General features: G+C 70.9%; 44 protein-coding genes and 3 pseudogenes. 20 read left to right on the plus strand and 27 right to left on the minus strand.

Features of this window, described 5'->3' with window-relative positions:
- The 4 genes from AC1DXK_RS14840 to AC1DXK_RS14855 form a co-directional block, all read left to right on the plus strand.
- A partial coding sequence (locus AC1DXK_RS14840) for a CsbD family protein (RefSeq protein ID WP_477298175.1) occupies positions 1 to 118 on the plus strand: 118 nt, incomplete at its 5' end.
- A gap of 73 nt (positions 119 to 191) precedes the next feature.
- The gene (locus tag AC1DXK_RS14845) at positions 192 to 575 is read left to right on the plus strand and encodes a CsbD family protein (RefSeq protein ID WP_457105498.1); all 384 of its coding nucleotides are present in this window, start codon (positions 192 to 194) and stop codon (positions 573 to 575) included.
- 176 nt (positions 576 to 751) lie between these two features.
- Positions 752 to 1,261, plus strand: a complete 510-nt coding sequence (locus tag AC1DXK_RS14850) for a YidB family protein (protein ID WP_477298149.1) — start codon at positions 752 to 754, stop codon at positions 1,259 to 1,261.
- A 102-nt stretch (positions 1,262 to 1,363) separates the two neighbouring features.
- A complete protein-coding gene (locus AC1DXK_RS14855; protein WP_477298151.1) occupies positions 1,364 to 2,953 on the plus strand; it encodes a peptidoglycan-binding protein in 1,590 nt (529 codons plus the stop codon).
- 435 nt (positions 2,954 to 3,388) lie between these two features.
- Here AC1DXK_RS14855 and AC1DXK_RS14860 read toward each other — a convergent pair whose 3' ends face one another.
- The 7 genes and pseudogenes from AC1DXK_RS14860 to AC1DXK_RS14890 form a co-directional block, all read right to left on the minus strand.
- Positions 3,389 to 3,661: a hypothetical protein gene (locus AC1DXK_RS14860; RefSeq protein WP_457105501.1), complete on the minus strand. Its 273-nt coding sequence runs from the start codon at positions 3,659 to 3,661 to the stop codon at positions 3,389 to 3,391.
- Positions 3,662 to 4,234: 573 nt separating this feature from the next.
- Positions 4,235 to 5,665: a GGDEF domain-containing protein gene (locus AC1DXK_RS14865; protein WP_477298153.1), complete on the minus strand. Its 1,431-nt coding sequence runs from the start codon at positions 5,663 to 5,665 to the stop codon at positions 4,235 to 4,237.
- 601 nt (positions 5,666 to 6,266) lie between these two features.
- Positions 6,267 to 6,493, minus strand: a pseudogene (locus tag AC1DXK_RS14870) (IS256 family transposase); the annotation flags it as partial.
- A gap of 151 nt (positions 6,494 to 6,644) precedes the next feature.
- The gene (locus tag AC1DXK_RS14875; RefSeq protein ID WP_457105503.1) at positions 6,645 to 7,055 is read right to left on the minus strand and encodes an NHL repeat-containing protein; all 411 of its coding nucleotides are present in this window, start codon (positions 7,053 to 7,055) and stop codon (positions 6,645 to 6,647) included.
- A 29-nt stretch (positions 7,056 to 7,084) separates the two neighbouring features.
- Positions 7,085 to 7,396 carry a hypothetical protein gene (locus tag AC1DXK_RS14880; protein WP_457105504.1) on the minus strand — a complete coding sequence of 104 codons (312 nt, stop codon included), beginning with the start codon at positions 7,394 to 7,396 and terminating at the stop codon, positions 7,085 to 7,087.
- Between the two features lie 464 nt (positions 7,397 to 7,860).
- Positions 7,861 to 8,877, minus strand: coding sequence for an NADP-dependent oxidoreductase (locus tag AC1DXK_RS14885; RefSeq protein ID WP_457105505.1), 1,017 nt, complete (start codon positions 8,875 to 8,877; stop codon positions 7,861 to 7,863).
- A gap of 37 nt (positions 8,878 to 8,914) precedes the next feature.
- A complete protein-coding gene (locus tag AC1DXK_RS14890) occupies positions 8,915 to 9,703 on the minus strand; it encodes an SDR family NAD(P)-dependent oxidoreductase (RefSeq protein ID WP_457105506.1) in 789 nt (262 codons plus the stop codon).
- A 108-nt stretch (positions 9,704 to 9,811) separates the two neighbouring features.
- Between AC1DXK_RS14890 and AC1DXK_RS14895 the strand changes: the two genes are divergently transcribed.
- On the plus strand, positions 9,812 to 10,357 hold the full coding sequence (locus AC1DXK_RS14895) for a TetR/AcrR family transcriptional regulator (protein ID WP_457105507.1): 546 nt from the start codon (positions 9,812 to 9,814) through the stop codon (positions 10,355 to 10,357).
- Between the two features lie 107 nt (positions 10,358 to 10,464).
- Here AC1DXK_RS14895 and AC1DXK_RS14900 read toward each other — a convergent pair.
- The 4 genes and pseudogenes from AC1DXK_RS14900 to AC1DXK_RS14915 all read right to left on the minus strand — a co-directional run.
- A pseudogene (locus tag AC1DXK_RS14900) lies at positions 10,465 to 10,590 on the minus strand (IS256 family transposase); the annotation flags it as partial.
- 536 nt (positions 10,591 to 11,126) lie between these two features.
- On the minus strand, positions 11,127 to 11,417 hold the full coding sequence (locus AC1DXK_RS14905) for a transposase (RefSeq protein ID WP_457105508.1): 291 nt from the start codon (positions 11,415 to 11,417) through the stop codon (positions 11,127 to 11,129).
- A 178-nt stretch (positions 11,418 to 11,595) separates the two neighbouring features.
- Positions 11,596 to 12,165 carry a L,D-transpeptidase gene (locus tag AC1DXK_RS14910; protein WP_457105509.1) on the minus strand — a complete coding sequence of 190 codons (570 nt, stop codon included), beginning with the start codon at positions 12,163 to 12,165 and terminating at the stop codon, positions 11,596 to 11,598.
- Positions 12,166 to 12,294: 129 nt separating this feature from the next.
- Positions 12,295 to 13,281: an NAD(P)H-dependent flavin oxidoreductase gene (locus tag AC1DXK_RS14915; protein ID WP_457105510.1), complete on the minus strand. Its 987-nt coding sequence runs from the start codon at positions 13,279 to 13,281 to the stop codon at positions 12,295 to 12,297.
- A 121-nt stretch (positions 13,282 to 13,402) separates the two neighbouring features.
- Between AC1DXK_RS14915 and AC1DXK_RS14920 the strand changes: the two genes are divergently transcribed.
- On the plus strand, positions 13,403 to 14,287 hold the full coding sequence (locus AC1DXK_RS14920; RefSeq protein ID WP_457105511.1) for a LysR family transcriptional regulator: 885 nt from the start codon (positions 13,403 to 13,405) through the stop codon (positions 14,285 to 14,287).
- A 99-nt stretch (positions 14,288 to 14,386) separates the two neighbouring features.
- On the plus strand, positions 14,387 to 15,679 hold the full coding sequence (locus AC1DXK_RS14925) for an ArgE/DapE family deacylase (protein ID WP_457105512.1): 1,293 nt from the start codon (positions 14,387 to 14,389) through the stop codon (positions 15,677 to 15,679).
- Positions 15,680 to 15,792: 113 nt separating this feature from the next.
- On the opposite strand, the gene AC1DXK_RS14930 is transcribed toward AC1DXK_RS14925, so the two are convergent.
- Together AC1DXK_RS14930 and aptA are read right to left on the minus strand one after the other, a co-directional pair.
- The gene (locus tag AC1DXK_RS14930) at positions 15,793 to 16,854 is read right to left on the minus strand and encodes an SDR family oxidoreductase (protein WP_457105513.1); all 1,062 of its coding nucleotides are present in this window, start codon (positions 16,852 to 16,854) and stop codon (positions 15,793 to 15,795) included.
- Positions 16,855 to 17,095: 241 nt separating this feature from the next.
- A complete protein-coding gene (aptA, locus tag AC1DXK_RS14935) occupies positions 17,096 to 18,430 on the minus strand; it encodes an omega-aminotransferase AptA (protein ID WP_477298158.1) in 1,335 nt (444 codons plus the stop codon).
- A 167-nt stretch (positions 18,431 to 18,597) separates the two neighbouring features.
- On the opposite strand from aptA, the gene AC1DXK_RS14940 reads away from it, so the two are divergent.
- Entirely contained in the window at positions 18,598 to 19,158 is a 561-nt protein-coding gene (locus AC1DXK_RS14940) for a cupin domain-containing protein (protein WP_457105515.1), read from the plus strand.
- Positions 19,159 to 19,298: 140 nt separating this feature from the next.
- The gene (locus AC1DXK_RS14945) at positions 19,299 to 19,496 is read left to right on the plus strand and encodes a hypothetical protein (RefSeq protein ID WP_457105516.1); all 198 of its coding nucleotides are present in this window, start codon (positions 19,299 to 19,301) and stop codon (positions 19,494 to 19,496) included.
- 140 nt (positions 19,497 to 19,636) lie between these two features.
- Here AC1DXK_RS14945 and AC1DXK_RS14950 read toward each other — a convergent pair whose 3' ends face one another.
- The 3 genes from AC1DXK_RS14950 to AC1DXK_RS14960 all read right to left on the minus strand — a co-directional run bounded on the left by AC1DXK_RS14950 (position 19,637) and on the right by AC1DXK_RS14960 (position 22,455).
- Positions 19,637 to 20,506 carry an amidohydrolase family protein gene (locus tag AC1DXK_RS14950; RefSeq protein ID WP_457105517.1) on the minus strand — a complete coding sequence of 290 codons (870 nt, stop codon included), beginning with the start codon at positions 20,504 to 20,506 and terminating at the stop codon, positions 19,637 to 19,639.
- Between the two features lie 2 nt (positions 20,507 to 20,508).
- Positions 20,509 to 21,813, minus strand: coding sequence for an MFS transporter (locus AC1DXK_RS14955; protein WP_457105518.1), 1,305 nt, complete (start codon positions 21,811 to 21,813; stop codon positions 20,509 to 20,511).
- 129 nt (positions 21,814 to 21,942) lie between these two features.
- Entirely contained in the window at positions 21,943 to 22,455 is a 513-nt protein-coding gene (locus AC1DXK_RS14960; RefSeq protein WP_477298177.1) for a hypothetical protein, read from the minus strand.
- A 215-nt stretch (positions 22,456 to 22,670) separates the two neighbouring features.
- On the opposite strand from AC1DXK_RS14960, the gene AC1DXK_RS14965 reads away from it, so the two are divergent.
- Complete coding sequence (locus tag AC1DXK_RS14965; protein WP_457105519.1) at positions 22,671 to 23,417, plus strand: phosphodiester glycosidase family protein; 747 nt, start codon at positions 22,671 to 22,673, stop codon at positions 23,415 to 23,417.
- Positions 23,418 to 23,622: 205 nt separating this feature from the next.
- Here AC1DXK_RS14965 and AC1DXK_RS14970 read toward each other — a convergent pair whose 3' ends face one another.
- Positions 23,623 to 24,351, minus strand: a complete 729-nt coding sequence (locus AC1DXK_RS14970) for an AraC family transcriptional regulator (RefSeq protein WP_457105520.1) — start codon at positions 24,349 to 24,351, stop codon at positions 23,623 to 23,625.
- A gap of 229 nt (positions 24,352 to 24,580) precedes the next feature.
- Between AC1DXK_RS14970 and AC1DXK_RS14975 the strand changes: the two genes are divergently transcribed.
- Positions 24,581 to 25,804 (plus strand): MFS transporter, encoded by a 1,224-nt coding sequence (locus tag AC1DXK_RS14975; protein WP_457105521.1) that lies wholly within the window; start codon positions 24,581 to 24,583, stop codon positions 25,802 to 25,804.
- 244 nt (positions 25,805 to 26,048) lie between these two features.
- On the opposite strand, the gene AC1DXK_RS14980 is transcribed toward AC1DXK_RS14975, so the two are convergent.
- A complete protein-coding gene (locus AC1DXK_RS14980) occupies positions 26,049 to 27,167 on the minus strand; it encodes an NADH:flavin oxidoreductase/NADH oxidase (RefSeq protein WP_457105522.1) in 1,119 nt (372 codons plus the stop codon).
- A gap of 178 nt (positions 27,168 to 27,345) precedes the next feature.
- On the opposite strand from AC1DXK_RS14980, the gene AC1DXK_RS14985 reads away from it, so the two are divergent.
- Positions 27,346 to 27,813 (plus strand): hypothetical protein, encoded by a 468-nt coding sequence (locus tag AC1DXK_RS14985; RefSeq protein ID WP_457105523.1) that lies wholly within the window; start codon positions 27,346 to 27,348, stop codon positions 27,811 to 27,813.
- 63 nt (positions 27,814 to 27,876) lie between these two features.
- On the opposite strand, the gene AC1DXK_RS14990 is transcribed toward AC1DXK_RS14985, so the two are convergent.
- The 4 genes from AC1DXK_RS14990 to AC1DXK_RS15005 all read right to left on the minus strand — a co-directional run bounded on the left by AC1DXK_RS14990 (position 27,877) and on the right by AC1DXK_RS15005 (position 32,583).
- Positions 27,877 to 29,019 (minus strand): extracellular catalytic domain type 1 short-chain-length polyhydroxyalkanoate depolymerase, encoded by a 1,143-nt coding sequence (locus AC1DXK_RS14990; protein ID WP_457105594.1) that lies wholly within the window; start codon positions 29,017 to 29,019, stop codon positions 27,877 to 27,879.
- A gap of 211 nt (positions 29,020 to 29,230) precedes the next feature.
- Positions 29,231 to 29,650 carry a CopG family transcriptional regulator gene (locus tag AC1DXK_RS14995; RefSeq protein ID WP_457105524.1) on the minus strand — a complete coding sequence of 140 codons (420 nt, stop codon included), beginning with the start codon at positions 29,648 to 29,650 and terminating at the stop codon, positions 29,231 to 29,233.
- A 523-nt stretch (positions 29,651 to 30,173) separates the two neighbouring features.
- Positions 30,174 to 32,099 (minus strand): propionyl-CoA synthetase, encoded by a 1,926-nt coding sequence (locus AC1DXK_RS15000; RefSeq protein ID WP_457105525.1) that lies wholly within the window; start codon positions 32,097 to 32,099, stop codon positions 30,174 to 30,176.
- A gap of 301 nt (positions 32,100 to 32,400) precedes the next feature.
- On the minus strand, positions 32,401 to 32,583 hold the full coding sequence (locus AC1DXK_RS15005) for a YdcH family protein (RefSeq protein WP_457105526.1): 183 nt from the start codon (positions 32,581 to 32,583) through the stop codon (positions 32,401 to 32,403).
- Between the two features lie 204 nt (positions 32,584 to 32,787).
- Here AC1DXK_RS15005 and AC1DXK_RS15010 point away from each other — a divergent pair, with 204 nt between their 5' ends.
- The 4 genes from AC1DXK_RS15010 (at position 32,788) to AC1DXK_RS15025 (ending at position 35,896) form a co-directional block, all read left to right on the plus strand.
- Positions 32,788 to 33,006: a YdcH family protein gene (locus AC1DXK_RS15010; protein ID WP_457105595.1), complete on the plus strand. Its 219-nt coding sequence runs from the start codon at positions 32,788 to 32,790 to the stop codon at positions 33,004 to 33,006.
- Between the two features lie 78 nt (positions 33,007 to 33,084).
- A complete protein-coding gene (gene purE / locus AC1DXK_RS15015; protein WP_457105527.1) occupies positions 33,085 to 33,582 on the plus strand; it encodes a 5-(carboxyamino)imidazole ribonucleotide mutase in 498 nt (165 codons plus the stop codon).
- Entirely contained in the window at positions 33,579 to 34,691 is a 1,113-nt protein-coding gene (locus AC1DXK_RS15020; protein WP_477298164.1) for a 5-(carboxyamino)imidazole ribonucleotide synthase, read from the plus strand. Before purE ends, AC1DXK_RS15020 begins: the two co-directional genes overlap by 4 nt.
- 332 nt (positions 34,692 to 35,023) lie before the next feature.
- Positions 35,024 to 35,896 (plus strand): tetratricopeptide repeat protein, encoded by an 873-nt coding sequence (locus AC1DXK_RS15025; protein WP_457105529.1) that lies wholly within the window; start codon positions 35,024 to 35,026, stop codon positions 35,894 to 35,896.
- Between the two features lie 155 nt (positions 35,897 to 36,051).
- Here AC1DXK_RS15025 and AC1DXK_RS15030 read toward each other — a convergent pair whose 3' ends face one another.
- From AC1DXK_RS15030 to AC1DXK_RS15045, 4 genes and pseudogenes are all read right to left on the minus strand, one after another.
- Positions 36,052 to 37,206, minus strand: a complete 1,155-nt coding sequence (locus AC1DXK_RS15030) for an acyl-CoA dehydrogenase family protein (protein WP_457105530.1) — start codon at positions 37,204 to 37,206, stop codon at positions 36,052 to 36,054.
- A 94-nt stretch (positions 37,207 to 37,300) separates the two neighbouring features.
- Positions 37,301 to 38,497 carry an acyl-CoA dehydrogenase family protein gene (locus AC1DXK_RS15035; protein WP_477298167.1) on the minus strand — a complete coding sequence of 399 codons (1,197 nt, stop codon included), beginning with the start codon at positions 38,495 to 38,497 and terminating at the stop codon, positions 37,301 to 37,303.
- A 16-nt stretch (positions 38,498 to 38,513) separates the two neighbouring features.
- A pseudogene (locus AC1DXK_RS15040) lies at positions 38,514 to 39,689 on the minus strand (acetyl-CoA C-acyltransferase); the annotation flags it as partial.
- 14 nt (positions 39,690 to 39,703) lie between these two features.
- Complete coding sequence (locus AC1DXK_RS15045; RefSeq protein WP_457105533.1) at positions 39,704 to 41,797, minus strand: 3-hydroxyacyl-CoA dehydrogenase NAD-binding domain-containing protein; 2,094 nt, start codon at positions 41,795 to 41,797, stop codon at positions 39,704 to 39,706.
- A 303-nt stretch (positions 41,798 to 42,100) separates the two neighbouring features.
- On the opposite strand from AC1DXK_RS15045, the gene AC1DXK_RS15050 reads away from it, so the two are divergent.
- The 4 genes from AC1DXK_RS15050 to AC1DXK_RS15065 are packed head-to-tail and all read left to right on the plus strand — an operon-like array spanning position 42,101 to position 45,891.
- On the plus strand, positions 42,101 to 43,117 hold the full coding sequence (locus AC1DXK_RS15050; protein WP_477298169.1) for an NAD(P)H-dependent flavin oxidoreductase: 1,017 nt from the start codon (positions 42,101 to 42,103) through the stop codon (positions 43,115 to 43,117).
- Positions 43,114 to 43,851: an enoyl-CoA hydratase-related protein gene (locus tag AC1DXK_RS15055; protein ID WP_477298171.1), complete on the plus strand. Its 738-nt coding sequence runs from the start codon at positions 43,114 to 43,116 to the stop codon at positions 43,849 to 43,851. Before AC1DXK_RS15050 ends, AC1DXK_RS15055 begins: the two co-directional genes overlap by 4 nt.
- Before the next feature lie 14 nt (positions 43,852 to 43,865).
- On the plus strand, positions 43,866 to 44,675 hold the full coding sequence (locus AC1DXK_RS15060) for an IclR family transcriptional regulator (protein ID WP_477298179.1): 810 nt from the start codon (positions 43,866 to 43,868) through the stop codon (positions 44,673 to 44,675).
- A gap of 10 nt (positions 44,676 to 44,685) precedes the next feature.
- Complete coding sequence (locus AC1DXK_RS15065; RefSeq protein ID WP_457105536.1) at positions 44,686 to 45,891, plus strand: CaiB/BaiF CoA transferase family protein; 1,206 nt, start codon at positions 44,686 to 44,688, stop codon at positions 45,889 to 45,891.
- Positions 45,892 to 45,913: 22 nt separating this feature from the next.
- Here AC1DXK_RS15065 and AC1DXK_RS15070 read toward each other — a convergent pair.
- Positions 45,914 to 46,812, minus strand: an 899-nt coding sequence (locus AC1DXK_RS15070) for a GDP-mannose 4,6-dehydratase (RefSeq protein ID WP_477298173.1), incomplete at its 5' end; no start/stop codon positions are given.

A 46,812-nucleotide genomic window follows, 5' to 3' on the forward strand; every position in this document is an offset into this window, starting at 1 on the left:
CGACACGCTCGTGGCCGAGGGCAAGGCGCAGGAGCTGAAGGGCGAAGCGCAGAAGACGGTCGGCGACGTCAAGGACGGCGCCAAGACCCTCGCCGACAAGATCACCGGCAAGCACTGACCGCACCGCCAGCGGCGCCGGGACGTCCGGCGCTGCCCGAAGGAGCTGCGTCCAACCAGCAATGGAGTGAATCATGAACCACGACCAGATCCGTGGCGCAGCCCGTCACCTCAAGGGTCGCGCGCAGACCGCCGTCGGCGGCGTGACCGGCGACCCGGCCCGCCAAGTGCGCGGCGCCGTGAACCAGATGGCCGGCGGCGCCCAGAACGCCTACGGCCGTGCCCGCGACCGGGCGGAGGACCTCGCCGAGGACGGCCGCCACCTCGCCCACGAGGCGTGGGAGCGGGCCGACGATCTCATCGACGACGGTCGGCACTACGTCGAAGAGGCCCGCCGACGTGTCCAGACCCACGGCCGCCGCGCGATCCGCTACGCCGACACCAACCGTACCACGACGCTGCTCGCCGTCGTCGGCGTTGCCTTCGCGCTGGGCTGGCTCGCACGCGCCTCGCGCTGACACCCCCCAACCTGGAGATTCCGATGATCCGCAAGCTTCTGACCGCCTTCCTTCTGCCGAGGGTGATCGCCTTCATCACGCGCCGCGTCACCGGCCGGGCGGCCACGCCGCCACGCCGGGGCTACTGACCGCCGAATCCGGCGGCTTCCGCCGACCCATCACGGAAAGGACGCGACATGAGCAACGGATACCCCTCGATGACCGCTCTGCTGGGCCYGCTCGCGGTGGCGGGCTACCAGAACAGGGACAAGATCGCTGAGTGGCTCGGCACGCCCGCCCGGGACGCCCATGGGTCACCTGTTCATGGATCGGCAGTTCAAGTGTCGGTGGTGCCGCCGGTGGCGCGGACCGCCCCGGCGACCGGTTCTGCGGCTCCGTTTGACCTGGAGCGCGTGCTCGGCGGCGTCGGCTCGGCCGGAGTCGGCGGCCTGCTGGCCAGCGGGCTGGCCGAACTCGTCGAGCACTTCACCAAGGGTGGCCACGGCGAGACGGCGAAGTCCTGGATCAACCAGGGCGCCAACCGCGATATCGCCGAGGCCGACCTGGAGCGCGCCATAGGCCCGCTGACCCTGGAGCACCTCACCCAGCAGACCGGCCTGAGCCGGTCGGTGATCCTCTCGCGCCTGTCGCGCGATTTGCCGTCGGCCATCGACCGCTACGCGACCGACGGCCGCCGCTTCGCCTGACATCGAGACCCGAGCGTCCGGGTCGCCCCCCGCGGCGGCCGGGCGTCCGGCCAGAGCCGGCATCAGCCGGCAGCCTGCATGACGCGGGGGAACCGGCACGCCATGACCACCGCCCTGCGCCGCCTCATCATCACAGCGCTCATCGCTGCGCTTGCCGGCCTGGGTGTGATGACGGCTCTGCTCGGCCGGCGCCCGCGGACGCTTCGGGTGCAACGGACCGAAGTGCCAGTCCCTGTCGCGGCTCCATCGCCGGGCACGCCGTCTGCGGGCGGCGGGCGGGGTCTGGCCCTCGGGGTCGGGGGCCTGTTGCTCCTGATGGGGCTGGCCGGGATCGTGTACGAAAGCCGTGACGCGCTCATCGGCACCGGTTCTCACGCGCCGGACGGCGCTGCCAAGCCGCTGGCAGCCCGGATGCCATCCAGCGCCGAGACCGCACGCACGCCGAGGCTAGCGGATGCGCTGCCGACGGGGTCGGCGCGGGCGCGCCAAGAGCCCGGCCCACCGGCCAACCTCCCGCCTTCGCGCCCGCCGGCATCGGTCGCGCCGACGTTCGACGTCGTGCGCGTCGAACCGAACGGCGACGCCGTGATTGCGGGACGGGCCGCGCCGAACGCGTCCGTCGAGTTGCTCGTCGATGGCAAGCCCGTGGCGCACGCGCAGGCCGACGCTGGAGGGCACTTCACCCTCACGCCGCCGCCGCTCCCGACCGGGAGCAGCGAGATCGGGCTGCGTGCGACGCGCCAGACGCAAGGCGCGTCGGCCCGCATCGCGGTCGTGGTCGCGCCGTCCCGGGATGCCAAACCCCTCATCGCCCTGTCGGCGCCCGACGCGCCGACCCTGGTCCTGTCCCGGCCGGACGATCCTGTCCCGGGCGACCCGGCTCCCGCCACGGTACCGGGGCGACAGGCGCTCAGCGATGCGGGTGGTGCCGCGGCACGACGGGACCTCCCCGCTCCGGGTCGGGATGCGTCGAACCTCGGCGGGAACGTGCGTGGCGGCGAAGCAGGCATCCCGATGACGGGTATCGAGCCCAGCGCGCGCCCACGGGTCGGGGAGACTACTCCGTCGACCGATCAAAACGCAGCGCGAAAGGCTCGCCAGGCCGAAAGCTCCGTCGCCCACGCGACGACGGCGACCCCGAAGATCGTCAGCATCGATACACAGGTCCGAGGGAGGCTTTTCGTCACCGGACGGACAGTCCCGGGAGCCAGCCTGCGGCTCTACGTGAACGATACGCCGGTCGCCCCGGCGACGGTGGGCCGCGACGGCACCGTGACGTTCACCATCGGCCAGGGCGTGAAGCCGGGCCGCTACAAGGTTCGGCTCGATCGGGTCGATCCCACGACGGGCAAGGTCCGAGACCGGGCCGAGGTGCCGTTCACGGCACCCGGCGCCGGCCACGACGAGGGGGGCGAATACGCGGCGGCGCAGCCGGGCGAAGGCCGCCCGGCCGCCGTGCCGGACAGGGCGGAGGGACGGCCCCCGAGGAGGCCGACACGACGCCCGGGCGTCCGGCGGACCCGGTGCAACCAAGCGGCACCGACAGCCTCGCGGCTGAGGTTCCGTCCGGGGCTATGGCGGGCTCCGCCAACGTCTATGTCCCCAGGATCGAGACAGCCCGCATCGTACGCGGCGACAATCTTTGGACGATCAGCCGACGGACCTACGGCGAAGGCGAACGCTACACGCTGATCTACGACGCGAACCAGGACCAAGTCCGCGATCCGGACCTCATCTATCCCGGGCAGGTCCTCGCCCTGCCGGACAAGGAMGTCGTCGACGCCGATCAGGCCGGCAAGCGCGACTGACCGGGCGGTTCCGCCTCCGCCGCGAAGAACGGGTCCACCCCTTGGGCGGGGTTCGTGCGTGTCATCCTCGGTTCAGCGCGGCTGAGCCGCCGCCGGGCAAGCCCAGACGTGGACGCATTGGACTGTGGGATGGGAAGGAGCCGGGCGACAAACAATATGCACGGCCAAGCAGGCGGCGGCGGCAGTCTGCATGTCGCCTTCGGCGGCGGTCCGGGCGCCCGCGAGGGGCACGTCTCGTCGCGCTGCCTTGACCACCAGCATGTTTCAGAGTGGGCCGAGACAGGGCAGCGCCGCGCACCCGCGCGGCGCCACCTCCGGTTCAGTAGCTCACGTATCCGCCGGCGCCTTGAGAGGGCCGGACCGCGCCGCCGGTATTCACGGGCGGGGCAACCCGCTGGCGCTCGGCCTGGCGATTGGCCAGGGCGCGGCCCGCGGCGCAGCCACCGACGGCGCCGAGGACGCCATGCCCGGCATAGTGACCGGCGATGCCGCCGACGATGGCGCCCTTGATGCAGCCCTTCGCCTCGGCCGCCTGACCGGCGGCCAGCAGGGCACTCGCCGCGACGGCGGCCACAGCGACACGCTTCATCATGATAATCTTCCCTCCACGGCATCGTCGTAGCCGCGAGGGTGATTTAGGTGCTCAGTGTTCGTCATAAAGACGCCGGCGTGCAAATTTCCGTGAATTTAACCACTTGAATCGGGGCGCGAACTACAGATCTGCGCATCGGTCCTCTCGCAGGTCCTCGCTGCGGAAAATGAACACTACTTGAACGGTGGCCGGGCGCGTGACCTGAACGAGGGTTGTCATCGTCGTCGAGGGGCGCGCTCAAGCGACGTCAGGTCCTGTGTCCAGAACGGAGTGCGACCCGCACATGGCGGCGGTTTCCGAGCACTGACACAGCTACGGACTGTCTTGGTTTGTCTATGGCCCGATCCAGATCGCAACGGACGACATCACCGTTGTGCCGTCCGCGTTGCGTGATCACTGAGACACTCAGATCCCAGGGCGCCATTCCGGACGGCCGGTTTCTCAACCCCCGCCGTGAAGCGGACGGTCTCAAAGCCAAACCGACCAGACAGTCCTGGTGGCTAACCCGACACGCTGCGGGCTCTGACCCGGCTGCCCATCGTAGAGCGGGAGGGCAATTCCGATGTCCTTCCCTCACATCGGGATGGCCGCTTCCTGCACGACCAGTTTCGAAGGGCCGCAACTGGGGTCCACGTCGCCCGTGGCGCGGACCTGATTGCGCCCTGCGCGCTTGGCTTCGTAAAGAGCCGCGTCCGCGCGATCCAGCCATTCGGCCCGGGTCGCCAAGGGATAGCGGCCGGTATGCATGAGCCCGATGCTCACGGTCACGATGCCCATCGGGCTCTGAGTATGGGGGAGCGCCATGGCCTCGATCGCGCGCCGGCACGTGTGCGCGACCTCCAAAGCGCGAGCCTCATCGACGTCATCGAGAAGGACCGCGAATTCTTCTCCACCGATCCGGTAAGCACTTCCCCCTGCGTCCGCTGCACAGGTCGCAAGCCCTGCACCGACGGCCTTCAAGATGTGATCGCCGGCGGGATGTCCGTAGCGATCGTTGAAGGCCTTGAAGCGATCCACGTCGATCAGCGCGAGAGCGAACTGCCCCCCCCGGCTTCTCCGCTCCGCTTCCGCAAGCATCTGCTCGAAGTGGCGGCGATTCGGGATGCCCGTCAGTGCGTCCGTGAGCGCGAGGGCAGCCAATTCTGCTTCCACGGCAGCCCGCCGCCGCAACTCTCCTCCGAGCAGGCGCAGAAGGCAGAGCAGTCCTATGGCGAGGGTACCCACGATCAGCACGATCGCAGTCGCTCGGCCATGCCAGACCGCGTTGATCGTCGCGATGGGGACCGACACGACGACCCGCATCGGCAGTGTCCCAACGCGCCGCGCGATATGCAGGACGTCTCCACCGGCCGCAGGCGCAATCAGGGTCACGTTTTCCGCGCGCCCGAGAGCCGCGATKGTCTGGTTGTCGATTGGGTCAGCCGATGGGTACTGGGCGGCCGCTTGGCCGTCGGCCGTCGCAGCGCCGTCCTCGAACAGCACGGTGATCTTGAGATTGAGGTTGCGATTGAGCCGCGCGAACACTGCCTCGAAGTAGGCGAGTTCGATCGCTCCGACGACGATCCCGGCAAACGCACCGTCGGCGTAGGAAAAGCGGCGGCTGAGCGGGATCATCTCGCGGCCGCTGACGCGTGTGCGCCACGGCCGCCCGACGTAGAGGCCGGCGTCGTGGTCACGCTGCATCTGGAAGTAGGCGCGGTCGCCGCCGTTGAGCCGGCGCGGGATCAGTGATCCGGAATCGAGGAAGGCATCCCCTTGAGCATCGAGGACAAAAATCGCGCCGTAGCCCGAGGCGGTCGCCGCACGATCAAAGAGGGCAAGGTGCCTCACCTCAGGAGACACGCTCTCAAGTATCGGATTTCGCAGGCGTTCTGCGACCGCCTGCAGCGATAGGTCATACAGCTCGAAGTCGCGCGCCAGCGTCCGCGTAAGGCTCTCAAGCAACGACTCGGCACCGACGGAGGCCTGCTCCCACGCCGTGTCGCGCAGACCTGTGACGGTCACGGCTGCAGATCCGCAGAGCACCGCGATGATGGCGACGCCTGTGGCAATCAAAAGTTGCGGTGCGCGAGCAGGGAACTTTAGTAAGGTTGTTGGCATCGCGACTTGGTAGCAAAAATCCGTCGAAGCAATTTACCGCGTCGGGATTAAGCCGTCCCTACCAGCATACGGCACCTCAGATCAGTGTAAGTTGTCGATCTGTCTTACTACTCGCGTGAACGCCTCGGGATGTCCGGCCAGGGAGGAACAGAATGACCGGCTTGTCGGCTCTTCGGATCGCGAGGCAACGGGGCGTCGAATGCCGGGAGGGGCGTCGAACGCCGGAACCTTCACTGCGATCGGCTCATGAGAATCGACGGCAAAGCTGAAGCGCGCCGCAACGGCCGCCTTATCTCGGTCCATGCCGGTATCTCGCCCTGTCGCCGTCCTCGCCGAAGATGAAGCGATCGTCCGCACGGCGACGGCCGACAGGCTGTCCGTGCTCGGCTTCGAGGTGCCTGAGGCCGTGCAGGCCCACGGCACGCTCCAACATTCGGAGGTCGTGTCTCCTGGCGTGTTGCAGTTGCGGCGGGGTAACCGCGGCGGCCGGCCGGGGTCGGATCGATCAGTCTGTCAGGGTCGGCAGGCTGACGAGAGGCGTATCGCCGATCGGGGCGATGCCCTCCGCTTTGATGCCGCGGGCGCGCTGGACGGCCCATCCGTCAGTCCGCGCCAGTGCGCGCCGACGAGGCGGGTGACGGCAGCCTCGCTCAGGACGATGCCAACGAACTCGGTGCGGCGCCCAATCTCGCCGTTGAGGCCCTCCGGCGGGCTCGTCGAACGGAGCTTGACGCTACGCAGGCCGCACCGGGCGAAATCTCGCAGGCAGGCGGTCCAGAACCGTTCGGCTTCCGAGAGGCCGACATCCATGCCGAGCCCCTCCCGGCGGTTTTCAGGCCCGACGACCGAGAACGGCCCTACGAACTCGAACGCGACGCGTGCGTTAGGGGGTGCGGAGCGCACGCAACTGGAAGGTCGGGGTCTGCCCCTTTCGCTCGGGATTCATGAGGGAGTCGAGCTGGCCCTCCGCCAACCAGACCGAGTCGCCTACCCACGCCACTCCGGTCGGCCCTGCGAACTCCTTGACCGTCTCGACCTCGGCGAGGCCACCGGCGACGGTCACCTTGGAGAGGGGGCCTGCACCTTCAACCATGAGAAACCTGGCTCCGTCCGCCTTGAAGCCATCCGGGAACTTGAGCGGTCGGGATGTCTGGAGCTTCGTGATGGATCCCGCCACCTCCCCCTTGGCCTCGATGCGGAAGAGTTCGCTGCCGAGGAACGTATTGACGTACAGCGAGCCGTCCCGGCCGAGGGCAAGGCCGTCGAGCCCACCCTTCAAGCGGTCGTTCTGCACCCAGACTTCGAGCGCGGATGCCCCTGGTTTCAAACGTAGGATCTGGGGCTACGCGTATTCGTGACGTAGAGGGCACCGTCGGGTCCGACCGTCAGGTCGTTGCAGAGCGACGGCTTTCCGGGAAGCGGGACGCTGACCTTGCCTTCCCCGGTCACGAGGTCGAAGCCTTTCACGAAGGCGCCCTCGATGGCGTTGGGTCCCGCGACCCCGAGGGGCGTCGCGTCGTTGGAGCAGACCCAGAGGAGCCCCGCCCGCTCGTCGGCTAGAACGCCGAACGTCGAGCGCGTGGCGAACGCCCCCGGCTTGATCCAGGGCTCGGCGACGTCCGAACCGGCCCTCACGCAAACGATCCCGCCGTTCGCGAGACTGCTCGCTTAGAGGGTTCCGTCTGAGGTCGCGGCCAGGCCTTCGGGGAATGGCGAGACCGACGGGATCGAGACCGTCATCGCGGACGCGTACGCGGCTACGGTGACGCCGATGATCAGAGCGGCGCTACCGAGCAGGAGCCTGCCGGCTTTGAGACGTGGGGCTCTCACGTGATCCGCCATGATGGGCTGCGATGGGTTCAGGCGTCGAGGAAGGCGACGGCTTTCCGCGTGAAGTCCTCATGGTTCCGGGACATGCTGCCGTGGCCGGCGTCCCCGTGGAGGGCGAACTTCGCGTTCGGCAGCCTTCTGGCCACGTCCTCGGCAGGCCCGCGGACGGACCGAGGAGCCGACAGGCGAACGTCGTTCCCGCGGCCGCGACGACGCGGCCCCGCTCCATCGCGCCACGGGGTCCGCGCACCGCAGGGACGGCGTGCGCGTCACGCCGCTCGCGCCGAAGGCATCTCGACCACGACCTTGCCCCTGGACCGGCCGGCCTCAAGATCGGTCAGGGCTTGGTCGGTCGCCGCGAACGGGACCACGCAGTCGAGGACCGGGCGGATAATCCCCGCCTCGACCAGCGCGGTGATCTCCGCCAACTGGGCGCCGTTCGCGCGCATGTAGAGGAAGGCGTAATCGACGCCCTGTGCCTTGGCCCTGCGGCGGATGCCGAGGCTCAGCAGTCGCATGACCAGCGCGAGGACCGCGTTCAAGCCTGCCGCTCTCGCGAAGGCCGGGTCCGGCGGCCCGGAGATCGAGATCAGCGTCCCGCCGGGCTTGAGGACGTCCAGGGACTTCCGCAGCGTCGCCCCGTCCAGGCTGGCGAGGACGACGTCGTAACCGGACAGGACCTTCTCGAAGTCCTGGCGGCGATAATCGACGACGAGGTCGGCGCCGAGGCTGCTGACGAGGTCGGCATTGCCCGCGCTCGTCGTGGTTGCCACCGTCGCGCCGAGGTGCTTGGCAAGTTGGATCGCGAAGGTGCCGACGCCACCCGAGCCGGCGTGGATCAACACCTTGTCGCCCCGCTTCACCTGGGTCACCTCGACGAAGGCCTGCCACGCCGTCAGGCCGACGAGAGGGATGGACGCCGCCTCAGCCATCGACAGGGTCTTGGGCTTGAGGGCGAGATCCGCCTCATCGACGGCGATGCGCTCGGCCAGGGCGCCGATCCGCCCGTCCCGCGGCCGGGCGTAGACCTCGTCGCCGACCTTGAATCGCCTGACGTTCCGCCCAACCCTGACGACGGTCCCGGCCAGGTCGTGGCCCAGCACGAAGGGGGGACGGTACTTGAGCAGCGGCCTGAACGCGCCGTCGCGGATCTTGGCGTCAAGGGGGTTCAGCCCGGCGGCCGCGACGGCGACGAGGACGTCCCCGTCCCCCACCGCCGGCTCAGGCATCTCGCCGAGCCGCAGCGGCTGCATCTTCTTGTAGCGGTCGAGGATGAACGCCTTCATGATCGCCGGAACTCCGTGTGCCGAGGATGGCGCCGCGTCACGAGGCGGACGCGTAGCGCGGGGCCGGCTCGACCGTGCCGAAGCCCGGGATCATCGCTTGGCGCGCCGCCTGGAAGGCGTCCCACCGGCCGGCGTCGTGGAGGTGCGGGATCGTCACCGACTCGCGGCGGTCGAAGCCGGCCAGGGCGGCGTCGACGAGGGCGCCGACCTCCATCATCGGCGGGAGGGTGGCTTCGTCGGCGCCCGACCGGCTCCAGATCTCGGTGCGAGTGGCCGCCGGCAGCACGGCCTGGACGTAGACGCCCTTCGGGCCGAGCTCGTGTGCCAGGCCCTGCGACAGGAACTGTACGAAGGCCTTGGTGGCGCCGTAGACCGTCGAGCCGAATTCCGGGACGAGCCCGACGACGGACCCGATGTTGACGATGGCGCCTTCGCCGGCCTCGGCGAAGCGGGGGGCCACAGCCCGGGCGAGGCGCATCACCGACGTGGCGTTGAGGGTGATGAGGCGCTCGATGTCGTCCTGCGACTGCGCGGCGAAAGCTCCGCCGACGTTCGCGCCCGCGTTGTTGATCAGGATTCCGACGCGCCCGTCATCGCTGAGGCGCGCCTCGACGGCGCGCGTCTGGGCCGCGTCGGTGAGGTCGGCCGGCACGACGTCGACGGCCACGCCGGTCTCCCGGCGAAGCCGCTCGGCGAGGTCGTCCATCCGGGTCTTATCGCGGGCGACCAGCACGAGGTCGTGTCCGCGCCGCGCGAACCGGTCGGCATAGGTCGCGCCGATCCCGGAGGAGGCGCCGGTGACGAGAACGGTGGGCTTGGTCGACATGACGGGGTCCAATCAAAGCGGGTCGGTATTCATGATCATTGTCATGATTGAACTTTAATATGATCGCGATCATAATAGTGTCAACGGCTATGGTGGGGAATTTTCGGGATGCGGGTCACCCAGGAGCAGATGCGGGAGAACCGGAGGCGCATCCTCGCGGAGGCGAGCCGCCTGTTCCGCGAGAAGGGGTTCGAGGCGGTCGGGGTGGCCGAGGTGATGAAGGCCGCCGGCCTTACGCACGGCGGCTTCTACGGTCACTTCACCTCGAAGGAGGACCTGATGGCGCACGCCATCGCGCACGCGGCGGCCGAGAAGTCCGGATCGGGGGGCGGCCTTCCCGAATTCCTGAAGGCTTACCTGTCGCCGGCCCACCGGGACGACGCCGCCGGCGGTTGCCCGATGGCCGCCCTGGCGGCGGACGTGCGGCTCCGGCCGGCGCCCACGCGCTCCGCAATGACGGCCGGCATCCGTTCGCAGATCGATCGCATGGAGGCGGCGCTCTCGAACACCGTCGTCCGCGACCGCCGCCGCGAGGCCATCGGCACCTACGCCGCTATGCTGGGAGCGCTGATCCTCGCGCGCGCGGTCGACGACCCCGCGCTCTCGAACGAGATCCTGGCCGAGACTCGCGAATGGCTGGATCACGACGCCTGAGGCCGCCATGCGGATGAACGGCGTCAGCCTACGCGACAGCCACACGCATTGCGCCCGGCGCCGTCGCTCCGGGCAGATGCTGAGGACGCCGCCGCCGATCGGGGCGTGCTGTCCGGAATCATCGAGCGCGAGCGCTGGACGCCCCGTTCCTCGTTCTGCTCCAGCAGGGTCGCGTCGACGAGGCGGGTGATGGCGGCCTCGTTGGGGAAGATGCCGTCGGTCTCCGGCCGCCTCCATCAGATCCTCCGGCGGTAGGTTCGGCGCGGCGGAAGCTCTGCATCCAGCCTCGGGAAGGACAACCACGGCGGGGACGTCGAGCAGTCAGCCCGGTGCGGCCCCGGCGTCGATGGCTGCGATCAGCCGAGGCCCGTCATCCCCCCATTCGCTTCTGCGCAGGCGCGCAGCAAGTCCGGTGCGGCAATTGCCAGGGCGTTGAGTGCGACACGCAGGATCTCGTAAGGTCCCGATGGCGCAGCCGAGGCGCGTTGAGGTGGCGGACTGCCCTGGGGACGTGGTCGGTGCGCTGGAGGCCGCGCTCGCGGCAGAGGGTGATCAAGGTGTCGAACAGCAGAGCCGTGGCGTCGCCGGCTACGAGGCGGCAGCGGGCGGTCTCACGCGGTACGCCGGCACCGAGCGTCGGCCGGAGCAACATCGTCGACCTCCCGGATCACCGCGCGTTCTAAGCCTCGATCCGGAAACGCCCGCCCTCGCGAAACGAGCCCCCCAATTCGCCAACCGTATCACAAACGGCGCAATCCCAATCCCGATCTCAGGCAGTTGGCGGACTTGGCCAGCGTGGCGGTGTAGTGCAGCGCCACGCTGGCCAAGCGTCATCCCTCTCGGGCAGGGCCGTGACGCCGACCACGAGGATCGCGTCCGGACCGCCCGCCAGCCGATCGGCCAGCGAGACGATCACCCGTTCCGGAGGGGCCGACTGACAGATCCCAGCGGCGATGGCGTGATGCTGCAGGCCATAGGAACCGCCTTCGGCGCGCGCCGCCATGGGCTGGATGCTCTTGCGCTCGCCCGACCCGATCAGGCCGGCCACACAGACAGGCATGTGGCGCGACGGGCCGGGTGGGACAGAGCCGTCAGGAACGGCTCAAGCCAGAGAGACAATTCCACACGCCCGCTATCGTTTGTTGCCATCGCGACCGTCCGCACCGGAACACCCCGTCGTGCGAAGCCGCCGTGAACCCCGTCGTTCCACTGAACTGCCAAAGTATTACCCGTGCGCACTACCATGCGTCGTCGATCGGGAACCCGACTTGGCGGCCCATCTGGTCGCTGTCCGCCAGCAGATCGTCGACCTCGTAGGGCCTGCGGTGCCGGGCGACGCGCACCCCGCGCTGACCCCGCTCCGCTACCGGGGCGTCCATGCCGTCGATCGTCACCCGGGTGCGGCCCATGCCCTGGCTCTTGACGAGGTTGAACAACGTCGCGGCATTGCGCACCGACAGGCGGACGCAGCCGTGGGAAGCCGCACGCCCGAGGTTGCGGACGTGGTTGGTGCCGTGGATGGCGTGACCCTGATTGGTGAAGAACATCGCGAAGGGCATGGGCGCGTCATCCCATTCCTTCGAGAAATGCGTGCGCTCCATCCGGAACGGGCGGTAGGATCCGGACGGGGTGTCATGGCTCGCGACCCCGGTGGAGACGGGCCAGGAATAGCGGGGCTGTCCGTCGACCGAGACCTCCATGCGCTGGCTGCTCTTGTCGACGTTGACGAGGACGTCCGCGCTGGCCGCACCCGGACCGGCGGCCCACAGGAGGACGCCGGACAGGATCGAGATCAGACCGATACGCATCCAAGACTCCGACTGGTACCAAGACTCCGGCTGGACCAACCGCAGCGCTGTACCGTCACGCTAAACCGTTGGCGACACCGAGGTTCCGCCCGCTCTCAACCCTGCGTAGTCACGCTTTGCTGAAGCCCATCACGGGGCCGCAGCAATCCGGCCGCAAGTCCGGAGGATCGCGGCCTCCGCCGCCTCGGCGATCCGCCTCACCACGTCGCCAGCGCCCGGCAGATCCTCGATCAGTCCGACGGCCTCGCCGACCGTAACGTTGGCGACGTCGTAGTCGCCCGCCGCATCGGCCTCCTCCACGTCCTGCCGCCGCGCCGCGGCGGCCGCGCGCAGTTCCGCCTCGCGGCCGTGCCAGGTCTCGATGAAGGCGTTGCGCAGGAGGCGGCCGGTATAGGGCGCCGGCCAGGGCCGCTGGCGGGCGATGTCGTAGACCTGCGTGCGCACCGTGTCGTCGCCGGTGGCCGCGAGAACCCGCTCCTTCGCGGCCGGGTGGATCAGCGCCTCCCGGGTCGCCCAGAACCGCGTCCCCATGAGGACGCCGTCGGCCCCGAGGGCCAGAGCGGCGGCGAGGCCGCGGCCATCCGCGATGCCGCCCGCCGCGAGGAGCAGCGTCTCGGGGCGTTCCCGAGCGATCAGGTCGGCGACCGCCGGCACGAACGGCAGCGTGCCGCGGGCCGCGAGACCGTGGCCGCCGGCTTCCGTGCCCTGCGCCACCACCACGGTCGCGCCGACCTCCAGGGCGCGCCGGGCCTGGGCCAGGGTGTGAACCTGGCAGATCAGCGGCACGCCCGCGGCGTGGACTTGCGGGGCGAAGGGGGCGGGATCCGCGAAGGAGAGCATCAGGGCGGCGGGCGACCGGGCGAGCGCCGCCTCGAGAAGCGACGGATCCCGAGCCATGGACCAGGTGATGAAGCCGCAGCCGACCCGCTGGTTGCCCGCGCGGTCGAATTCGCGCGCGAGGGTCGCATGGTCGCCGTAGCCGCCACCGATCAAGCCGAGGCCACCGGCGGCGCTCACCGCCGCCGCGAGGGCGCCCCCCGAGGCCGGATCCATCGGGGCCAACACGATCGGATGGTGCAGTCCGAAGGCCTCGGTGAGTCTGGTTCTCAAGGCCATCTTTCCCCTCCCCGGAGTATCCGGCCGCGCGGTTGCGCGGACCGCCTGTCCGGGCTTAACGGTCGATGTGATGCGGAAAAAGTGATTCCTTCAGAAGGAAGGCATCGGAAAAGCAGATGGCATGAACAGCACCGACCTGATGGTCTTCGCGACGGTGGCCGAGACCGGCGGCATCGGCCGGGCGGCGGTTCGGCTCAACACCGTGCAGTCCAACGTCACCGGGCGGATCCGTGCGCTGGAGCAGGCGTTGCGCGTGCCGCTGTTCCACCGCGGCAGCCGCGGGGTGACGCTGACCCGGGCCGGGGAGCGGCTCCTGCCCTACGCCCTCCAGGTCGGCCGGCTGCTCGCGGAGGCGCAGCACGCCCTGCTGGCCGAGGGTGAGCCCCGCGGACCCCTGCGGATCGGCGCCATGGAGACGACCGCGGCCCTGCGCCTGCCCGGCCCGCTCGCCGACTTCGCCGCGTGCCACCCGGAGGTGGACATCGAACTCGAGACAGGTCCGACAGAGCTGCTGATCGCGCGGGTCCTCGACCGGCGCCTCGAGGGCGCCTTCGTCGCCGGCCCCGTGACCCAGGCCGACCTCATCGGGATCCCGGTGCTCACCGAGGATCTGGTGCTGGTCGCCCATCCCGAGGTCGGCGACCTGACGGCGCTGCTCGAGCGGCTGGGGCGCGCGCGGGAGGCGAAGGTGCTCGTGTTCCGGGCCGGCTGCTCGTATCGGAGGCGCCTGGAGGACTTCCTGGCGCGACAGGGCCTGGTCCACGTGCGCCGCATGGAGTTCGGGACCCTCGACGGCATCCTCGGCTGCGTCGCGGCCGGGATGGGCGTGACCCTGATCCCGCGCGGTGTGGCCGAGCCCGCGTGCCGGGCGGGGCGCGTGTCGGTCCATCCGCTGCCCGACGGGGACGGACGCGCCGAGACCCTCCTGGTCCGTCGCGGCGACGGCCAGCCGAGCGCGGCCTTCGCGCGGTTCGCCGAGCAGATCCGGACGGCCTTCCCGCAGTGACGGCACCCGCGCCGGCACGGACCCTGCGGCGAGCAACCGCCGGTTGACAGCGCCCGGAGCCCGGGCGCTTCCTCCGGCCGCAACCGGTTCGGAGTTCCCATGGCCCTCGACCCCAGACTCGCTGCCGAGATCGAAGCCTCCGTGGCGGAGGGTTTCGCCGATCAGGTCGCCCACACGCAGGCGCTGGTCCGGTTCGCCTCCCTGCGGGGCGCGGAACATGCCTGCCAGGATTACGTGTTCGCGCAGTTCCGCGCCCGGGGCTACGCCACCGAGCGCTTCGCCATGGACCGGGCCGCCATCGCGGCCCATCCGGGTGGCTCAAGGATCGACGACGCGCACCATTCGGACGCGCCGATCGTCGTTGGCCATCACCGTCCGAACGCCGAGACGGGCCGTTCGCTGATCCTGCAGGCCCATGTCGACGTGGTGCCGACCGGCCCCCTCGACCTCTGGACCCATCGGCCCTTCGACCCGGTCATCGAGGGGGACTGGCTGTACGGCCGCGGCGCCGGCGACATGAAGGCCGGCCACGCCGCCAACCTGTTCGCCCTCGACGCCCTGGCGCGCCTCGGCCTGCAGCCGGCGGCCTCCGTATCCGTGCAGTCGGTGGTCGAGGAGGAATCCACCGGCAACGGCGCCCTGATGACCCACCTGCGCGGCTACCGGGCCGACGCCGTGCTGATCCCCGAGCCCGAGGACGAGAAGCTCGTGCGCGCCAATACCGGCGTGCTGTGGTTCACCGTGGAGGTCCGGGGCGTACCGGTCCACGTGCGCGAGATGGGCGCGGGCGCCAACGCCATCGACGCCACCTACCGGGTGATCGGCGCGCTGCGCGACGTCGAGGCCCGCTGGAACGCCGAGAAGGCGTCGCACCCGCATTTCGAGACCGAGGACCACCCGATCAACCTCAATATCGGCAAGATCGAGGGCGGCGACTGGGCCTCCTCGGTCCCGGCCTGGTGCCGGATCCATTGCCGCATCGCGCTCTATCCGGGCGTGACCGCCGCGCAGGCCGCCGACGAGATCGAGGCCGCCGTGGCGTCCTTCTCCCGCACCGACCCGTTCCTGGCCAACAACCCGCCGCGGGTGGTGTTCAACGGTTTCTTCGCCGAGGGCTACGTGCTGGAGGCGGGCTCGGAGGCCGAGGCCATGCTCGGCCGCGCCCACGAGCGGGCGATCGGGTCGCCGCTCCAGAGCTTCATGACGGCGGGCTATCTCGATACGCGGGTCCACGCCCTCTACGACCGGGTGCCGGCCCTCTGCTACGGCCCGATCTCCCAGAACATCCACGCCTTCGACGAGCGCGTCAGTCTCGCCTCGGTGAAGCGCTGCACCACCGCGATGGCCCTGTTCGTGGCCGAGTGGTGCGGCACGGAGCGGAAGGCGGCCTGATCAGTTGCCGTCTTTGCGAGCGGAGCGAAGCAATCCAGGGTGGCGCCACACATACGAATGTCGCGCCGCACTGGGTCGCTTCGCTGCGCTCGCGATGACGGCGGTGTTCGCCGTCAGGGGATCAGCCGGTCCGCGCGGAGCTGGGCGAACAGGTCGTAGAACGCGTCGTCGGTGGGCTGGTAGGCCGTGAAGCCGAGGCGCCGGCTCTTGCTCATGTCGGTGACGACCTCGATCGGCCGGCCGAGATCGGCATCCGTGTGCCAGGGGGAGGCAAGCTTTTCGAGGTTCGGCTCCGCGAGGCCGTGGCGTGCCGCGATCTCCGCCCAGACCGGCCCGTCCTGCGCCATCCGGGGCTCCAGGGGCCGGTGCGTGCCGTCGAAGGGCACTGCCTCGATCCCGAACCAGGCGGCGATCCGGCCCCACATCCGGCTCCAGCGGAAGACGTCGCCGTCGACGACGTTGAATGCCGCGTCGGCGGCCTTCGGCTCGGTCGAAGCCCAGAGCAGGTGGCGGGCGAGCAGCCGCGCGTCGGTCATGTCGGTGAGGCCGTTCCACTGCGCGGCCGAGCCCGGGAAGACGAACGGGCGTCCCGTCTCCCGGCACAGGGTGGCGTAGCAGGCGAGGGTCGTGCCCATGTTCATGGCGTTGCCCACCGCCTTGCCGATGATCGTGTGCGGGCGGTGGACGCTCCAGGTGAAGCCGTCGCGGGCGGCGGCCGCGAACACGGCATCCTCCTGGGCGTAGTAGAAGTTCTCGATGTCGAGGCGGCCCTGGTCCTCGCGGAACGGCGTCTGCGGCAGTGTGCCTTTGCCGTAGGCCTCGAACGGGCCGAGATAGTGCTTCAGCCCGGTCACCAGGGCGACGTGGCGGACGCTCTTCTTCGGGCGCAGGGCATCCAGCAGGTTCTCCACCATCGCCCGGTTGACGCGGATCATTTCCGCCTCGGTCGGCCGCCGCTGCCAGGTCGCCAGGAACACGTGGCTCGGCGCGAGGTCGGCCAGCGCCCGCTCCAGCGAGGCCGGATCCTGCAGGTCGCCGGCCACCGGCTCGACGCCCGCCTGGGCCACCGGGTGGCGCGCGAGGCCGGCGACCTTCCAGCCCTCCCGATGAAGCAGCGCCGCGGTGGCGCTGCCCACGATCCCGCTGGCGCCGACGATCAGGGCGGTGTTCGACATAAAAACCCTCGTGCCCGGTCAAAACCCGGGTCCGGGGCAGATGGGCACAGGGGGTGTCGCGACAACCCCGCCGGGCAGCGGGGACGCCTGTGCGGCGCGCAAGGGTTGCGCGATTGCCGCGCCTTCACCGTCATCGCGAGCGCAGCGAAGCGACCCGGCGCGGCGCGCGGTTTCGAGCCGTGGCGCGACTCTGGATTGCTTCGCTGCGCTCGCAAAGACGGCGGGGCAGCCGCGATAGCCCTCAGGCGACCCGGTCGATCGCCGCGCCGAGGACGTCCACGATCTCGCCGATCTGGCCGCGCTCGATGATCAGCGGCGGCGACAGGGCGACTATGTCGCCGGTCACCCGGGTGAGCAGGCCGCGTTCGAAGCAGTCCACGAACACGTCGTAGGCGCGCTTGCCCGGCGCGTCCGGCCGCGGTGCCAGCTCGATGCCGGCGATCAGCCCGATGGTGCGGATGTCGGTGACGTTCTTGCGCCCGCGCAGGTCGTGCATCGCGGCCGCCCAGTCGTCGGCGATGTCGGTGACGCGGGTCAGCAGCCCCTCGTCCCGGTAGATGTCCAGCGTGGCGATGCCGGCCGCGCAGGCGACCGGGTGCCCGGAATAGGTGTAGCCGTGGAACAGCTCGATCCCGTCCGGGCCGTGCATCAGCCCGTTATGGACCGCGCGGCTCGCGAAGACCGCGCCCATCGGCACCGTGCCGTTGGTCAGGCCCTTGGCGCTGGTCACGAGGTCGGGGACGACGCCGAAATAATCGGTGGCGAACGGCGCACCCAGGCGGCCGAAACCGGAAATGACCTCGTCGAAGATCAGCAGGATGCCGTGCTTGGTGCAGATCTCGCGCAGGCGCTCGAGGTAGCCCTTCGGCGGGACCAGCACGCCGGTCGAACCCGCAACCGGCTCGACGATGCAGGCCGCGATGGTCTCGGCCCCGTGGAGCGCCACAAGCCGCTCCAGATCCTCGGCGAGCTCCATCCCGTGCTCGGGCTGGCCCTTCACGAAGGCGTTGCGGGCCGGGTCGTGGGTGTGGCGCAGGTGGTCGGTGCCGTTGAGCTGCGGGAAGACCCGCCGGTTCGACACGATGCCGCCGACCGAGAGGCCGCCGAAGCCGACGCCGTGATAGCCGCGCTCGCGACCGATCAGCCGGGTGCGGGTCCCCTGCCCGATCGCCCGCTGGTAGGCCAGCGCGATCTTGAGGGCGGTATCGACCGATTCCGAGCCGGAATTGGTGAAGAACACCCGGTCGAGGCGCTGATCCGGCCCGCCCGGGGCGATCTCGGCGAGGCGTTCGGCGAATTCGAAGGCGATGGGATGGCCCATCTGGAAGGTCGGGGCGAAGTCGAGGGTCGCGAGCTGGCGCTCCACCGCGGCGGCGATTCCCCGGCGCCCGTGCCCGGCATTGACGCACCAGAGGCCGGCGGTGCCGTCGAGGACCGTGCGGCCGTCATCGGCGGTGTAATGCATGCCCTCCGCCGACACGAGGAGGCGCGGCGCCGCCTTGAACTGGCGGTTGGCCGTGAACGGCATCCAGAAGGCGTCCATCGCGGGCGTGTTGCGGAGCGGATGGTCGGTCATGGGGCGGCTCTCCGGAGCGGACGGCGCGGATCGGGCGACCGGGCCAGGGGACACCTTCACCGATCGGGCAACAAGTCCTTTTCTGGTCGCCGCCAACCCCTTGCAGGAATGGGGCCGCAGGTGACACCGTTGCGGGATCCGCAACACCTGAAACGGAGCCCCGCCGGATGAGCATCGATGTCGGCGCGCGCCTGCGCTTCGTGCGCGCCCGCCACGGCCTCTCGCAGCGGACGCTCGCCAAGCGCGCCGGCGTGACCAACTCGGCGATCTCGCTGATCGAGGCGAACCGGGTGAACCCGTCGGTGGGCGCCCTGAAGCGGATCCTCGACGGGGTGCCGATCGGCATGGCCGAGTTCTTCGCCCTGGAGCCGGAACCGGAGCGCAAGGCGTTCTTCGCCGCCGAGGACCTCACCGAGATCGGCCGGCGGGCCGCCAAGGGGGCGATCTCGTACCGTCAGGTCGGCGACAGCCTGTTCGGCCGCAAGCTCCAGATCCTCAAGGAGCGCTACGAGCCCGGCGCCGATACCGGCCGGGTGCCGCTCTCCCACGAGGGCGAGGAGGGCGGCATCGTGTTGTCCGGCAGGTTGGAAGTCACGGTGGATGCCGAGCGCCGGATCCTCGGCCCCGGCGACGCCTACAGCTTCGACAGCCGCCGCCCGCACCGGTTCCGCTGCGTCGGGCCGAGCCCCTGCGAGGTGGTGAGCGCCTGCACGCCGCCGAGCTTCTGACGGCGCGCGCGCCGAGGACCGGATGGGGCCGGGCTGTGTCGGCCTGCTCGTGCCGTCGTCCGGGCCGAGAAATCCCGATTCGCTCTAAAGCCCCGGACCTGAGTAACGCCGGATTCAGGCCGGAGGATTAGACAGGGGCCATGGAAACCCTGGCCGCCACCGCCGTTCAGATGCTGGGCTCGTCCCAGAACCAGCAGATCGGCATTGCCGTCGCCAAGCAGCAGCTCGGGGCCGACAAGGCCGTTGCCGGGCTCGTCGCGGACAGCGCCCAGAGCGCGGCGAGCGCCAGCCCCCCGGCGCCCCCCGGACAGGGGCTGAGCGTCGACCTGCGGGTCTGACCGGGACACCCGTTTTAAGGGTCGGCCGGAAATCCCGGCCGCGCTCCGCGGGTCCGGCCTCGCACTGTGCTTAAACCACGGGGTCGATGTCTTGCGCGCGCGAAGACGGCCTACGCTCCGGCCGCCGTTGAACCCCCGGCCTACCCGAAACCGTAGAGCCGCCGCGGGTTGTCGACGAAGACCATCCGGCGCCGATCCGCGTCCGGCACCCAGTCGGCCATCAGGTCGAGGAGCGTCGCGGTCCGGGGCGGCCCGTCCCAGGCGGCCACGTGCGGCCAGTCCGAGCCCCAGACGCAGCGCTCGGGCGCGGCGTCGTTGAGGGCGCGGGCGAACGGGATCGTGTCGGCATAAGGCGGACCGGTCACGGAATCCCGGAAGGCGCCCGAGAGCTTCACCCAGTTGCCGTCGGCGACGAGGCCGAGCAGCGCCTTAAAGCCCGGGTGGTCCACGCCGGCCGAGGTCGGCATGTGGCCCATGTGGTCGAAGACGAGCGGCACCGGCAGCCGGGACAGGCGGCCGGCGATGGGCGGCAGCTCGCGGGCATCGAGCAGGAACTGCAGGTGCCAGCCCATCTCGCGGGCGAGCGCCCCGTAGGATTCCACCGCGTCGAGCCCGACGCCGCCGCCGAACAGCACGTTGAGCCGCAGGCCCACCACCCCRGCCTCCTTGAGGGCGGCGAGGTCCGCGTCGGGCAGCCCGAGCGGGATCACCGCGATGCCGCGCAGGCGCTGCCGGTGGGCGCGGAGCGTCTCGACCATCAGGCGGTTGTCGGTGCCGTGCACGCTGACCTGGACGAGCACGCCGTTGGCCATGCCGGTCCCGTCGAGCATCGCGAGGTAGCGCTCGGCGGACGCCGCCGGGGGCGTGTAGCTGCGGTCCGCCACCAGCGGGTAGTCCGGCGGCAGCCCGATGACGTGGGCGTGGGTGTCGACCGCGCCGTCCGGCACGCGGTAACGGGTCGGGCCTTCCGGATGCGGATCCGGGGCGGGGCAGTCTCGGATCTCGGGCATGGTCAGGAATCCGCGTGCAGGACCTTGCCACGCGTCTCGGGCAGCGCGAAGGCCGCCAGGAAGAAGATCCCGTAGGCCAAGGCCGCGAAGATCGCGATGGCGGAGGCGAGGCCGGTGCGCTCCGCGAGGTAGCCGACGAGCGCCGGGAACAGCGCGCCGATGCCCCGGCCGAAATTGTAGCAGAACCCCTGCCCCGAACCGCGCAGGCGGGTCGGGTACAGCTCGGTCAGGAAGGCGCCCATGCCGGAGAAGTAGCCGGAGGCGAAGAAGCCCAGGGGAAAGCCCAGCACCCATAGAACGCCGTTCGAGAGCGGGATCTGCGTGTAGGCGATCACCACCGCGATGGCCCCGACGGAGAAGATCAGGAACAGCGGCCGCCGTCCGAGCCGGTCGGCGAGCCACGCACCCACGAGGTAGCCGGTGAACGAGCCGATGATCAGCGCCGCGAGGTAGCCGGTGGAGGACACGATCGACAGGTGCCGCTCGGTGGTCAGGAAGCGCGGCACCCAGGTGGTGATCGCGTAGTACCCGCCCTGACAACCCGCCGCCGCAAGGGAGGCGAGCAGCGTCGTCTTGAGGATCGGCCCGGAGAAGATCTCCCAGATCTGCGGCCGGTCGCCGGCCGCGGCGGCCCGGGCGCGGGCCTCGGCGGCGACCTGCGGCTCCTCCACGTAGCGGCGCAGGTAGAAGATCAGCAGGGCCGGCAGGGCGCCGACCGCGAACATCCAGCGCCACGCGGTCTCAGGCGGCAGGATCGAGAACAGCACCGCCTGCGACAGGACGGCCAGACCCCAGCCGATCGCCCAGCCGGATTGGACGGAGCCGACCGCCCGGCCGCGATACTCGGCCCGGATCGTCTCGCCGATCAGCACGGCGCCCGCCGCCCACTCGCCGCCGAAGCCGAGGCCGAGGATTGCCCGGGCGACGAGGAGCTGCTCGAAGTTTTGCACGAAGGCGCAGAGCAGCGAGAACAGCGAGAACCACAGGATGGTGATCTGGAGGGTCAGCACCCGGCCGATCCGGTCGGCGACGAAGCCCGCCAGCCAGCCGCCCAGGGCCGAGGCCAGCAGCGTCACCGTGGCGGCGAGCCCGGCGGTGCCGGCATCGACGTGCCACAGGGCCATGATCGTCCCGATCACCAGCGGGTAGATCATGAAGTCCATGCCGTCGAGGCACCACCCGGCGGCGCACGCCCAGAAGGTGTGCCGCTCCGGCGGTGTCATCGAGCGATAGAAGGCGGTGAGGCTGGCGTCGCGGATCTCGACCGCCTCCACGCCCGAGGATCCCTGCCCGCTCGCCGTACCCATGAACCCGCTCCTGCCACCCGATACCAGTATCGGCGTCCCAGGCTGAGCTGTCCAACGCCGCGGGGCAGGCAGGCAAGGAAAAGGCCGCCCGAAGGCGGCCTGTCCCGGCTTTTCGCGGTCGCGCTCCGCTCAGTAGCAGCGCTCGACCAGGACCCGGCGGTAGCCGTAGGGGGTCCAGCGCACTCGCGGGACCGTGTAGCAGCCGCCGCCGTAGCCGTAATCGCCGTAGCCGTAGGCGGCGGGCGCGTAATAGCCGCCGTAGCCCGGGTAGCCGTAGCCGCCGTAGCCGCCGTAGAGGCCGCCGGCCGCCAGACCGAGGCCGACGCCGAGACCGAGGCCGCCCAGGCCGTAGCCGTAACCGCCGCGATAGCCGTAGCCGCGGCCGTAGAAGCCGCGACCGTAGCCGAAGCCGCCCGGACGGAAGCCGGCGCCGCGGAAGCCGCCACCGAACCCGCCGCCGCGGAAGCCCCCGAAAMCGCCGCCGCGGAACCCGMCGCCGAAGCCGCCACCGTGGAAGCCGCCACCGTGGAAGCCGCCGCCGTGGAAGCCGCCGCCGCCGAAGCCGCGCGCATCTGCGCTGGCCGGCGCCAGAGCCAGAGCCCCCGCCGCCAGCAGGGCCGAGCCAAGCACTGCACCCTTCATCACGTCATCTCCGTGAAAAAATCGCCCTCTGGCGCTAAGAACGTGCGAACCGGGAAAACGGTCCAGTCTTCGGCCGCGGCGCCGCGCCGCGAGGCGCCCGAGCAGGCCGCGGTCGGCTCCGGACTCGAAATTCGCCGCTTTCCCAAGCAAGAGGCGCGCCGATCGAGAGTCCCAGTCCCCCGACTCGCCCCCCGCGCCCCATGGAACGAACGACGATGTTGCGACCGGCTCACGCCCTGTTGATCGCGCTACTGGCCCTCGCGGCCCCGGCCCGGGCCGCGGCCCCGGCCGCGATGGAACCGTGCCGGCCCGTGGAGGCGCAGGGCGAGACCTTTACGGTCTGCACCATCGACCTGCGGCGGATGCGGCTGCGGCTGTTCTGGCTTCAGGACGACGGCAAGCCCTACGGCGCCCTCGGCACGCTCGCCCAGACGCAGGGTGGCCGCCTCGCCTTCGCGATGAATGCCGGCATGTACGACAAGGACCAGGCGCCCGTGGGCCTCTACGTCGAGGATGGGCGTGAGCTGAAGCGCCCCTCCACGGCGGACGGCCCGGGCAACTTCCACCTCAAGCCCAACGGGGTCTTCTGGGTGAAGGGTGAGCGCAGCGGCGTGATCGACACCGGCCGCTATCTGCGCGGGAAGTTCCGCCCGGACTTCGCCACGCAGTCCGGGCCGATGCTGGTGATCGACGGCCAGATCCACCCGAAGATCTCGGCCGACGGGCCGAGCCAGAAGATCCGCAACGGCGTCGGCGTGCCCGGAGACGGGCACGTCGCGATCTTCGCCATCTCCGAGCGCCCGGTCACCTTCGGGGCCTTCGCGCGCTTGTTCCGCGACGATCTCGGCTGCCGCAACGCCCTGTTCCTCGACGGCTCGGTATCGAGCCTATACGCGCCGAATCTCGGCCGCACGGACATCAGCCGGCCCCTGGGGCCGCTGGTGGGGGCGGTGCCGCGGTAGGACCTGATCTGATCAACGCGACCGTGTGAAGGGCAGCTTCGGGTGGATTTCAGCCAGTCCGATTTCAGACGTCCATGCACAAGTGCGGACGTCGCCGCTGGATCCGTTCACAGCGCATGCCAGTCCAGGACACAGGTCGGGATGCGCCTAGGTCAGGAATGACGCTGCCGGACTTAAACGGGCAGATGAGACCGTAATCGCCCGGCTATCCTGAAATTTTCTCGCGCATGTAGGCTAGCGGAGTGCTGCCGAGTTCGGCGCGGAATGCATAAACGAACGCGGAGGTTGAGCCGTAGCCGAGTTGCATCGCGGTCTCGGTCACGCTCATGCCCCCGCCCATCAACTCGACGGCCCTGAATAAGCGCAAACGCCGCCGCCAGGATCGCAGGCTCATGCCGACGTCGGTCTCGAAACGCCGCGCCAGGGTCCGTTCCGACAGGCCGAGTTCCCGCCCCCAGGCCGCCGCTCCGCGGGGGTCTGCTGGATCGGCGTATAGGGCTTCGCACAGAGAGACCAGAGGGCCTTCCCGGGGCCAGGGCAGCGCTCCCGGCAGCGGTCGAGCCCGCCGGAACTGATCGAGGATCAGGACGGTGACGCGATCGGCATAGCCGCCCTGGTCTTCTAACCCCTCGACCGCCACCGCCTCCAAGATCAGGGCTCGCAGCAGCGGTTGTACGGCGAAGACCGCTGGACGTTCCGCCACGTCATGTCCGGCCTCATCGGCGACCCACAGGCTGCGGAACTGAGCGCCTATAAGTGATCCGACCCTGTGCCGGACGCCGGTCGGAAGCCAGACGGCCTGCTCCGGCGAGATCACGAACGAACGTCCTTCCACCGCCACCGTGAGCACCCCGGACGTGGCGTAGACGATCTGATGCCATGGGTGAGCGTGCTCGGCGAAGTACCCGCGTGCCGGGATGGTCTGCGCACGCACTGTGATCGGCCGAGGCGGTACGAGCCCGGGCGGCGCCTTGATCGGCTCCCACCTCATCGTCCCCCCAGGTTGGCAGCTATTCGACACAACTTGGCATCCCGTCGAGATACAGACGGGCGCCCCTCACGTATAGCCCGGTCAGCCCGCCTAACTCGGTCAGCCGGGTTCGCCGCCTGGTGTCATCCAAGCCGGGGCACGAGAACACTGTCCGCCGAAATCCGAGCGCCTGATGTCCTACGCCTCATCGTCGATCGTCGACCGCGACCCTACCTCCTCTGCCCGATCTGGGGCAGCCAACGTTTTGAGGTTGGCCATTGCTCAGGCGCTTGCTGGGGCGAATTCGGTCGTCGTCTTCTCAACAGGTGCGATCGTCGGCAACATGCTGGCGCCGAGCAAGGTCCTAGCGACGCTACCGATCTCGATCTTCGTCGTCGGAATGGCCGCCTGCTCCCTGCCGGCCGGTAGCATCGCCCGCCGCTACGGCCGGAACGCGGCCTTCTTGACCGGAACTGGCTGTGGAGTGCTGGTCGGGGTGCTGTCCGCGCTTGCTATCCTGACAGCCAACTTCTGGCTGTTCAGCGCGGCCATGTTCTTCGGGGGAGCCTACGCTGCCGTAGTCTTCTCCTTCCGCTTCGCCGCGGCGGAGTGCGTCCCGCCTGAGCGGCGACCACGCGCGCTGTCCACCGTGATGGCGGGCGGGGTCTTCGCGGGGGTGATCGGCCCGCAACTCGTCACGTACACCATGAACCTGTGGCCGCCCTACCTGTTCGCCGCCACCTTCATGGCCCAGGCCGCGGTCGCCGTACTGGCGGCTGTGGTCCTCTCCGGCGTCCGCCTGCCGCGACCCGTCGCAGACGGTCTCGAGGGTGGGCGGCCTTTGGCTGCGATCCTGACACAGCCGCGCTTCATCATCGCGGTGGTCTGCGGAGCCGTGTCGTACCTGCTGATGAACTTCGTGATGACGGCCGCGCCGCTGGCCATGCACCTGTGCGGTCATGCGCAGGAGGATGCGAACCTCGGCCTCCAGTGGCACGTGATCGCCATGTACGGGCCGAGCTTCTTCACCGGACGCCTGATCACGCGCTTCGGCGCCTCCAGCGTCGTAGCAGCCGGTCTGGTACTGACGGGCGCGGCTTCCATCATCGGCTTGGCGGGCGTGGACGTGACGCATTTCTGGCTGTCCCTGATCCTCCTCGGCCTGGGCTGGAACTTCGGCTTCGTGGGGGCCTCGGCGATGGTGCTGGAATGCCACCGTCCCGAGGAGAGGACGCGAGTGCAGTCGGTCAACGACTTCATCGTCTTCGGCATGGTAGCCCTGGGCTCGTTTTCGTCCGGCGGTCTGCTGACGAGCTACGGATGGCACACGGTCCTCTGGGTCTCGTTCGGACCGCTGGCTGTGGCAGCATCGGCGCTGATGTTGATGGCCGTGCGCGGAGCCCGCCGCATAGCTTGAGGCGGCGAGATGGCGGCCTCTCCCGTTCCACAGACGGCATCTGCAAACCATCTCTGGGCGAGTTGCCTGAGGGCTGACGTATGGCCGCTTTCAGGAAGCGCTGGCGGTCCACTTAAGGGCCGACATGGGTCGATGGCAGTCCCCTCGCACGGCCGAGCGCATCAGGTTTCAACTCTGATGCGCTCTCCCGAAGTTGAGCCGGTCCCGCGAGACGAACGCGTCGACTCAAGGCGCGGGAGCCGCGTCACCGCTGCCCGAACGCCGTGTCCTTGAACAGATCCTTGTACTCCCGCGGCTGCGAGCGCCAGTACTGCTTGGGCGCGCGCACCTTGGCGCCGAGTTCGGCCGCCGCGTGCCAGGGCCAGCGCGGATCGTACAGCATGGCGCGGGCCAGCGAGATCGCGTCCGCCCGCCCCTCCTGCAGGATCGCCTCCGCCTGACGGGCGTCCGTGATCAGGCCGACCGCGATGGTGGTGAGCCCGGTCTCGGCCTTGATCCGCTCGGCATAGGGCACCTGATAGCCCGGCCCGAGCTTGATCGCCTGCTTGGGCGAGACGCCGCCCGTCGAGACGTGGAGCGCCGGAGATCCCGCCCGCTTGAGCGCCTGGGCCAGCGCCACGGTCTCGTCGATGTCCCAGCCGTCCTCGACCCAGTCGGTGGCCGAGACGCGCAGCCAGACCGGGCTGCCGGCCGGGACGACGTCGCGCACCGCGTCGTAGATCTCCAGCGGGAAGCGCATCCTGTTTTCCAGGCTGCCGCCGTACTGGTCGGTGCGCTTGTTGGCGATCGGCGACAGGAACTGGTGCAGCAGGTAGCCGTGGGCGCCGTGCAGTTCCACCGCCTCGATGCCGAGCCGCACCGCGCGCTTGGCCGTGGCCACGAACTGGTCGCGGACGCGCTTCAGGTCGGCGGCGTCGAGGGCGTGGGGCGGGACCTCGCCCTCCCCGTGCGCGACCGCCGAGGGCGCCTCCGTGCGCCAGCCGTAGGCGTGCTCCGGCGGGATCTGCTGGCCGCCGGCCCAGGGGGCGTCGCTCGACGCCTTGCGGCCGGCATGGGCGATCTGGATGCAGATCGGGATCGGCGCGTATTCGCGCACGGCATCGAGCACCCGGCCCAGCGCCCGCTCGCAGCCGTCGTTGTAGAGTCCGAGGTCCCAGGCGGTGATCCGCGCCTCGGGCGACACCGCGGTGGCCTCGAGGGTCAGCAGGCCGGCACCCGACATGGCGAGCTGGCCGAGATGCATCATGTGCCAGTCGGTGGCCTCACCGTCCCGGGCCGAATACTGGCACATCGGCGCGATGAGGATACGGTTCTCGAGGGTCAGGGCGTCGAGCGTCAGGGGTTCGAACAGGCGAGCGGTCATCGGCAACTCCGGATGGAGCCGCCACTCTGGCGCAGGATGGGCGCGGCGGCCAGTGCGGTGCGTCAGAGCAGCCCTGCGGCGGGCCGTGCGGGAACCTGCTTAGGCGACCGGCCGTTCTTCGCGCTCTCGCCACGACGCGAGCCGCCTGAGGGGGCGAGATCGCCCGGGGTTCTGAAACATGCTCACGAAACTTGCCGCCTCGCTCCTCCTCACGGCCGGCTGCGCCGCCGTCGCGGGGCCGTCCTACGCCCAGCCGGCCGCCCTTGGCGGACCCAAGATGCTCGTGCACGGCAATTATTGCGGCCCGGGTAACAATGCGCCCCTGCCGCCGATCGATGCCCTCGACGCGGCCTGCGCCCGCCACGATGCCTGCACGCCGGAGGGCGGTCTGCCGTCGCAGGCCTGCAATCTCCGCCTGCAGCGGGAAGCCACACTGATCTCCCGCGACCCGAGCCAGCCCCGGAACGTCCGGTCGATGGCCGGTCTCGTGGCAGCCACCGCGACCCTGATCCCCACCGACCCGAGCGCCCAGAGCGTGCCGGCATCGGTCTCGACGGACCAGCCCCAGGGGACCTACGCCCCGACCCTGGACCGGTCGGCGCCGGCCGACCTGGACGACGATTCCGACGGTCCCGACGCGGATTGACACCCTGCCCCGGATCGTCCGGGTGACGGCGCGGCGACCCGGCCGCGCCGTCGGTTGCAGTGCTCAGGCGCGGCTGTCCGGATCGAGGGCCTGCGCCAGGAAGAACCGGACCATCTCGCGGCTGGCATCCGGGCCGCGCGGCTCGGTGTAGGATCCTGCCGGGCTCCCCCCCGACCATGCATGCCCGGCTCCGTGCAGGACCCACTGCTCCAGCAGAGCCCGTCCGGACGCGTCGCTGCGGATGGTCCGGGTATAGGCCATGCCGTCCTGGCTCGTGCCCCGGCTGACCGTCTCGACGAGCCGCGCCTGGGCGGCGGCCTGCGCGGCCACCCGATCGCCGTTGACGGGATGGACGGTGCGGTCACCGTCGCCGTGGAACACGATGGTCGGGACGGCCGTCCGGTTACGCCCCGGCGCGAGGCCCTGGCCCTTCATCGCCGCGAAGGCGCCGGGCATGTCCCGGGCCGCCCCGCAGGCCAGCCCGGAATGGATCCCGACGGCGGCGAACAGGTCCGGATGGGTCGCGGCCAGGATCGCCGCCGCGGCGCCGCCGGCCGAGAGCCCGGCCGCGTAGACCCGGCTGGGATCGGCAGAGAACTCCGCGACCACCGACCGGGCGATGCCGGCGATCAGCGCCGGCTCGCCGCCCTCGCGGACTTGATCCCCGGCCGCATACCAGTTCCAGCAGCGCTGCGGATTGGCCGACGGGGGCTGTTCCGGGTAGACGACCAGGAAGGTCTGCGCCTCGGCCAGGGCGTTCATCCGCGTGCCGGCGGCGAAGTCGTCGGGGTTCTGGGTGCAGCCGTGCAGCATCACGATGACGGGCAGGGCCTGACCCCGATAGCCGCTCGGGACGTAGACCTTGTAGCGCCGGCTCCCGGCAGCCTCCGCGAAGACACGATCCTCGAACCGCGCCCCGTGCGGGATCTCCACGGCGCTGCCCCGACCCGCCGGGACGGGATTCGGCATGCGCGCGCGCAGCGCCTGCATCAGCGCCGACAGGTCCGGGCCTGCCGCCGGCTCCGCGCCGCCGCCCTGGTCCGGCGCCGTCCAGGCTCCCCCGGCGACCGTCGGTGCCTCCATGTCGAGGGTCGGCCCGTCGGGACTCACGGCGTCCGGCCGGTCGGCCATGCTGCGCCGGGCCTCGGTCCATTGCGCGAAGGCGGCTTCCTGGGCTCGGCGGAACCGCGCCATCGCGTCCTGCATCCGGGCGGCACGGTCGCCGGCCCCGGCCCCCGCCGCGGTCGCTGCCGCCGCGGCGTCGAAGGCAGGAGGGGCGAAGGTACGGGGATCGAAGTTCGGCATGCCGAACGCCGCAGGGTCGAGCTTCGACGGGTCGAACTTGGGGAAGCGGAACATGGGGTGATCCTTGTGCGGCGTCGTTCGGACGGCGTGTTCGCGCAAGCGGCGCGAACGGTCAGACGGTGCGGTCGGCGAGGGCCGCCTTGACGGCGGGGCTCGCCTGGAGGGCACCCAGTACCTCCACGGAGGCGATGGCGGCCCGGGCCAGTTCGGGCGTGACGTCGATGGCGATCGTGGCGAGGCCCAGGACCTGGATGTGCAGGGGCGAGCCGGCATCCCGGGCCGCCTCCAGCTCCGCGCGGGAGACGTGCAGGACCCCCAGCCGGAGCTGGCGCCGCGCCACCGATTGCCGGAGCGCCTCCTCCTGGCGGTCGAGCTGGTTGCGCACGGCCGTGCGGATGAAGTCGGCCCTGTTGGCGTAAAAACCGTCGCGGACCATCAGATCGACGCGCCCGAGATCGACGAAGCCGAGATTGACCGTGATCTTCTCGCTGTCCGGCACCTTCGGACGGAGGTCGCGACTGGCGTCGGTCATCGTGATACCTGCTCTTGGCCATCCGGTTGGATGGTCTATAGATGGAGACGCGCAAGGTCGGCGCAAGATGCAGGGCGCGCCGACGGGTATCACGGCCCTGCGATCCGGCCTGGACGGACGTGTTTCGAAGGGCGTCGCCAGGGCAGGCGGATCGGGGCGTCGCCGGATCGCCGCCACTGCCGTCATCGCCGGCGCAGCGACCCGACCCGGGGCCGTGCGACGTCGGAAAGCGCGGCGTCACGGGATGACGCCGCTTCGCCCGCAGGCACGGGCCTGCGGGCGCATGTCCGTCCCACGGATGCCGGCGCGCCGCGAGGGCGCGCGGTGCCCGGGATCGGCCTGGATGCGCCGGCTGGAGGCGATCGGGTGGCCGACGGACCCGGCCATCGTGCCGGAGCCGGATTCGACAGCTTGCGCGCGCCGAGCGGTGCGGAGGGCCTCCTTCCGAAGACCGGCCGCCTTCGTTCGGATCGCTGCGCCCGGTCCCGGCGATGACGCCGCGGCCCGGACGCGGATCCGACGATCAGCCGGCGCCGATCCCCCGGCCCTTCAGGCTCTCGCCGATCTCGTCCAGGGCCGTAGAATCGTCGATCGTCGCCGGCATCGTCCAGGGCTCGTGGTCGGCGATGCGCTTCATCGTGGCCCGCAGGATCTTGCCCGAGCGGGTCTTGGGCAGCCGCGGCACGGTGAGGGCGAGCTTGAAGGCCGCCACCGGGCCGATCTCGTCGCGCACCTTGGCGACGAGTTCCCGCTCGATCGCCTCGGTGGGCCGGTCGACGCCGGCCTTGAGCACCACGAAGCCGCAGGGCACCTCGCCCTTGAGCGCGTCGCGGATGCCGATGACCGCGCATTCGGCGACATCCGGGTGGCCCGCCAGCACCGCCTCCATGCCGCCGGTGGACAGCCTGTGGCCCGCCACGTTGATGATGTCGTCGGTCCGCCCGAGCACCGTGATGTAGCCGTCCTGATCGATCACCCCGGCATCCGAGGTGTCGTAGTAACCCGGGAAGGTGGCGAGATAGCTCGACCGCATGCGGTCGTCCGACCCCCAGAGGGTCGGCAGGCAGCCGGGCGGCAGGGGCAGCCGGATCGCGATGGTGCCCATCGTGCCGGCCGGGACGGGCTTGCCGCCCTCGTCCAGCACCTCGACCCGGTAGCCCGGCATCGGCACGCAGGTGCTGCCGTGCTTCACCGGCAGGAGGCCGAGACCCATCGGATTTCCGGCGATGGGCCAGCCGGTCTCGGTCTGCCACCAATGGTCGATCACCGGCCTGTCCAGCACGCGCTCGGCCCAGGCGACCGAGTCGGGGTCGGCGCGTTCGCCGGCCAGGAACAGGCTGCGGAAGGCGGAGAGGTCGTAGTCGGCGATCCGGGCGCCGGCGGAATCCTCCTTCTTGATCGCCCGCAGGGCCGTCGGCGCGGTGAACAGGCACGCCACCCCGTACTCGGCGACGACCCGCCAGAAGGCGCCGGCATCGGGTGTGCCCACCGGCTTGCCCTCGTACAGCACCGTCGTGCAGCCGTGGAGCAGCGGCGCGTAGACGATGTAGGAGTGGCCGACCACCCAGCCGATGTCGGAGGCGCAGAAATAGGTCTCGCCGGGCTGGACGCCGTAGAGGTTCGGCATCGACCACGCGAGGGCGACGAGGTAGCCGCCGGTGTCGCGGACCACGCCCTTCGGCTTCCCCGTCGTGCCCGAGGTGTAGAGGATGTAGAGCGGGTCGGTGGCGGCGACCGGCACGCACGCCGCCTCGGCGCCCGCCGCCCTGGCGGCCGCGACACTCTCCGCCCAGTCGTGGTCCCGCTCCGGCAGGAGGGTCGCGGCGGCCTGCGGGCGCTGCAGGATCAGGCAGGCCTCGGGCTTGTGGCGGGAGGCGGCGATGGCCGCATCGAGCAGCGGCTTGTAGGCGACCACCCGGTTCGGCTCGATGCCGCAGGAGGCGGCGAGCACCACCTTCGGCGCCGCGTCCTCGATCCGCACCGCGAGCTCGTTGGCCGCGAAGCCGCCGAACACGACCGAATGGACCGCGCCGAGCCGGGCGCAGGCCAGCATGCCGAACAGCGCCTCGGGCACCATCGGCATGTAGAGGATCACCCGGTCGCCCTTGCCGACGCCGAGCCCGGCGAGCACGCTGGCCAGCACCGCCACCTCGTCGCGCAGCGCCCGGTAGGTGATGCTGCGCTTGGTCCCGGTGACGGGCGAATCGTAGTGGATCGCCACCTGCTCCGCCCGTGCCCCCGCGGCGTGGCGGTCGACGGCGTTGTGGCAGGCGTTGAGGGACCCGTCCGGGAACCAGCGGCCGTAGGGGCCGGATTCCGGCGCGAAGGCCTGGGCGGGCGCCCGCGTCCAGTCCAGGGCTCGGGCGGCAGCGAGCCAGAACGCCTCCGGATCGCGAAGGGCCGATTCGTAGGTCTCGGGATAGCGGCCTGGAAGGCTGGCGGTCGTCATCGGCTCGGCGTTTCCTCACGGGCCGCTCTCCGGCGGTCGGAGCAGATTAGCCCATTCTCGCGCCGGGGCGAGGGCTGGCCGGGGTCCAGCCCGCGACGCCCGCGCCTGCGCCGTCCGGTCCGGCGGCGGAGCCCCACGCGGCCCGGCTACGAACCGGCGACGCGTGGAGCATGGAAAGTCGCGGGACTTGGAATGAGACGGGCTGGATAAGGTGCGGACCATGGAAAAACCGCCGCATCGGGGGCTCCCGTTGCGGCGGCTGTCAGAGTGGGTCTGCTAACGTGGCTGACGGATCCGCGGCTCAGTGCAGCGTGTCGTTGCCGGCCTGGAGCCTGTTGATCTCGTCCTTGAGGAGGAGTTTCCGTCGCTTCAGCTCGGCGATATGGAGGTCGTTCGCCGAAGGCCTGTGGATCGCTTCGTGAATCTCACGCTCGAGGGCTTCGTGCTTCCGGGCGAGCTGGTTCAGATGCGTCTGCAGCGACATGAGCCGAATCTCCTGTCATCGTTTCGACACGTCGAGATTGGCACAGGATGCCGGACCTGTCGAAGCGTTTTCTGCTGCTAAGTCTGACGAATGCTTACCGCGCCGGCTTGTCCGGGGCGGGGCCGTGCCGCATGCTCTTGGACGATGAATGCGCGGGCCATGAACGTCCCGGGCGATGAACGGTCTTCGGATCCGCAGGTGACGATGGCGGAAGAGTCGAGTGAGAGCGCGCAGTCGGACCTCCTCGGCGAGCTGGCCCGCCTGCGGGAGGAGCACCGGGACCTCGACAGCGCCATCGAGGCGCTGGAGCGCAGCGTCGCCGGGGACCAGCTCCAGATCCAGCGGCTGAAGAAGCGCAAGCTGACCCTGCGGGATCGGATCCGCCACGTCGAGGACATGGTCACGCCGGACATCATCGCCTGATGCCGGTGGACGCTTCCGGTGTCCGCCTTGCCGCGGACCCGCGCCGCCTGTAAGCGCCCTCTTTTGCCGGGATCAACGATGGTGTCGCCTCCGGTCGCGATCATCATGGGAAGCCAGTCCGACTGGGCGACCATGCGGCATGCCGCCGAGACGCTCGACGCCCTCGGCGTGCCCTACGATGCGCGGATCGTGTCGGCCCACCGCACCCCCGACCGGCTCGTGGCCTTCGCCAAGGGCGCGGTCGCGGCCGGTCTCAAGGTCGTGATCGCGGGTGCGGGCGGTGCCGCGCACCTGCCCGGCATGGCGGCTGCGATGACCCGTCTGCCGGTCTTCGGCGTGCCGGTGGAGTCGAAGGCCCTGTCCGGCCAGGACAGCCTGCTCTCCATCGTCCAGATGCCGGCCGGAATCCCGGTGGGGACCCTGGCGATCGGCCGGGCCGGGGCCATCAACGCCGCCCTGCTCGCCGTCTCGGTCCTGGCGCTGTCAGACGCGGGACTGGCGGAGCGCCTGGAGGCGTGGCGCGCGGCCCAGACCGCCTCGGTGGCCGAACGGCCGGTGACGGAAGAGAACGCGTGACGGACAGGATCCTCGGCCCCGGCTCCACCCTCGGCATCGTCGGCGGCGGGCAACTCGGGCGCATGATCGCGCTCGCTGCGGCCGATTACGGCCTCAAGGTGCACGTCTACGCCCCCGACGCGGACAGCCCCGCCTTCGACGTGGCCGCACGGACCACCTGCGCGGCCTACGACGATCCCGAGGCGCTCGCGGCCTTCGCCCGCAGCGTCGACGTCGTGACCTACGAGTTCGAGAACATCCCGCACGCCACCGCCGACATCCTGGCGCGGCACGCCCCCCTGCACCCCAACGCGCGGGCGCTGTCCACCACGCAGGATCGCCTCACCGAGAAGGAATTCGTCAACGGCCTCGGCATCCCGACCGCGCCGTTCCGGGCGGTGGACGCGCCCGACGACCTCGACCGGGCGATCGAGGTGATCGGCCTGCCGGCGGTGCTCAAGACCCGGCGCTTCGGCTATGACGGCAAGGGTCAGCGCATCCTGCGCGAGCGGGCCGAGGGTGACCGCAACGCGCTGTTCGCCGAGTTCGGCGGCGCGCCGCTGATCCTGGAGGGCTTCGTGCCGTTCGAGCGCGAGGTCTCGGTGGTGGGCGCCCGCGCCCGCGACGGCAGCTTCGCGGCCTTCGACCTGTGCGAGAACGAGCACCGCGACCACATCCTGGCGCTGACCCGGGTGCCGGCCCCCGGCCTCGCCCCTGAGACCGGCCGCGCGGCCCTCGACATCGCCCGGCGCATCGCCGACGCCCTGGACTATGTCGGCGTCCTCGCCGTGGAGATGTTCCTGGTGCGGGAGGACGGGGCGGAGCGGCTCGTCGTCAACGAGATCGCACCCCGGGTGCACAATTCCGGCCACTGGACCAGCGAGGGGGCGCTGACCTCGCAATTCGCCCAGCACGTCCGCGCCGTCTGCGGCTGGCCCCTGGGCGATGCCGCCCGCGTCGGCGGCCTGCCGGTGGAGATGCGCAACCTGATCGGTGCCCAGGCCGACGACTGGCACGCCCTGCTGGCCGAGCCCGGCGCCCATCTGCACCTCTACGGCAAGGGCGAGGCCCGTCCCGGCCGCAAGATGGGTCACGTGACGCGCCTCGGCACCTGCCCGACCGGTTCCTGAGGCTTCGAGGGCACACTCGCGCCGCCGCGTGGCGGCCGCGAGCCCGGACTCGGCGCCGGGGCCCGTCGAGCCATACCTTCGCCACATCCCGCCGCTTCCACCACGTCGTGGTCGGTTCCGAAGCCTGTCGATCGAGTCCGCCCGCATCGCCTGAGTCCCGTCGGGACCGGCGGCGGCCGGATCACGAGGCGGCGCTTCTTAAGCCGGCCTTCACCGTGATGCGCGACGGTACCCCGGATTCGGGTGTGCCCGGCGCGGCGCGCGGGCTCTTGGACTGAGAGGGGCGGGGCGGGCACGCGGCAGGCGGGCTGCGCCTCGGGGAGAGTGGGGCGATGATCGTACGCAACGGGCTGGCGCGGAAGTCGGCACTGATCGGCGCGGCCGCGCTTTCGGCCGCGGCCCTGGCGGGGTGTGAGACCGTGGGGAGCGCCGCCGGCGCGCGGCAATACGCCGTGCTGGAGACGGACACCACGGGCGCCACCAACGTGAACATCGCCTCGCTGACCGAGGTGGTTCAGCGCAACCCGAACGATGCGGCCGCCTACAACACCCGCGGGGCCGCCTATGCCCGCGCCGGCCAGTTCAACGACGCCATCGCCGACTTCACCAAGGCGATCCAGATCGATCCGAACTCGGCCTCGGCCTACAACAACCGGGCGCTCGCCAGCCGTCAGGTCGGCCGCGACGGCCCCGCGCTGCAGGACTTCACCAAGGCGATCGGCATCGATCCGAATTACGGCCCCGCTTATATCGGCCGCGCCAATGTCGAGCGCGCCCAGGGCAACCTCGACCAGGCGCTGAACGACCTCAACGTCGCGATCCGGCTGATGCCGGAATCGGCCGAGGCCTACCATGCTCGCGGCCTCGTGAAGCAGAAGCAGGGTCAGGAGACCCAGGCGATCGCCGATTTCGACGCCGCCATCGACCGCGACCCCTTCAAGTCCGCGCCCTACGCGGCCCGCGGCCAGAGCCTGATCGCCACGAACCAGTACCCGAAGGCGATCGAGGACTACAACGCGGCCCTCAACGTCAACAACAAGGACGCGACCTCCTGGGCCTACCGCGGCCTCGCCTACGAGAAGTCGGGGCAGCGCAAGGAGGCGCTGGAGAACTACCAGCGCGCCGCCGTGATCGATCCCAACAATTCCGTCGCCCGCGCCGGTCTCGGCCGCGTCCAGGGCGGTGTGGGCTCGCTGTTCAACTGATCCCGGCTCCCCGTTCGGCGCCCGCACCCTGAGAGACCCGCATCGGCGAGTCTCGAAGGCGGGCTCCAATCACGACGCTGTCCGGAAGCCTCGTCGGTGGCTTCCGCGTCGCTCCGGCGCCCCAGGACGAGGCCGCGAACGGGCGTGCCCGCCCTTCAGGCCGCCAGAAGCCCGTTCGCGTCCTGCGTGATCCGGCGCAGGTGATGGGCGGTGTCGCCGAGCTGGTACTCGATCATGGCGAGCCGCTTGAAGTGGTGGGCGCCGATGTATTCGAGCGTCATGCCGATGCCGCCGTGGAGCTGCACCGCCTCCTGGCCGACGTAGCGGCAGGCCTTGTTGATCTGCACCTTCACGGCCGAGAGGGCCGCGGCCCGGGCCGGCGCATCCGGCGCAGCGACCATCATGGCGGCGTAGAGCGCCATCGAGCGGGCCTGCTCCAGCTGGATCAGCATGTCCACCGCCCGGTGCTGCAGCGCCTGGAACGAGCCGACGCTGACGCCGAACTGCTTGCGGGTCTTGAGGTATTCCACGGTCAGTTTGTGGAGCGCGTCCATGGAGCCGACCGCCTCGGCGGCCAGCGCCGCGATCCCGTGCTCGACCACCCGCTCCAGGAGCGGCAGGCCGCCCTCGGGATCGCCGAGGGCCGCGTCGCCGGGGAGCTGCACGTCCGAGAACGACACTTCCGCGGCCCGGCCGCCATCCTGGGTCGGGTAGGCCTCGACCGCGACCCCCGCGGCGTCGGTGGGGACCAGGAACAGGCCGATGCCGTGCGCGTCGCGCCGCTCCCCGGACACGCGGGCGGAGACCACCATCAGGCCGGCCGCGTCGGCGTTGGGCACGACGCTCTTGGCGCCGCTGAGCACGAAGCCGTCGCCGGAGCGCCGGGCTGTGGTGGCCACGTCCGCGAGGTCGTAGCGGGACTGGCGCTCGGTGTGGGCCAGGGTCAGGCGCAGGGTTCCGGAGACGAGGTCCGGGACCAGGCGCGCCTTCTGCGCTGCGCTGCCGCCGAGCCGCAGGGCCGTCGAGCCCAGTACGAGGCTCGCCAGAAGCGGCTCGACCACGAGATTGCGGCCCACCGCCTCCATGACCAGCATGGTCTCGACCGGGCCGCCGCCGAGGCCGCCCTCCTCCTCGGAGAAGGGCAGGCCGGCGACGCCGAGTTCGGCGAAGGCCGCCCAGCCCTCTGCGGGGAAGCCCAGGGGCGCCTTGAGCCGCGCCTGCCGGCTCTCCAGGGACGGGTAGAGGTCGGCGGCCAGCCGCTCGACGCTGTCGCGCAGGAGCGACTGGTCCTCGTTCAGGTCGAAATCCATGGTGTCCTCAGGTCTTTCCCTCCCCCGCAGAGGGGGGAGGGAGATCCGGTTTCGATCACTGCGTCTTTGATGGTGCGTCAGCGCGGGGGGCGGCTCACAACCCCAGAATGCCCTTGGCGATGACGTTGTGCTGGATCTCGTTCGAGCCGCCGTAGATCGAGACCTTGCGGTTGTTGAAGTAGCTCGGCGCCGCCGCATCCACCCAGTCGAAGCCGCCGGGCAGGTTGTTGGCCCCGGCCCCGCGCGCGGGCGCCGCGAGGGCGAAGGGCCCGGCGAGTTCCACCAGCAGCTCGGTCGCCRCCTGCTGGAGCTGCGAGCCGCGGATCTTGAGCAGGGAGGAGGCCGGGTCCGGCTCCACCGAATCCGCCCGGCCCTGCTTGGCCGCCACCCGCATCTGGGTGATCTCCAGGGCCTTCAGCTCGACCTCGACCTCCGCCACGCGGGACCGGAAGGCGGGATCGTCCCACATCGTGCCCGGACCGGCCGGCATCTCCCGGGCGAGACGCTTGATGCGGGCGATCCGCTCCTTGGTGAGGCCGATCCGGGCGATGCCGGTGCGCTCGTTGGCGAGCAGGAATTTCGCGTAGTCCCAGCCCTTGTTCTCTTCGCCGACGAGGTTCTCGACCGGTACGCGCACGGAGTCGAAGAAGACCTCGTTGACCTCGTGCCGACCCTCCAGGGTCAGGATCGGGCGCACGGTGATGCCGGGCGTCTTCATGTCGATCAGCAGGAACGAGATGCCGCGCTGCTTCTTCGCCTCGAAATCGGTGCGGACCAGACAGAAGATCCAGTCGGCGTGCTGGCCGAGGGTCGTCCAGGTCTTCTGGCCGTCGACGACGTAGTGGTCGCCGTCGCGCACCGCCTTGGTCTTCAGCGAGGCGAGGTCGGAGCCGGCGCCGGGCTCGGAGAAACCCTGGCACCACCAATCGTCGAGGTTGGCGGCGCGCGGCAGGAAGCGCTCCTTCTGGTCCTGCCGCCCGAAGGTCGCGAGCACCGGGCCGAACATGTAGCAGTTGAACTGCTGGGGCAGCGGCACCGCCGCCTGGAACAGCTCCTCCGTGTAGATGTAGCGCTGGATCGGGGTCCAATCCCGGCCGCCCCATTCCTGCGGCCAGTGCGGCACCGCCCAGCCCTTGGCGTTGAGGATGCGCTGGCTGGTGACGTAATCCTCCTTCGAGAGGCTGCGGCCCTCCGAGACCTTCTTGCGGATCTCGGCCGGGATCTCCGTCCGGCAGAAGGTGCGGACCGCGTCGCGGAACGCGATCTCGTCGTCGGTGAAGCGCAGGTCCATCGGCTMAGCTCCTGGCGATCTCGAACAGGCCGGCGCAGCCCTGGCCGCCGGCGACGCACATGGTCACCACGGCGTAGCGCGCGCCGCGGCGGCGGCCCTCCAGCAGGGCGTGGCCCACGAGCCGCGCCCCCGACATGCCGAAGGGATGGCCGACCGCGATGGCGCCGCCGTTGACGTTGACCTTGTCCGGGTCGATCCCGAGCTTGTCGCGGCAATAGACCGACTGGGACGCGAAGGCCTCGTTCAGCTCCCACAGGTCGATGTCGGAGACCGTCAGGCCCTGCCGCTCCAGGAGCCGCGGTACCGCGAAGACCGGGCCGATGCCCATCTCCTCCGGCCCGCAGCCCGCCGAGGCGAAGCCCCGGAAGGTGCCGAGCGGTTCGAGGCCGCGCCGCGCCGCCTCGTCGGCCGACATCAGCACGCTGGCCGAGGCCCCGTCGGAGAGCTGGCTGGCATTGCCGGCCGTGATGAAGGCGCCCTCCCCGCGCACGGGCTTGAGCTTGGCGAGACCGTCGAGCGTCGTGTCCGGCCGGTTGCCCTCGTCCTTGGTGATCCGGGTCTCGACCTCCCGGGTCTCGCCGGTGGCCTTGTCGGTCACCGCCATGACGGCGCTCATCGGGACGATCTCGTCGTCGAACAGGCCGCGTTCCTGCGCCGCCGCGGTCCGGCGCTGGCTCTCCAGGGCGAACCGGTCCTGCGCCTCGCGGGAGATGCCGTAGCGCTCGGCCACGATGTCGGCGGTCTCGATCATCGGCATGTAGATCGCCGGCAGGTGCGCCTCGAGCCAGGCGTTGCGGGTCAGCTCCCGCTGGACCTTCGGCTGCACGAGGCTGATCGACTCCACGCCGCCCGCGACCGCCACCGGCACGCCGTCGAGGATGATCCGGCGCGCGGCGCTGGCGATCGCCTCCAGCCCCGAGGCGCAGAAGCGCGAGACCGTGACCCCGGCCGACTCGACAGGGATCCCCGCCACCAGGGCGGCGTGGCGGGCGACGTTGCCGCCCGTGGCGTTCTCCGGATAGCCGCAGCCGAGCACCACCTCTTCCACGGCCTCCGGTTCGAGCCGCGCCCGCTCCAGGGCGCCCCGGATGGCATGGGCCGCGAGGTCGGCGCCGCGGGTGAGGTTCAGCGCGCCCCGATGGGCCTTGCCGATGGGCGTGCGGGCGGTCGCGACGATCACCGCGTCGGTCATGATCTTTCTCCCGCTCAGGCGTTCTTCAGGCCGGCGAAGCTGCCGCCCTCGGCGGCGAGGCGCTTCAGGAGCGGCGCGGGCTCCTGGCTGTCGTCGCCGGTCTCCGCCGCGAAGCGCGACAGCGCCTCGGCGACGGTCTTCAGCCCCACCGTGTCGGCCCAGTGCATCGGGCCGCCGCGCCAGGCTGGCCAGTTGTAGCCGTTGATCCAGATCGTATCGATGTCGCCGGGCCGGGCCGCGATGCCCTCCTCCAGGATCCGCGCGCCCTCGTTGACCATCGGGTACATGAGCCGCGCGACGATCTCGTCGGGTGTGAAGCTGCGGCGGGTAACGCCGTGCTCGGCGGCGACGCGCGCGATCAGCGCCTCGACCTCCGGATCACGGGTGCCGGCCCGGGCGCCGTCGGGATAGAGGTAGAAGCCGCGTCCCGTCTTCTGGCCGAACCGGCCCTGCTCGGCCAGCGAATCGGCGACCGGCGCCCGCCCGCCGAAATCCTTGCGCGAGCGCCAGCCGATATCGAGGCCCGCGAGGTCGCCCATGGCGAAGGGACCCATCCGGAAGCCGAAACCGGTCACCGCCGCGTCGACCTCGTGGGGCAGTGCGCCCTCCAGGAGCAGGCGCTCGCCGGCGCGGCTGCGACGCTCCAGCATGCGGTTGCCGACGAAGCCGAAGCAGACCCCCACCGTCACCGGCAGCTTGTTGAGGCGCTTGCCGAGTTCGAGGGCGGTGGCGACCACGTCCGGGGCCGTCTTCTCGGCCCGGACCACCTCCACGAGGCGCATGACGTTGGCCGGGCTGAAGAAGTGCAGGCCGAGCACGTCTTGCGGACGTCCCGTCACCGCCGCGATGGAATTCACGTCGAGGTAGGAGGTGTTGGTCGCCAGGATCGCGCCGGGCCTGGCGATCGCGTCGAGCTTGGAAAAGATGTCCCGCTTGACGCCCATGTCCTCGAAGGCCGCCTCGATGACGATGTCGGCCTCCCCGGCCTGCTCCAGGCCGATCGCGCCGGTGATCCGGCCGACCCGCTCGTCGCGCTGCGCCTCGGTGATCGAGCCGCGCTTGGCCGAGCCCGCATAGAGCCCCTTCACCCGGTCGAGGCCGCGCTCCAGGGCGCCGGCCTCCGTCTCGATCACCGTCACGGGAATGCCGGCATTGGCGAAGCACATGGCGATGCCGCCGCCCATCGTGCCGGCGCCGATCACCGCCGCCGTCCGGATCGGGCGGCGGGGCGTGTCCTTCGGCAAGCCGGGCACCCGGGCCGCCTCGCGCTCGGCGAAGAACGCGTAGCGCAGGGCCTTGGAGCGCGGGTCCTCCACCAGGGCGCGGAATTCCGCCCGCTCCACCGCCACGGCGGCGTCGAAATCCTGCTCCAGGCCGGCGCGCACGGCCCGCGCCAGGGCGTGGACGTTGGTGGCGTCGGGATCGCGCTTCGTCGCTTCGGCGGCCTGCGCCTCGAATTTTTCGCGCGCTCCCGGCGTGAGCCTGTCCGACCGGTCGCGCACCCGCGGCAGCGCGCCCGAATCGGCCAGTTCCAGCGCCCGGGTCCGGGCCACCGCGACGAGGTCGCCCAGCACCACGGCGTCGACGATCCCGAGCGCCGCCGCCGTCTCGGCGGTGACCGGCTCGCCGGTGAGCATCATCGGGAAGGCCGCGTCGGGTCCGATCAGGCGCGGCAGGCGCTGCGTGCCCCCCGCTCCCGGGATGATCCCGAGCTTGATCTCCGGCAGGCCGATCCTGGCGGACGGCGCCGTGACCCGGCCGTGGCAGGCCATCGCCAATTCCAGGCCGCCGCCGAGCGCGGCCCCGTTGATCGCCGCCACCACCGGCTTCGGGCTGGCATCGAGCCGGTCCAGCACATCGGGCAGGCTCGGCGGTTGCGGCGGCTTGCCGAACTCGCTGATGTCGGCGCCGCCGACGAACACCTTGCCCTCGGCGGCCAGGACGATCCCTCGAACCGCGTCGTCCGCGATGGCGTTGTCCAAAGCGCTGTCCAGAGCGGCCCGCATCCCGGCGCCGAGCGCGTTGACCGGCGGGTTGACGAGCGTGAGCACGGCCACGCCGCCATCGACCTCCTGACGAACCACCCTGGACTCCCTGTTGTTCTGCATTGCAGAATAGTCGTCTGCAAGTTCACGGGATGTTGGTCTGGGTCGCTGCATTCGTCAAGAACGTGCCCCGGTTGCGGGCCAGAGCACCGTCACTTATTCTGCATTGCAGAAGACGGTGGCGCTGGCGGTTTGACCGTTGCCGGTGGCTCATGGCATCAAAACCGCTGCTGGCGGGAGCCGCCCGTGGTCACCGAGAGGGAGACCGCCGGCTGGGTCGCCGGAAACAGGGGGGATCGTGATGCGTGGCATCGATCGGGGTGAGCAGCCCGGGGGCTTCCTTCGGGCGACGGCACGGAGCGGACGGTGAGCGACGGTCCCGAGCAGCTGCAGGCCGGGCGCCTGCCCGAGGTCCTGCGCGGCCGGCTCGCCCTGCCGGTGATCTGCGCGCCGATGTTCATCGTCTCCGGCCCGGAACTGGTGATCGCCCAGTGCCTGTCCGGCGTGGTCGGCGCGTTCCCGGCGCTCAACGCCCGGCCTGCCGAACTGCTGGACGAATGGCTCACGCGGATCACCCGAACCCTCGCGGAGGCCCGCGCGGCCGATCCCACGCGGAAGGTCGCGCCGTTCGCGGTGAACCAGATCGTCCACGCCTCCAACGACCGCCTGGCGCAGGATGTCGAGGCCTGCGTCCGGCACCAGGTGCCGATCATCATCACCTCGCTGCGGGCTCCGGACGCGGTCATCCGTCCGGTCCACGCCTATGGCGGCGTGGTGTTCCACGACGTCACCAACGTCCGCCACGCCGAGAAGGCCCTGGAGGCGGGCGTCGACGGGCTGATCCTGGTCTGCGCCGGGGCGGGCGGGCATGCCGGCACCCTGAGCCCCTTCGCCCTCGTCGGCGAGATCCGGCGGTTCTACGACGGTCCGCTGATCCTCTCGGGGGCGATCACATCGGGCCCGGCGATCCTGGCGGCCCAGGCCATGGGCGCCGACCTCGCCTATATGGGCACCCGGTTCATCGCCACCCGGGAGGCGAACGCGGCGGCCGGCTACAAGGACATGATCGCCGGCAGCGCGGCGGCCGACATCCTCTACACGCCGTATTTCACGGGCGTGCCGGGCAATTACCTGACGCCGAGCATCCGCGCCGCCGGGCTCGATCCCGACGCGCTGCCCGTGCGCGACAAGACCGCGATGAACTTCGGCAGCGGCAGCGTGAAGGCGTGGCGGGACGTCTGGGGCGCCGGCCAGGGCGTCGGCACCATCGCGGACGCGCCGCCCACCGCCGACCTCGTCGCCCGGCTCGCCCGGGAGTATGCGGCCGCGCGGGCGCGGCTCTCCGGTTCGGCGGCGGATTACGCCGGCGGGGCCGAACCATGAGCGTCCGCATCGCCGATCCGGAGGCCGGGATCCGGCAGGTCACCATCGACCGGCCGGAGCGGCGCAACGCCCTCGACCGCGCGACCTATGCGGGCCTGACCGCCGCCCTCCAAGCGGCGGGCCGGGACGAGGCCGCCCGCGTCGTCGTGCTCACCGGTGCGGGCGGCTGCTTCACCGCGGGCAACGACCTCAAGGACTTCCAGGACGTGGAGACGGGGGGCGACAGCCCCGGCCTGACCTTCCTCAAGGCCCTGCGGGCCTGCCCTAAGCCCGTGGTGGCGGCCGTGGAGGGGCATGCGGTCGGCATCGGCACGACGCTGCTGCTGCATTGCGACCTCGCCTACGCGGGGGACGGAGCCCGGTTCCGCCTGCCCTTCACGGCGCTCGGCCTCAGTCCCGAGGGCGGGTCGAGCTACCTGTTGCCCCTGGTGGCAGGCACGAAGCGCGCGGCCGAACTGCTGATGCTCGGCGAGCCCTTCACGGCGGCGGACGCGGCCTCGGCCGGCCTCGTCAACGCCGTCGTCCCGGCGGGGGCCGCGCTCGACACCGCCATGGCCAAGGCGCGCGCGCTCGCCGCCCTGCCCCGGGCCTCGCTCGCCGCCACCAAGCGCGCCCTGGGCCGTGGCCACGAGGAGGTCGTCGCCCGCGCCCTCGCCGAGGAGGCGGAGGTCTTCCACGCGCTCCGCCGCGGTCCGGAGGCGCAGRCGGCCTTCGCCGCGTTCCTGCGCCGATGACGGCCGGGGAGACGATGGTGGTGGCCGATCCCGACGCGGGGGCGCCCGCGGCGGATGGCGCCAAGGAGGATCGTCACTTCGTCACGGCGCTCGCCCGGGGGCTGGGGGTACTCGCCTGTTTCGGCCCCGGCCGGACGAGCCTCGCCAACCACGACATCGCCGAGGCCTGCGGGTTGCCGCGCTCCACCGTATCGCGGCTCACCTACACGCTGACCAAGCTCGGCTACCTGCAGCACATGCCGGAACTCGGGCGGTACCGGCTCGGCACCGCGACGATCGCGCTCAGCTCGGCCGCTCTGGGCGGCCTCGATGTGCGCGGAATCGCCCGGCCGGTGCTCCGGGCGGTGGCGGAGGCGGCCAACGCCTCGGTGGGGCTCGGCGTGCGCGACCGGCTCAGCATGCGCTACGTCGACTGCCAGCGCGGGCCGGCCGCGATCTCGCTCAACCTCGACACCGGCTCTCGCATCTCGCTCGCCCGCAGCGCCATGGGCCGCGCCTACGTGGCGATCTGCCCCGACCGGGAGCGCGCGAGCATCTACGAGGACCTGGAGGCGCTCGACCCGGTGGCCTGGCCGGYGCTGCGCGCCGGCCTCGACCGGGCGGTGGTCGAGCATCGGGAGATCGGCTGCTGCACCGCCTTCGGCGACTGGCAGGAGACCGTCTCCGCCATCGCGGTGGGCTTCCATCCCGGCGGCGGCCTGCCGCCGATGTCGGTCAATTGTGGCGCACCCACCGTCATCACCGACGCGCGCTTCCTCATGGAAGTGGCGCGCCCGAAACTCATCGACGCCGTGCGCAGCCTCGACGGCGTGATGGGAGCCTGAGGATCGTCTGATGGATGCCCAACCCGCCGCCGCCGACCTGCCGCTCGCAGGGATCCGCGTCCTCGACCTGTCCCGGGTCCTGGCGGGACCCTGGTGCGCGCAGGTGCTCGGCGACCTCGGCGCCGACGTGATCAAGGTCGAGCACCCGGAGCGCGGCGACGACACCCGCGACTGGGGCGTTCCGACGAGTCCCGGCAACACCTCGTATTTCGACAGCGTCAACCGCAACAAGCGCTCGATCGGCGTCGACCTCGCCACGCCCGAGGGGCTGGCGATCGTCAAGGCGCTGGCCCGCGAGAGCGACGTGCTGGTGCAGAACTTCAAGACCGGCGGGGCGGAGAAGCTCGGCCTCGGCTACGCGGACCTGTCGGCGGAGAATTCCGGGCTGATCTACTGCTCCATCGCGGGCTATGCGTCGGACGGCTCCGAGGCCGGCCGGCCCGGCTACGACCTGGTCGTCCAGGGCGAATCCGGCTTGATGGCGCTCAACGGCGAGGCCGGCGGGCAGCCCCTGAAGTTCGGGGTCGCGGCGGTCGATCTGTTCACCGGGCAATACGCCGCGCAGGCCGTGCTCGCCGCCCTGTTCCAGCGGGAGCGCACCGGGCGCGGCCGGACCATCGACCTCGCCCTGTTCGATTGCGGCGTGGCGCTGACCTCCTATTACGGCCTGGAGGCGCTGGCCCGCGGCATCGACCCGCCGCGCTACGGCAACGCCCATCCCTCGATCGTGCCCTACGGCGTGTTCGAGGCCGGCGACGGCCCCGTGGTGATCACGGTGGGCAACAACGGCCAGTACCGCCGCTTCTGCGAGCAGGTGCTGGAGCGGCCGGATCTCGTCGCCGATCCGCGCTTTGCCACCAACCTCGACCGGTCGAAGAACCGCGCCGCCTTCATCCCGGTGCTGGAGGCCGAACTCGCCAAGTGGACGCGCGCGCCGCTGATCGCGCGGCTGCGGGCGGCCGGCATCCCCTGCGGCGAGGTGATGGGCCTGCGCGAGGCGCTGACCTGCGATCGGGCGCGGGAGGCCGGACTCGTGATCGCGGGCGGCGGCAACGCGCACGTGATCGCCCCACCCTACCGGCTCGACGGGCGCCGGCTCCCGGTCCGGCGGATGCCGCCGGGTCTCGGGGATTCGAGCGCGGAGATCCTGGCCGAGCAGCTGGAATACCCGGACGACGCGCGCGACGCGCTGCGGGCGAAGGGCGTGGTGCGCTAGGCTCCGGAGCGGGCGCCCCGCCTCATCCGCCGCCGCGCGACTCCGCCAGCCGCGCGCGCGCATCGTCCAGCACCCGCGTCAGGGATTCGTTCCAGGCGACCCGCGGCTCCCAGCCGGTGGCGGCGTGCAGGCAGGCGGCGTCCCCCGCGGCCAGCGGAATCTCCGCAGGCCGCACCCGCTCCGGGGCCACGCGGATCTCGAACGGCACCCGAGCCCGGGCGCGCAGGTCCTCCAGCACGCTCGCGATCGTCCGCGGCTGGCCGGAGCTGATGTTGAACACGCTCCCGTCGGACAGGGACTCCGCCCGGTCGATCAGGTCGGCATAGGCGGCCGCCACGTCGGCGACGTCCAGGAAGTCGCGATAGGACGAGAGGTTGCCGACCTCCAGGCAGGGCGGCACGAGGCCGGCCTCGATCCGGGCGATCTGGCCCGCGAACGAGGCCACGACGAAGCGCTCGTCCTGACCCGGGCCGATATGGTTGAACGGCCGCAGCACGACGAGCTTCACGCCGATCCGGGGGAGCAGGTCGCGCAGCAACTGCTCGCCCACCCATTTCGACCGGGCATAGGTGTTGCGCGGCAGGGGCTCGGCCGCCTCGCTCAAGGCGTGGCCGGCGAGGAACGCGCTGCCGTAGACCTCCCCGGAACTGACGAAGAAGAGGGTGCAGCCCGGCACCGCCTCGACCGCCGCCACGAGGTTCATCAGGCCGTTGACGTTCACCCGCCAGGTCTGACCGGGGCCGCTCGCGGAATCGGCCACCGAGGCGAGGCCCGCCAGATGCAGGATCGCGGTGGGCCGGAACCGTGCCACGAAGGCGCCGAGCGCGGCCTCGTCGAGGAGGTCGATCGCCGCATAGGTGACGCCCGCCGGGAGGCGGGGCGCCCGGCCCCGGCCGATCCCGGCCACGCGATGGCCCGCGC

The sequence above is a fragment of the Methylobacterium sp. P3_A11 genome (genome assembly GCF_056403155.1).

Bases quoted from the DNA above. Each gene is read 5' to 3' on its own strand.
- AC1DXK_RS15065 (WP_457105536.1), top strand. From the start codon at position 44,686: ATGGATGCCCAACCCGCCGCCGCCGACCTGCCGCTCGCAGGGATCCGC.
- AC1DXK_RS14965 (WP_457105519.1), top strand. From the start codon at position 22,671: ATGTTGCGACCGGCTCACGCCCTGTTGATCGCGCTACTGGCCCTCGCG.
- AC1DXK_RS14845 (WP_457105498.1), top strand. From the start codon at position 192: ATGAACCACGACCAGATCCGTGGCGCAGCCCGTCACCTCAAGGGTCGC.
- AC1DXK_RS15000 (WP_457105525.1), bottom strand. From the start codon at position 32,099: ATGACGACCGCCAGCCTTCCAGGCCGCTATCCCGAGACCTACGAATCG.
- AC1DXK_RS14860 (WP_457105501.1), bottom strand. From the start codon at position 3,661: ATGATGAAGCGTGTCGCTGTGGCCGCCGTCGCGGCGAGTGCCCTGCTG.
- aptA (WP_477298158.1), bottom strand. From the start codon at position 18,430: ATGACCGACCATCCGCTCCGCAACACGCCCGCGATGGACGCCTTCTGG.
- AC1DXK_RS14995 (WP_457105524.1), bottom strand. From the start codon at position 29,650: ATGACCGACGCCAGTCGCGACCTCCGTCCGAAGGTGCCGGACAGCGAG.
- AC1DXK_RS14985 (WP_457105523.1), top strand. From the start codon at position 27,346: ATGCTCACGAAACTTGCCGCCTCGCTCCTCCTCACGGCCGGCTGCGCC.
- AC1DXK_RS15010 (WP_457105595.1), top strand. From the start codon at position 32,788: ATGGCGGAAGAGTCGAGTGAGAGCGCGCAGTCGGACCTCCTCGGCGAG.
- AC1DXK_RS14895 (WP_457105507.1), top strand. From the start codon at position 9,812: ATGCGGGTCACCCAGGAGCAGATGCGGGAGAACCGGAGGCGCATCCTC.
- AC1DXK_RS14920 (WP_457105511.1), top strand. From the start codon at position 13,403: ATGAACAGCACCGACCTGATGGTCTTCGCGACGGTGGCCGAGACCGGC.
- AC1DXK_RS14975 (WP_457105521.1), top strand. From the start codon at position 24,581: ATGTCCTACGCCTCATCGTCGATCGTCGACCGCGACCCTACCTCCTCT.
- AC1DXK_RS15045 (WP_457105533.1), bottom strand. From the start codon at position 41,797: ATGCAGAACAACAGGGAGTCCAGGGTGGTTCGTCAGGAGGTCGATGGC.
- AC1DXK_RS14855 (WP_477298151.1), top strand. From the start codon at position 1,364: ATGACCACCGCCCTGCGCCGCCTCATCATCACAGCGCTCATCGCTGCG.
- AC1DXK_RS14990 (WP_457105594.1), bottom strand. From the start codon at position 29,019: ATGCAGGACGCGATGGCGCGGTTCCGCCGAGCCCAGGAAGCCGCCTTC.
- AC1DXK_RS14885 (WP_457105505.1), bottom strand. From the start codon at position 8,877: ATGAAGGCGTTCATCCTCGACCGCTACAAGAAGATGCAGCCGCTGCGG.
- AC1DXK_RS14945 (WP_457105516.1), top strand. From the start codon at position 19,299: ATGGAAACCCTGGCCGCCACCGCCGTTCAGATGCTGGGCTCGTCCCAG.
- AC1DXK_RS15025 (WP_457105529.1), top strand. From the start codon at position 35,024: ATGATCGTACGCAACGGGCTGGCGCGGAAGTCGGCACTGATCGGCGCG.
- AC1DXK_RS14915 (WP_457105510.1), bottom strand. From the start codon at position 13,281: ATGGCCTTGAGAACCAGACTCACCGAGGCCTTCGGACTGCACCATCCG.
- AC1DXK_RS14890 (WP_457105506.1), bottom strand. From the start codon at position 9,703: ATGTCGACCAAGCCCACCGTTCTCGTCACCGGCGCCTCCTCCGGGATC.
- AC1DXK_RS14940 (WP_457105515.1), top strand. From the start codon at position 18,598: ATGAGCATCGATGTCGGCGCGCGCCTGCGCTTCGTGCGCGCCCGCCAC.
- AC1DXK_RS14925 (WP_457105512.1), top strand. From the start codon at position 14,387: ATGGCCCTCGACCCCAGACTCGCTGCCGAGATCGAAGCCTCCGTGGCG.
- AC1DXK_RS14905 (WP_457105508.1), bottom strand. From the start codon at position 11,417: ATGCCTGTCTGTGTGGCCGGCCTGATCGGGTCGGGCGAGCGCAAGAGC.
- AC1DXK_RS14930 (WP_457105513.1), bottom strand. From the start codon at position 16,854: ATGTCGAACACCGCCCTGATCGTCGGCGCCAGCGGGATCGTGGGCAGC.
- purE (WP_457105527.1), top strand. From the start codon at position 33,085: ATGGTGTCGCCTCCGGTCGCGATCATCATGGGAAGCCAGTCCGACTGG.
- AC1DXK_RS15005 (WP_457105526.1), bottom strand. From the start codon at position 32,583: ATGTCGCTGCAGACGCATCTGAACCAGCTCGCCCGGAAGCACGAAGCC.
- AC1DXK_RS14980 (WP_457105522.1), bottom strand. From the start codon at position 27,167: ATGACCGCTCGCCTGTTCGAACCCCTGACGCTCGACGCCCTGACCCTC.
- AC1DXK_RS15030 (WP_457105530.1), bottom strand. From the start codon at position 37,206: ATGGATTTCGACCTGAACGAGGACCAGTCGCTCCTGCGCGACAGCGTC.
- AC1DXK_RS14910 (WP_457105509.1), bottom strand. From the start codon at position 12,165: ATGCGTATCGGTCTGATCTCGATCCTGTCCGGCGTCCTCCTGTGGGCC.
- AC1DXK_RS14955 (WP_457105518.1), bottom strand. From the start codon at position 21,813: ATGGGTACGGCGAGCGGGCAGGGATCCTCGGGCGTGGAGGCGGTCGAG.